The sequence below is a fragment of the Treponema vincentii genome, from assembly GCF_010365865.1.
Taxonomy (GTDB): Bacteria; Spirochaetota; Spirochaetia; order Treponematales; family Treponemataceae; genus Treponema.
On the sequence record NZ_CP048020.1, the window covers coordinates 1,323,940 to 1,381,610 of the forward strand.

The 57,671-nt window shown below is 45.4% G+C and carries 53 protein-coding genes and 3 pseudogenes (2 of these 56 only partly in view); 48 read left to right on the forward strand and 8 right to left on the reverse strand.

Annotated features, from left to right (window positions below):
* The 4 genes and pseudogenes from GWP43_RS06215 to GWP43_RS06230 all read left to right on the forward strand — a co-directional run.
* Positions 1 to 1,991, forward strand: the 3' portion of a protein-coding gene (locus tag GWP43_RS06215) for an LPS-assembly protein LptD (RefSeq protein ID WP_162663438.1). It extends 1,312 nt beyond the left edge of the window; 1,991 of the gene's 3,303 nt are visible here — the last part of the coding sequence; its start codon lies beyond the left edge, outside the window; its stop codon occupies positions 1,989 to 1,991.
* Positions 1,992 to 2,341: 350 nt separating this feature from the next.
* Positions 2,342 to 5,965 carry a right-handed parallel beta-helix repeat-containing protein gene (locus GWP43_RS06220; RefSeq protein WP_162663439.1) on the forward strand — a complete coding sequence of 1,208 codons (3,624 nt, stop codon included), beginning with the start codon at positions 2,342 to 2,344 and terminating at the stop codon, positions 5,963 to 5,965.
* A 370-nt stretch (positions 5,966 to 6,335) separates the two neighbouring features.
* The gene (locus tag GWP43_RS06225; protein WP_162663440.1) at positions 6,336 to 6,566 is read left to right on the forward strand and encodes a hypothetical protein; all 231 of its coding nucleotides are present in this window, start codon (positions 6,336 to 6,338) and stop codon (positions 6,564 to 6,566) included.
* A 5-nt stretch (positions 6,567 to 6,571) separates the two neighbouring features.
* Positions 6,572 to 6,829, forward strand: a pseudogene (locus GWP43_RS06230) (type II toxin-antitoxin system RelE family toxin).
* A gap of 94 nt (positions 6,830 to 6,923) precedes the next feature.
* On the opposite strand, the gene GWP43_RS06235 reads toward GWP43_RS06230, so the two are convergent.
* A complete protein-coding gene (locus GWP43_RS06235; protein ID WP_162663441.1) occupies positions 6,924 to 7,715 on the reverse strand; it encodes an IS3 family transposase in 792 nt (263 codons plus the stop codon).
* A gap of 66 nt (positions 7,716 to 7,781) precedes the next feature.
* Positions 7,782 to 8,072, reverse strand: a complete 291-nt coding sequence (locus tag GWP43_RS06240; RefSeq protein ID WP_162663442.1) for a transposase — start codon at positions 8,070 to 8,072, stop codon at positions 7,782 to 7,784.
* A gap of 98 nt (positions 8,073 to 8,170) precedes the next feature.
* Here GWP43_RS06240 and GWP43_RS06245 point away from each other — a divergent pair, with 98 nt between their 5' ends.
* From GWP43_RS06245 to GWP43_RS06265, 5 genes are all read left to right on the forward strand, one after another.
* A complete protein-coding gene (locus GWP43_RS06245) occupies positions 8,171 to 8,710 on the forward strand; it encodes a hypothetical protein (protein ID WP_162663443.1) in 540 nt (179 codons plus the stop codon).
* Between the two features lie 18 nt (positions 8,711 to 8,728).
* Positions 8,729 to 9,964 carry a leucine-rich repeat domain-containing protein gene (locus GWP43_RS06250; protein WP_230978108.1) on the forward strand — a complete coding sequence of 412 codons (1,236 nt, stop codon included), beginning with the start codon at positions 8,729 to 8,731 and terminating at the stop codon, positions 9,962 to 9,964.
* Positions 9,965 to 10,213: 249 nt separating this feature from the next.
* A complete protein-coding gene (locus GWP43_RS06255; protein ID WP_162663444.1) occupies positions 10,214 to 11,107 on the forward strand; it encodes an Rpn family recombination-promoting nuclease/putative transposase in 894 nt (297 codons plus the stop codon).
* Between the two features lie 37 nt (positions 11,108 to 11,144).
* Positions 11,145 to 11,693, forward strand: coding sequence for a hypothetical protein (locus GWP43_RS06260; protein ID WP_162663445.1), 549 nt, complete (start codon positions 11,145 to 11,147; stop codon positions 11,691 to 11,693).
* Positions 11,690 to 13,375: a leucine-rich repeat domain-containing protein gene (locus GWP43_RS06265; RefSeq protein ID WP_162663446.1), complete on the forward strand. Its 1,686-nt coding sequence runs from the start codon at positions 11,690 to 11,692 to the stop codon at positions 13,373 to 13,375. The genes GWP43_RS06260 and GWP43_RS06265 overlap by 4 nt, the downstream gene beginning before the upstream one ends.
* A gap of 298 nt (positions 13,376 to 13,673) precedes the next feature.
* Here the strand turns inward: GWP43_RS06265 and GWP43_RS06270 are convergent, their stop codons facing one another.
* The 3 genes and pseudogenes from GWP43_RS06270 to loaP all read right to left on the reverse strand — a co-directional run bounded on the left by GWP43_RS06270 (position 13,674) and on the right by loaP (position 17,206).
* A complete protein-coding gene (locus tag GWP43_RS06270; protein WP_162663447.1) occupies positions 13,674 to 15,113 on the reverse strand; it encodes a C69 family dipeptidase in 1,440 nt (479 codons plus the stop codon).
* A gap of 50 nt (positions 15,114 to 15,163) precedes the next feature.
* Positions 15,164 to 16,662, reverse strand: a pseudogene (locus GWP43_RS15420) (polysaccharide biosynthesis protein).
* The gene (gene loaP, locus GWP43_RS06280; RefSeq protein ID WP_162663448.1) at positions 16,646 to 17,206 is read right to left on the reverse strand and encodes an antiterminator LoaP; all 561 of its coding nucleotides are present in this window, start codon (positions 17,204 to 17,206) and stop codon (positions 16,646 to 16,648) included. Before loaP ends, GWP43_RS15420 begins: the two are co-directional and overlap by 17 nt.
* Before the next feature lie 103 nt (positions 17,207 to 17,309).
* On the opposite strand from loaP, the gene folP reads away from it, so the two are divergent.
* The 36 genes from folP (at position 17,310) to GWP43_RS06445 (ending at position 50,382) form a co-directional block, all read left to right on the forward strand.
* The gene (gene folP / locus GWP43_RS06285; protein WP_162663449.1) at positions 17,310 to 18,164 is read left to right on the forward strand and encodes a dihydropteroate synthase; all 855 of its coding nucleotides are present in this window, start codon (positions 17,310 to 17,312) and stop codon (positions 18,162 to 18,164) included.
* Positions 18,151 to 18,963 (forward strand): diadenylate cyclase CdaA, encoded by an 813-nt coding sequence (gene cdaA, locus GWP43_RS06290; RefSeq protein ID WP_162663450.1) that lies wholly within the window; start codon positions 18,151 to 18,153, stop codon positions 18,961 to 18,963. Before folP ends, cdaA begins: the two co-directional genes overlap by 14 nt.
* On the forward strand, positions 18,960 to 19,643 hold the full coding sequence (locus tag GWP43_RS06295) for a CdaR family protein (protein WP_230978109.1): 684 nt from the start codon (positions 18,960 to 18,962) through the stop codon (positions 19,641 to 19,643). The genes cdaA and GWP43_RS06295 overlap by 4 nt, the downstream gene beginning before the upstream one ends.
* 140 nt (positions 19,644 to 19,783) lie before the next feature.
* Positions 19,784 to 19,942 (forward strand): hypothetical protein, encoded by a 159-nt coding sequence (locus GWP43_RS14760; RefSeq protein WP_230978110.1) that lies wholly within the window; start codon positions 19,784 to 19,786, stop codon positions 19,940 to 19,942.
* On the forward strand, positions 19,939 to 20,310 hold the full coding sequence (gene acpS / locus GWP43_RS06300) for a holo-ACP synthase (protein WP_162663451.1): 372 nt from the start codon (positions 19,939 to 19,941) through the stop codon (positions 20,308 to 20,310). Before GWP43_RS14760 ends, acpS begins: the two co-directional genes overlap by 4 nt.
* A gap of 85 nt (positions 20,311 to 20,395) precedes the next feature.
* The gene (locus tag GWP43_RS06305) at positions 20,396 to 21,277 is read left to right on the forward strand and encodes a DUF2225 domain-containing protein (RefSeq protein WP_162663452.1); all 882 of its coding nucleotides are present in this window, start codon (positions 20,396 to 20,398) and stop codon (positions 21,275 to 21,277) included.
* A complete protein-coding gene (gene truA, locus GWP43_RS06310; protein ID WP_162663453.1) occupies positions 21,264 to 22,094 on the forward strand; it encodes a tRNA pseudouridine(38-40) synthase TruA in 831 nt (276 codons plus the stop codon). Before GWP43_RS06305 ends, truA begins: the two co-directional genes overlap by 14 nt.
* 165 nt (positions 22,095 to 22,259) lie before the next feature.
* Positions 22,260 to 23,495, forward strand: a complete 1,236-nt coding sequence (locus tag GWP43_RS06315) for a CobW family GTP-binding protein (RefSeq protein WP_162663454.1) — start codon at positions 22,260 to 22,262, stop codon at positions 23,493 to 23,495.
* A gap of 88 nt (positions 23,496 to 23,583) precedes the next feature.
* The gene (locus GWP43_RS06320) at positions 23,584 to 24,963 is read left to right on the forward strand and encodes an MATE family efflux transporter (RefSeq protein WP_162663455.1); all 1,380 of its coding nucleotides are present in this window, start codon (positions 23,584 to 23,586) and stop codon (positions 24,961 to 24,963) included.
* 56 nt (positions 24,964 to 25,019) lie between these two features.
* Entirely contained in the window at positions 25,020 to 25,502 is a 483-nt protein-coding gene (locus GWP43_RS06325; RefSeq protein ID WP_016523627.1) for an Lrp/AsnC family transcriptional regulator, read from the forward strand.
* Positions 25,499 to 26,665 carry an aminotransferase class I/II-fold pyridoxal phosphate-dependent enzyme gene (locus GWP43_RS06330; RefSeq protein WP_162664777.1) on the forward strand — a complete coding sequence of 389 codons (1,167 nt, stop codon included), beginning with the start codon at positions 25,499 to 25,501 and terminating at the stop codon, positions 26,663 to 26,665. The genes GWP43_RS06325 and GWP43_RS06330 overlap by 4 nt, the downstream gene beginning before the upstream one ends.
* Positions 26,665 to 27,486, forward strand: coding sequence for a Cof-type HAD-IIB family hydrolase (locus GWP43_RS06335; RefSeq protein WP_162663456.1), 822 nt, complete (start codon positions 26,665 to 26,667; stop codon positions 27,484 to 27,486). Before GWP43_RS06330 ends, GWP43_RS06335 begins: the two co-directional genes overlap by 1 nt.
* A 391-nt stretch (positions 27,487 to 27,877) precedes the next feature.
* Positions 27,878 to 28,873: an ABC transporter ATP-binding protein gene (locus GWP43_RS06340; RefSeq protein ID WP_162663457.1), complete on the forward strand. Its 996-nt coding sequence runs from the start codon at positions 27,878 to 27,880 to the stop codon at positions 28,871 to 28,873.
* 11 nt (positions 28,874 to 28,884) lie between these two features.
* The gene (locus GWP43_RS06345) at positions 28,885 to 29,814 is read left to right on the forward strand and encodes an ATP-binding cassette domain-containing protein (protein ID WP_162663458.1); all 930 of its coding nucleotides are present in this window, start codon (positions 28,885 to 28,887) and stop codon (positions 29,812 to 29,814) included.
* 10 nt (positions 29,815 to 29,824) lie between these two features.
* Positions 29,825 to 30,793, forward strand: a complete 969-nt coding sequence (locus GWP43_RS06350; RefSeq protein WP_162663459.1) for an ABC transporter permease — start codon at positions 29,825 to 29,827, stop codon at positions 30,791 to 30,793.
* Between the two features lie 52 nt (positions 30,794 to 30,845).
* On the forward strand, positions 30,846 to 31,766 hold the full coding sequence (locus tag GWP43_RS06355; protein WP_162663460.1) for an ABC transporter permease: 921 nt from the start codon (positions 30,846 to 30,848) through the stop codon (positions 31,764 to 31,766).
* A gap of 57 nt (positions 31,767 to 31,823) precedes the next feature.
* Complete coding sequence (locus tag GWP43_RS14765; protein WP_230978112.1) at positions 31,824 to 32,141, forward strand: hypothetical protein; 318 nt, start codon at positions 31,824 to 31,826, stop codon at positions 32,139 to 32,141.
* 194 nt (positions 32,142 to 32,335) lie between these two features.
* On the forward strand, positions 32,336 to 33,679 hold the full coding sequence (locus GWP43_RS06360) for an ABC transporter substrate-binding protein (RefSeq protein ID WP_230978113.1): 1,344 nt from the start codon (positions 32,336 to 32,338) through the stop codon (positions 33,677 to 33,679).
* Positions 33,680 to 33,788: 109 nt separating this feature from the next.
* Positions 33,789 to 35,261 (forward strand): PP2C family protein-serine/threonine phosphatase, encoded by a 1,473-nt coding sequence (locus GWP43_RS06365; RefSeq protein WP_162663461.1) that lies wholly within the window; start codon positions 33,789 to 33,791, stop codon positions 35,259 to 35,261.
* Positions 35,262 to 35,264: 3 nt separating this feature from the next.
* The gene (locus GWP43_RS06370) at positions 35,265 to 37,412 is read left to right on the forward strand and encodes a PP2C family protein-serine/threonine phosphatase (RefSeq protein ID WP_162663462.1); all 2,148 of its coding nucleotides are present in this window, start codon (positions 35,265 to 35,267) and stop codon (positions 37,410 to 37,412) included.
* Between the two features lie 97 nt (positions 37,413 to 37,509).
* Entirely contained in the window at positions 37,510 to 37,836 is a 327-nt protein-coding gene (locus GWP43_RS06375; RefSeq protein WP_162663463.1) for an STAS domain-containing protein, read from the forward strand.
* A 19-nt stretch (positions 37,837 to 37,855) separates the two neighbouring features.
* Positions 37,856 to 38,245: a hypothetical protein gene (locus tag GWP43_RS06380; protein ID WP_162663464.1), complete on the forward strand. Its 390-nt coding sequence runs from the start codon at positions 37,856 to 37,858 to the stop codon at positions 38,243 to 38,245.
* 23 nt (positions 38,246 to 38,268) lie between these two features.
* The gene (locus GWP43_RS06385; RefSeq protein ID WP_162663465.1) at positions 38,269 to 39,033 is read left to right on the forward strand and encodes a M15 family metallopeptidase; all 765 of its coding nucleotides are present in this window, start codon (positions 38,269 to 38,271) and stop codon (positions 39,031 to 39,033) included.
* A gap of 118 nt (positions 39,034 to 39,151) precedes the next feature.
* On the forward strand, positions 39,152 to 39,919 hold the full coding sequence (locus GWP43_RS06390; protein WP_162663466.1) for a hypothetical protein: 768 nt from the start codon (positions 39,152 to 39,154) through the stop codon (positions 39,917 to 39,919).
* A 77-nt stretch (positions 39,920 to 39,996) separates the two neighbouring features.
* Positions 39,997 to 40,350, forward strand: a complete 354-nt coding sequence (locus GWP43_RS15680; RefSeq protein ID WP_269138877.1) for a biotin transporter BioY — start codon at positions 39,997 to 39,999, stop codon at positions 40,348 to 40,350.
* A complete protein-coding gene (locus GWP43_RS15685) occupies positions 40,316 to 40,489 on the forward strand; it encodes a biotin transporter BioY (RefSeq protein WP_269138878.1) in 174 nt (57 codons plus the stop codon). Before GWP43_RS15680 ends, GWP43_RS15685 begins: the two co-directional genes overlap by 35 nt.
* A gap of 34 nt (positions 40,490 to 40,523) precedes the next feature.
* On the forward strand, positions 40,524 to 41,297 hold the full coding sequence (locus GWP43_RS06400; RefSeq protein WP_162663467.1) for an ABC transporter ATP-binding protein: 774 nt from the start codon (positions 40,524 to 40,526) through the stop codon (positions 41,295 to 41,297).
* Positions 41,284 to 41,949 (forward strand): energy-coupling factor transporter transmembrane component T family protein, encoded by a 666-nt coding sequence (locus GWP43_RS06405; protein WP_162663468.1) that lies wholly within the window; start codon positions 41,284 to 41,286, stop codon positions 41,947 to 41,949. Before GWP43_RS06400 ends, GWP43_RS06405 begins: the two co-directional genes overlap by 14 nt.
* Before the next feature lie 85 nt (positions 41,950 to 42,034).
* On the forward strand, positions 42,035 to 42,319 hold the full coding sequence (cas2, locus tag GWP43_RS06410; protein ID WP_162663469.1) for a CRISPR-associated endonuclease Cas2: 285 nt from the start codon (positions 42,035 to 42,037) through the stop codon (positions 42,317 to 42,319).
* 351 nt (positions 42,320 to 42,670) lie between these two features.
* Positions 42,671 to 43,808 (forward strand): peptide chain release factor 2 gene (prfB, locus tag GWP43_RS06415; RefSeq protein ID WP_162664778.1). Its coding sequence is split into 2 segments (ribosomal slippage): positions 42,671 to 42,742 and positions 42,744 to 43,808, totalling 1,137 coding nucleotides; the frame shifts between segments, so codons are not numbered across the junction.
* Positions 43,805 to 45,262, forward strand: coding sequence for a PEGA domain-containing protein (locus GWP43_RS06420; RefSeq protein ID WP_162663470.1), 1,458 nt, complete (start codon positions 43,805 to 43,807; stop codon positions 45,260 to 45,262). The genes prfB and GWP43_RS06420 overlap by 4 nt, the downstream gene beginning before the upstream one ends.
* Before the next feature lie 59 nt (positions 45,263 to 45,321).
* A complete protein-coding gene (gene ftsY, locus GWP43_RS06425; RefSeq protein ID WP_162663471.1) occupies positions 45,322 to 46,203 on the forward strand; it encodes a signal recognition particle-docking protein FtsY in 882 nt (293 codons plus the stop codon).
* Positions 46,200 to 47,129 carry a hypothetical protein gene (locus GWP43_RS06430; RefSeq protein ID WP_230978114.1) on the forward strand — a complete coding sequence of 310 codons (930 nt, stop codon included), beginning with the start codon at positions 46,200 to 46,202 and terminating at the stop codon, positions 47,127 to 47,129. Before ftsY ends, GWP43_RS06430 begins: the two co-directional genes overlap by 4 nt.
* Positions 47,080 to 48,360 carry an ABC transporter permease gene (locus tag GWP43_RS06435; RefSeq protein WP_162663472.1) on the forward strand — a complete coding sequence of 427 codons (1,281 nt, stop codon included), beginning with the start codon at positions 47,080 to 47,082 and terminating at the stop codon, positions 48,358 to 48,360. The genes GWP43_RS06430 and GWP43_RS06435 overlap by 50 nt, the downstream gene beginning before the upstream one ends.
* The gene (locus tag GWP43_RS06440; RefSeq protein WP_162663473.1) at positions 48,353 to 49,033 is read left to right on the forward strand and encodes an ABC transporter ATP-binding protein; all 681 of its coding nucleotides are present in this window, start codon (positions 48,353 to 48,355) and stop codon (positions 49,031 to 49,033) included. Before GWP43_RS06435 ends, GWP43_RS06440 begins: the two co-directional genes overlap by 8 nt.
* On the forward strand, positions 49,030 to 50,382 hold the full coding sequence (locus GWP43_RS06445; protein ID WP_162663474.1) for an ABC transporter permease: 1,353 nt from the start codon (positions 49,030 to 49,032) through the stop codon (positions 50,380 to 50,382). Before GWP43_RS06440 ends, GWP43_RS06445 begins: the two co-directional genes overlap by 4 nt.
* Before the next feature lie 50 nt (positions 50,383 to 50,432).
* Here the strand turns inward: GWP43_RS06445 and GWP43_RS06450 are convergent, their stop codons facing one another.
* Complete coding sequence (locus tag GWP43_RS06450; protein WP_162663475.1) at positions 50,433 to 51,443, reverse strand: polyprenyl synthetase family protein; 1,011 nt, start codon at positions 51,441 to 51,443, stop codon at positions 50,433 to 50,435.
* A 152-nt stretch (positions 51,444 to 51,595) separates the two neighbouring features.
* Between GWP43_RS06450 and GWP43_RS06455 the strand changes: the two are divergent.
* The 3 genes and pseudogenes from GWP43_RS06455 (at position 51,596) to GWP43_RS06465 (ending at position 57,011) form a co-directional block, all read left to right on the forward strand.
* Positions 51,596 to 52,109: pseudogene (locus GWP43_RS06455) on the forward strand (SAM-dependent methyltransferase).
* Positions 52,110 to 52,934: 825 nt separating this feature from the next.
* The gene (gene fusA / locus GWP43_RS06460) at positions 52,935 to 55,013 is read left to right on the forward strand and encodes an elongation factor G (RefSeq protein WP_162663476.1); all 2,079 of its coding nucleotides are present in this window, start codon (positions 52,935 to 52,937) and stop codon (positions 55,011 to 55,013) included.
* Between the two features lie 153 nt (positions 55,014 to 55,166).
* Positions 55,167 to 57,011, forward strand: a complete 1,845-nt coding sequence (locus GWP43_RS06465; RefSeq protein ID WP_162663477.1) for a methyl-accepting chemotaxis protein — start codon at positions 55,167 to 55,169, stop codon at positions 57,009 to 57,011.
* Between the two features lie 122 nt (positions 57,012 to 57,133).
* On the opposite strand, the gene GWP43_RS06470 is transcribed toward GWP43_RS06465, so the two are convergent.
* The gene (locus GWP43_RS06470; protein ID WP_162663478.1) at positions 57,134 to 57,463 is read right to left on the reverse strand and encodes a hypothetical protein; all 330 of its coding nucleotides are present in this window, start codon (positions 57,461 to 57,463) and stop codon (positions 57,134 to 57,136) included.
* 9 nt (positions 57,464 to 57,472) lie between these two features.
* Positions 57,473 to 57,671: the 3' portion of a hypothetical protein gene (locus tag GWP43_RS14225; protein ID WP_203232451.1), read on the reverse strand. 383 nt of this gene lie beyond the right edge of the window; only the last 199 of its 582 coding nucleotides appear in the window; its start codon lies off the right edge, out of view — the gene reads right to left on this strand; the stop codon is at positions 57,473 to 57,475.

A 57,671-nucleotide genomic window follows, 5' to 3' on the forward strand; every position in this document is an offset into this window, starting at 1 on the left:
TAAGTGTGCCCCTTATTTCCGACCCTTATTTCAAGAAAGATTTTTTTGACCGATCGGAGGATATGAATTGGTTTAATTATCTTTTGAATAAAGAAAAATTAGCAAAAGGCGCCGATAGTATCGGACGTGAAAGCTCTTATTCTTGGAAGATAGACGGATCAATACGGCCATCATTTAGGAAAATCAGTCCATGGATCTCTTCATTTAATCTGGATACCGCATCTTTGACCGTTGATTTTTCTTCAAAAACTAAGCAATCAGTCACTGCTGAAGAGTTGTATGCTCCGCAGAGGGATTTCTTTTATCCTTCGCTTTTTAAACCGGAAGGAAAAATTTCAATTGCGGGAACTCTCCTATCCAATACTATGTTTAATCGAACACCGGTAAAAAAAATTCCTGATGTGGAAGGCATTGTACATCCGTTTATCACGCAGGATAAAGCACCGTCGGATAGCGAATCGGAAACTAAAACCGCCAATTCAAAACGGGATTTTTTTGATACTTTTATTCCTCTATTTAAACCGGTGTATGACAAAGAGTTCGATCATAGTATTGCATATTCGCTTAGTTATTCAGGTGATTTTTCTGCATTACAGGAAACAACCTTTGCTTCTTCGCAGTGGAATAATCCTGAAGATATAAGATGGAAAGACTATGAATCGCGATATTACCAATTGAAGGGGAGTGCAGGTTTAAAAGGTTCACTATCCTATTCGCAAAATCTTATTTCTCTCTCGAGTAACCTTGTCATTTCGGGAAATTATCAGCGTCATCCATGGACACGGGATGTGAGTAAAAAGCCGATTTTAGAACTAAACAACTTTAAAGCAAACGTGTACACATTAAAGAACGAAAACTCAGTAACCGTCAATCCATTCGTGTACACTGATTTATTTAAACCTGTGTCATTCAGCTGGAATATCACAGAAATTTTAGCAAAAAATACATTTATCGGTACTTATAGTAATCCTAAATGGGAAACACAGAGAGTAAAGTGGAATAAAGATTTTATTACTGCGCATACGGGGACAGCAGTATTCGGCGTTATACTCGCAGAAAAATATACGCAAAAAATTACTTTTTCTATGAATTTGCCGCCCCTCTTGCAAGCCTATACTACGTCGCTTAATGTGTCGTTTCCTTATGGCACATTTGCGGCCTCTACAAAGTTGTCCGAAAAAGAGCATTCAGCAAAAAAATGGGCTTGGGAGCCTTTCAAGGCAGACTTAACATGGGTGCTTCCTTATGATATACGGATTGCCCAAACCTATATCTATAATATCCAAGATAAGAGCAACGAGCGGCTGCATATCACCTTTGGGTGGAAATATATTTCCGCCTTTTATACCCAAAGCAGAGAAGTACCACAAAAGCTCGTACCGGGAAGCGGATGGGTATTGGATGGTACGGAAAAACGGTTTATCCCCTTTGCCTTGGGTTTTTCGTTTTCCAACACTTCCAATCCGTTTACTATTTATGCATGGAAAAACCGTATCAAAATACAGCTTGGATTGTCGTCAACTTTACAGTTTAATTTAGTCCGTATTACTGACAGCTATTTTACGTTTGCTCCTAAGATTATTTTTAATATCCATGAATTTTGGGATTTTTCTTTCGGTTCATCAAGCAGGAATGATGTCATTGCACGATATTTTCAAAAAGCGCTCAATTTGCCGGTTGTTATTCCCGGTAATACTAATATACTTACCGATTTGGCTCAGTCTTTTAATTTTTGGAACAGATCGAAACGGGAAGCCTCGGGATTTAAACTGCAATCACTGGATATCGGTTTTACCCACTACCTCAAGGATTGGAAATTAAAACTCAATTGTGAAATCAAACCTCAGTTAAAGAATGAAGGTTCCCGTAAATATTATGAATTTAGTCCGACCATCACTTTTGCGGTGGAATGGAATCCTATCGGCGATATAAAAGTTGAGGCAAAAAAGAAAGAAGGAAAATTCTCTGTCGAGCGTGGCGAACTACAATAGAGCATCTTCTAAAAACTCAGTAGCGATGTTTCGGCCAAAGCCGAAACTGGCTCTTTCCAGCGTACAAGGATGTACGCTGGAAAGAATATACCATAAATTAGTAGATCTTCAAAGGAATTATGAACGATACCTCCTATATTCAATGTGTAATGGGTAATGTGTAATCCGCTAAAGCGGAGGGTATTAAGCTCTCCGCACGAACAAAGTCATACCCGATAGAGTAACCATGGTTCTTTTTAAGCAACTAAGGTTCTTTTTGAGTTAAAAACATTTTTTTATAGAAGATTTTTGCTATTATACCTTAATTTCTTTTGTATCCATTTCTATCTATAATAATAGGGAGCCATTCTATGCGTAAAGCTTTTATCGTTTTAACCGGAATACTGTTTACTCTTTTGTTTGCAACATGTAAGCAGTTTACCGCAGATATAGACGACTATTTGAGTCGTTGGTCTTCCGAGGCCTTTATACAAAGCTCGACTATAGACAAGAAAACCTATAATGATGGAAGCAGTATCCCAAGTGTCGCTTCTGCGGATAAGGTTACCATTACGCTGAAAGTACAGAACCCCAAGTCGTTCCGGTTTGTTATACCGTCCGCGTCCGAAACAAGAAAGATTGTCGAGTTCGCTCATTTTGCAGGGACAAAACCCGTAGCCGGTACCGATTATGAGCTGATACAGCGTTCGGCGGATACCTTGAAGCTTGTATATAAAAAATCTTTTTTAGAAAACGCCGAATGGGGCGAAAAAGATATCTCGTCTACCATCACCCTGTATGCCAATGACGGACGGCCGCCGTTTAAACAAACCTTTACCATTCCTCTTAAAGTGAATACCCCACCTCCGAAGCCGGGCTATGCCGTTGCAAAAACGACGGGGACGACCGCTTATTACGTGCTGTGCATCACGGTACCGGATATGGATAAGACAGCAGGGGGGGGGCTTTTGCATAAAGACCTTGCCTGTATTGAGGTTAACGGAACACCCTATACCTTCTCGGTAGACGAGGGGCAGCATAAGTTTACAAAACCGGAAGGTCCGGTCTTTATTACACATTCCGATGTAGAAAAGCTGAGCAACCAGCCTAACGATGCTATTCCCACCGATAGCAGCTGGGTACTGTACTATAAAACCGATGTTAAGGTTGAATCCGGCGCTGCAAAAAAAGACTATACGATTAAACTTATAGACGAAAAAGGCTTAGCTTCTGACATAGTGAACGCAAGTACAAAACCGAATAAACCGGAAGCAGAAATTGTCCGCATCACGAAGGGAGAAAAGATTCCTGGAAGCGGAAGCGGAAGCAGCGACACTGATCCGATCATTATCGGTACCGATGGTGATAAAGCAGAAATACGTATAGCTTCCGCAACGGCAAATACGACGGTACACTGTACGCGTACTGATACCGGCACATCTATTCCATACGACGGCAATCCCGTTACCGTACCGCTTCCGTTAAACGGCGGCAATGAAAAGCAGTACAAGCTGGAGTATTACACGGACGGCACAGGCTTTGCTGCAACGCCGGTAAAAACGATTTATTATAAGGTTGTGAAGGCTCACACGGTAACCTACCGCGTAGAAATCGTAGACGAAGTAGCGGGAGGAACAATTGAAACCGGATCAAGTGGGCAAAAGACGAGCGGTACCGTTTCGGTTGCGCACGGGAATTCGGTAACCTTTACCGCGAAGTCCGATACAAACTGGAACGTTGCCGGCTGGAAAAAGAACAATGACGAAGTAAACGGAACGAACGGCGCCTATACGCTTTCAAATGTAACCGCAGATAAAACCGTAACGGTGAAATTTTACCAGTCGACCTTAAAGAATCCGGCAACGTGGAAAGACCTTGCGCGTGCAGTTAAAAGTGCACCCGATAACGCTACCCTTACCATAGACGGCGAAATAAAGGCGACGAGCGATGCCGGCAACAACGGCGAAATCGTTATCAACAAAAACCTGACGATTAAAAGGGCGAACGGCGCATCATCCGCTGTGATCGACGCAAACAAAAGCACCGGCAGCAAACCGAAGCACCGCATTTTCAAGGTGGAAAGCGGCAAAACGCTCACGCTGGAAAACCTGACGCTTAAAAATGGTAAGGCTGAGGGATCCGATGGACCCGGCGACGGAGGTGCAATTTACGTACATGGTGCAAGTGTCAAAATAACAGGCTGCACCCTTACGGACAACACGGCGAACAAGAATGGTGGCGCAGTGTATGCAACAAAACGCGGCGATAATGCTGCGCACGTAACAATCAGCGGCGGTTCCATCAACGGCAACACGGTGACCATCAACTCTGGCTTCGGCGGTGGCATCTATATCAACGATGGCTGTGAATTGACGCTTAAAGACAACGTAACGGTTAAGGACAACAAGGCCGCGAGGGGCGGCGGTGTGCGTGCAAACAAGTCAACCGTTACCATGAACGGCTGTACCTTTGAGGGTAATAAATCGACACACGGCGACGCGTCAAACGGCTGCGGCGGGGTGTATGTCAACGGGGGAACCGTCACCATGCAAAGCTGTACCCTTAAGAGCAACGATGGAAAGGTGAGGGCTGGCGGCCTGCTGGTCGAGGGGGGCGCAAAGGTTACCATGGATGGCTGCACAATTACGGGCAACACGGCGACCACAGGAGGCGGCATCTATATCACCGGAGGCAGCAGCATCGTAACGCTTAACAACGGCGTACAGATTAAGGACAACACGGCGACCACAGGAGGCGGCGTTTATGTACAGGACGGAACCTTTAAGATGAGCGGATCCGCAATCGTTACCCCATCTACCGGATCTGATCAATATACGCCAGGTAAAAACGATGTGTACTTGAAGACCGGACAGGCGATAACCGTTGACGGAACCTTGTCAAACAACCCAGCTGCACGCATTACGCCGGAAGAGTACAAGGAGAATGTGCCAGTACTTAGGGGCGGTTCAGGCGTAACTCTTAAAAATGAAACGGGTAAGTTCATTGTACCGCCGCAGAAAGTTACGGTGGAATCGGAGGACTGGAATGTATTTTGGTATATTGCTGACAACGGTAACTTGAAAGCAGAAGTCGAGAATTCTTCACTGTTGCAGGAAGTAATTAGTAGTAGACCCAACAATACGCCCTTTATTATAAAGCTGGGGAATATCGACGACCTTCAAACGGTTGAAATACCGGGTCATAAAAAGATTATGCTCAAGGCAGATAGAGACGTAACCTTAACATGTCCTAACAATGGGCATGACCACTATAAACACTTGCAGGTACAAAGAGATGCGACGTTAATATTAGAAGGTAAGATAAAACTGCAAGGCGCCGACTACGGCGATAAGGACCACTACGCGCTCTGTGTAGAAAAGGACGGCAACGCGGAAATCAAAGACGGCGTAACAATTACCGGCTTTAAAAATACCGGAAGAGGTACTGTGTTTGTAGACGGAAATCTTACCATGTCAGGCGGAACAATTACCGGCAACAAAGCCCGCAATAAAGGCGACGGCACTGCATACGATGACGGCAAGGGCGGCGGCGTGTATATATGTCCCGACAGAAGTTTTACGATGACTGGCGGAACGATTTCCGACAACGAAGCCGGCAATGGCGGCGGCGTATACGTGAGCGCGGACGGCCCTCAGTATATATACGGCAATTTTATAATGAAAGGCGGAACGATTAAAAACAACAAAGCCACCGTGAGCAGCGTCTATTCCTACATCGAATATACCGGCCATGGCGGCGGCGTATGCACACAGGGCAATTTTGAGATGAGAGGCGGAACAATTACCGGGAATCAATCAGAGAGAAACTGCAAGGCGGTGCAACTTGAGCACGACTTTTACTGGTACGGCGGCGACATAAAGGATAACGGAGGCGCTAATCAGACAGTTAGCGGCATAAGGGCAGTTGCCGATAGAAACGGCGGTCTCTACTATTTTCACAACAGTACAAAAAATCCGCACAAGGAGCCAAGCTAAGGGGGGGGATTTGACAACGGCGCAAAGTCCGCATTGCGGACTTTGCGCATACTTCCTAAGTACAGTTTTCAACACGAGTTTTGGCAGGCTTACGCTTACCAAAACATTGATTACTTAACACTTTTCCGTCATCCGTGGCGGATTCCTACGGCAAGGGGAGATGGATAATTTTTAATTAAGATTTCAAGGGAACTATGGGGAACCTCTAAAAACCTCAGTTTTTAGAGGTTTTCCTTAGATTTAATTTGCGACGTTTAAACTTAAGTCATTATTGTATAAAGGCTTAAGTTTAAACTCGTCGGTCATCTCTAAAAGCTAACCGAGTTTTTAGAGATGACCTATGGTATAATAAAAGACGAGGAGGCTTACTATGCCTACAATGACTATGACACATAAAGCATATCGGGAATTGGAGCAGGCTGCGCAAATGAGCGGAGCAACCAAAGATACGGTTTTGGAAAATGCCCTAAGCCGCTACCTTGCCGAATTGCAAGAAGATGCTGAAGATGCTGCACTCGCCGAAAAGGCGTGGTTTGACTTTGAAAAAAGCGGGGAACCTGCAATCCCTGCTGAAGTTCTGTACAAAGAGCTTGGACTATAATTAAAATGAAAATTGAATACGCTCCGAAAGCAGGTAAACAGTTTTCAAGTCTTGATAAGCCGATACAAAACCGCATTAAAAGGTATATGAGCGAAATTGCCGCGCTCGGTAATCCACGCTCCCGCGGAAAAGCGCTTAGTTCAAACCTTGCTGGTCTATGACGCTACCGCGTGGGCGATTACCGCATTTTGTGCCGTATCCATGATGATAAATTGGTTATCACCGTCATCGAAATCGATCACCGGTCAACAGTGTATCGATGACCGGTCTCAGTAAAGAAGAAGTGGAAGCGATTAATTAATTGGTAATTGGTAATGGATAATTTAAGAAGAAACTTGTCAAGTATTAGTAGACACATTAAATTGATAATTGTTGGTAAGCTTCATTTGGTATTCGATAATTAATACTTGAATGAAGTCTTTCACTGTTATAATACAACTCTATATATTCGACTATCGTTGCTTTCGCCTGTTCAAATTTCATATGGCGAATACTCGGCATCTCTCGTTTCATGGTCTTCCAGAAACTTTCAATTGGCTGATTGTCTTGCGGAACTCCGGGTCTTGACATACTTTTGATAAAGCCTGCTTTCTCAATCAGCTCCGTTGTCTTTTTTGAGCAAAACTGGCTACCGCCATCAGTGTGCATATAGCGTTCAGCTGGTACATTCACATGGCGGCCGCAAGCCATTTTCAGAGCTTGATGTACAATAACTTCTCTCATATGTAATTGGATTGACCAACCAACAATCACCCTGCTTGCAACATCTATTATCCCACAAACATACACCTTGCCTCCTGTTATCTTAAATTCACTGATATCCGAACTCCAAAGCTTATTTACTTCCTTCACAGCAAATTTGTCCTTAATCACATTTTGTTTAATTATTTTTTCCTGTTGCACCATTTTGCTCCTTTTCCCTCGCCCTTTCTTTCTGCCTCCTTTCGCTATTAACCCGTTCTCTTTCATAATTCGAGCAATTTTCCATTCACTCACTTTGATATGCTCTCGCTCAAGCGCTTTTTTGATCCGTATCCGCCCATAATTTCCCTTATGTTTGGCAAATGTAGAAATGATACGCTGCTCAAGCTGTTTTTTCTTCTTTCTGCTCCTTTGCTTGCCTATAGTAGCTGCTACGCGATACGCCAAGTATCCGGCATACAGTGCTTATTTTTCTTTGAGAAAAATATTTTTTTGCTATTTTGACGCATTCGCTCACTTTTCCGCAAAGTATGCCGCTGCTTTTTTTAGTACTTCATTCTCCAGTTTTAAGTACTCGTTTTCCTTTTGCAGTTTCTTCAGTTGCGCATCTGCACTTCTTACTCGTCCTGAACCGACAAAAGCTTCCTGTCCATAGCTTTCATATTGGTTTAACCATTTGTATAAAAGCTGTACTCGTACACTCAATTTCTCTGCCACAATGCGCACGGGTATGTTTTTTTCAACAACCAGCTTACATGCCTGCTCTTTTAAATCTTTCGTATAATTCTTGTAAACACGTCCCATATATTCTCCATTTTACCTGTCTACTTTTATTATACAAGTTTCGAAAATTACACATTACAAATTACCAATTAACAATTAGTTATCGGGAGCATTGATGTATGAAGAAAAATTGTGTAAAGGCAGCGCTCTGTGCGCTGGTATTTTTGAGCGGTTCCGTTCTTTTTGCTCAAGAGGTTGAGGATGAACCTAAAAGAGAAAAAGACGGCCTTCATTGGTCTTTGGGTATTTCGGCGGAAGGGAATATGAATGTACCGAAGGGCTCTGCCTTGGGTGCAGGGCTGTACGGGATGTTTGTATTGCCTAATTGGGTTAAAACAGGCAGATTTTCAGCCGGTGTAAAGCTCTTGTATTCGACGGGATTTAAAAGCTACAGTCTTCTTGATACGGCTGTTTTGTTCCGCTGGAATTTTTATGATTTTGCAAAATTTAAAACCTGCGATTCAGGATTTTTTGTTCAGGCGGAAGGAGGCGTTTCCTTAGGCTGGAATGGAAAGACCGCAAAACCCTTTGTATTCGGTTTGGGAGAAGGAACATTCGGCTACCGCTTTGCAGTAAAAACCTTTTTTATCGAACCCTATATAAGAGGCGGCTATCCGGTAATCTGGGCTGCCGGAGTAAGCGGAGGATTTAGAATATGAAAAAAGATTGTTTTAGTTTTGGCGGTACTTTTAGTATTGGTTTCCGCTTGTAAAAACCCGTTTTTAAAGAAGATGCTGGTTGAAGAGGGGAAGGGAAACACTGTACCTGAAAAACCGCAGGCCCCCCCCTTTGTCGAAGGTGGCGCATCGCTCATCTTAAGCCCCAATAAGCTCGTCATCAGCGTTAAGGCAGTAACCTCGGACGGTTCCGCCGTAGCTGTAGAAGGCTGCACCGAAACGGAACTTACAAGCGGCACCGTTACCGTGCTGCACGCAAAAGGCACAAGGGTTATCCTTAAAGGCAAGATCACTGCGCTGGGCTGCGACAACAATCAGCTGACCGCACTTAATGTGCAGGGCTTAACTGCTTTGCAAGGGCTGGACTGCCACATCAATCAGCTCACCGCACTTAATGTGCAGGGCTTAACCGCCTTGCAAGGGCTGGACTGCTTGGGCAATCAGCTGACCGAACTTAATGTGCAAGGCTTAACTGCTTTGCAATATCTGTCCTGCGCCGGCAATCGGCTCACCGCACTTAACGTGCAGGGCTTAACCGCTTTGAAAAAGCTGTACTGCCACAACAATCAGTTTACCGCTCTTAATGTGCAGGGCTTAACCGCTTTGGAAGAGCTGTACTGCTATAACAATCAGCTTACAGCACTTAATGTGCAGGGCTTAACCGCTTTGAAAAAGCTGTACTGCCACAACAATCAGCTCACCGAACTTAATGTGCAGGGCTTAACCACTTTGCAAACGCTGAACTGCTGGGGCAATCAGTTTACATCCCTTAACGTGCAAGGCTGCACCGCTTTGAAAGATCTGCGCTGCTGGGGCAATCAGCTTACCGCTCTTAATGTGCAGGGCTTAACCACTTTGCAAACGCTGAACTGCTGGGGCAATCAGCTCACCGAACTTAATGTGCAGGGCTGTACCGCTTTGCAAAGTCTGGTGTGCGGCAGCAATCAGCTTACCGAACTTAATGTGCAGGGCTTAACCGCTTTGCGAACGCTACACTGCTACAACAATAAGCTCACCGCACAAGCCTTTACCAAACTCTTTGACGATTTACCGGCGCGGCAGGATAGTGATAAGGGGGAGTGTATTCTTTACACCGAAGAATCCGGCCTTAGCGAAGGCAATCACACAGACTTTAGCACACCTGAGGCACTGAAAACCGCCTTTAATAATGCTAAAAATAACAAGAAGTGGAAGATGTATAAGTGGAATGGAAGCTGGCTCGGGGTTGAGATTTAATGGAATGGGTAATTGGTAATGGGTAATTGGTAATGGGTAATTGGTAATGGGTAATTGTCGAATTGTCAATTACAAATTACACATTACCAATTACAAATTGATTACACATTACACATTATGAAGCGTCTCCCTTTCTTCCCTAAAAACCTCACCGCAAAAACGCAAAGAATTTTATATGGAAAGAATAGAACAATTTATTTTTAAATCCTATAATCTATGCTATAATGCAGTCAGTAAGAGGTATCCGCTATGACTACGGCAAATAGAAAATATAAAGATTCGGTATTTGTTGACCTATTCAGTGAAGATGAAAAGGCTAAAGAGAACTTTTTATCACTGTATAATGCCCTGCATGGTACAAACCTTCAACTTTCCTGTCCTGTAGAAAACATACGGCTTGATAACATTATGTATATGAACATCATCAACGATGTTTCTTGCCTTGTAGACAATAAGATTATCGTTCTTGCTGAACATCAATCTACCATAAACGAGAATATGCCATTACGCTTTTTGCAATATATAGCAAGATTGTATGAAAAGTTACAAGCACCGGCAGACAGGTATTTAAGAAAGCTATCAAAAATACCTACGCCGGAGTTCTACGTTTTTTACAATGGCATAGAAGACTACCCTGAAACTACAGTGTTAAAACTATCAGATGCCTTTATTACCAAACCTGAGCAGATGCCGTTAGACCTTGAGGTAAAGGTATATAACATAAACAAAAGCAAGGGAGCAGAAGTATTGAGCCATTGCAAAACCTTAGATGAATACAGTTTGTTTATTGAAGAGGTGCGCATCCAAACGCAACTCGACCCTGAAAACGGCTTTACCAATGCGGTAAAAATATGTATAGAAAAAGGAATCTTAAAAGAATACTTACAGCGAAAGTCACGGGAGGTGATCAATATGCTAATAGCCGAATATGATTATGACACAGATATTGCAGTACAGAGAGAAGAAGCAGGCAAAATAGCCTTTGCCAAAGGGATATCTCAAGGACTATCTCAAGGACTATCTCAAGGTTCTCGCCAAAAAGCGCTTGAAACAGCACGGTTGATGAAACAAGCGAATTGTGAAATCCCATTTATCGAAAAGATGACCGGTCTGAGCAAAGCGGAAGTAGAAGCGATTAAATAATTGGGAATTATGAATTAGTTATCGGGAGCATTGATGTATGAAGAAAAATTATGTAAAAACAGCACTCTGTGTGCCGGTGTTTTTATGGATTATGGGAGCTTCCGTTCTTTTTGCCCAAGAGGTGAATGAGGAACCTGCAGAACAAAAAGACGTTCTTCATTGGTCGGTGGGGCTTTCTGCGGAAGGGAATATGAACATGCCGAAAGGCTATGCCTTGGGCGCAGGGCTGTACGGGCTGTTTGTATTGCCTGATTGGGTTAAAACGGGCAGGTTTTCAGCCGGTGCAAAGCTCTTGTATTCGACGGGATTTAAAAGATACAGTCTTCTTGATACGGCTGTTTTGTTCCGCTGGAATTTTTATGATTTTGCAAAGTTTAAAACCTGCGATTCGGGCTTTTTTGTTCAGGCGGAAGGAGGCGTTTCCTTAGGCTGGAACGGAAAGAGCGCAAAACCCTTTGTATTCGGCTTGGGAGAAGGAACATTCGGTTACCGCTTTGCAGTAAAAACCTTTTTTATCGAACCGTATATAAGAGGCGGCTATCCGATAATCTGGGCTGCCGGAGTAAGCGGAGGATTTAGAATATGAAAAAGATTGTTTTAGTTTTGGCGGTACTTTTAGTATCGGTTTCCGCTTGTAAAAACCCGTTTTTAAAGGAGATGCTGGTTGAGGAGGAAAAGGGTGAAAGTTCTGCGGTTCCCAAACACACGGTAACTTTCAGCGTAGAAGGCACCGGCGGAACGCTTAAAGTAAAGGCGGACGGTGTAGAGGAAACGGCGAAGAGTCCCATAAGCATTGAACAGGGTAAAAAGGTAACTTTTACGGCAGAGCCTGCCGCAGGCTACATGATAAAAGAGTGGAAAGTAGACGGCATCGTTGTTACAGACAATACGGAAAATTCATATATCCATACCGTTACAAAAGCGGTTGACGTTAAAGTGAGCTTTGATGCCCCCTTTGTCGAAGGCGGCGCATCGCTCATCTTAAGCCCCGACAAGCTCGATATCAAAGTTAAGGTAACAACCGCCGACAGTGCCCCCATTACGGTGGAAGGCTGTGAAGAAACGGAGCTTACAAGCGGTGCCAAAACCGTGCTGCACGCAAAAGGCACAAGGGTTATCCTCAAAGGCAAGATCATCAAGCTGGGCTGCGACAATAATCAGCTCACCGCACTTAATGTACAGGGCTTAACCGCTTTGCAATATCTGAACTGCGGCTACAATCGGCTTACCGCTCTTAATGCGCAGGGCTTAACCGCTTTGCAAGAGCTGTCCTGCTACAGCAATCAGCTGACCGCACTTAATATGCAGGGCTTAACCGCTTTGAAAGAGCTGTACTGCTATAACAATCAGCTTACCGCACTTAATGTGCAGGGCTTAACCGCTTTGCAAAGGCTGCACTGCTATAACAATCAGCTTACCGCACTTAATATGCAGGGCTTAACCGCTTTGCAAACGCTGTACTGTCCGGACAATCAGCTGACCGCTCTTAATGTGCAGGGCTTAACCGCTTTGCAAACGCTGTACTGCTATAACAATCAGCTTACCGCACTTAATGTGCAGGGTTGCATCGCTCTGCACACGCTGACATGCTCTGGTAATCAGCTTACCGCACTTAATGTGCAGGGCTTAACCGCTTTGCAAAAGCTGCACTGCTATAACAATCAACTCACCGCACTTAATGCGCAGGGTTGTACCGCTTTGAGATGGCTGGTCTGCACTGACAATCAGCTTACCACACTTAATGTGCAGGGCTGTACCGCTTTGCAAGAGCTGAGGTGCTATAACAATCAGCTTACCGCACTTAATGTGCAGGGCTGTACCGCTTTGCAAGAGCTGAGCTGTGGCTACAATCAACTCACTACACTTAATATGCAGGGCTTAACCGCTTTGAAAGAGCTGTACTGCTATAACAATCAGCTTACCGCACTTAATGTGCAGGGCTGTACCGCTTTGAAAGGGCTGAGCTGCGGCTACAATCAACTCACTACACTTAATGTGCAAGGCTTAACTGCTTTGCGAACGCTACACTGCTACAACAATAAGCTCACCGCACAAGCCTTTACCAAACTCTTTGACGATTTACCGGCGCGGCAGGATAGTGATAAGGGGGAGTGTATTCTTTACACCGAAGAATCCGGCCTTAGCGAAGGCAATCACACAGACTTTAGCACACCTGAGGCACTGAAAACCGCCTTTAATAATGCTAAAAATAACAAGAAGTGGAAGATGTATAAGTGGAATGGAAGCTGGTCATGGGTTGAGATTTAATGGAATGGGTAATGGGTAATTGGTAATTATCAACCGCTTTTCCCGCCGACCGTCCATACGTTTTTGAAACATTCCGTATCGTAAGCATATTTTTACCTTCCATTTGTGCAAAATTTTATCTAAAATTTTGCACAATTTTTTTCAGAAAAAGGGCAAACGCATCAGAGAAATAGACAAAACTGCAGAATAAATAGGCTGTGAGACCATTTGAGCCGTGGAACGGCGAAACTCTGGTCGAATAGCCTGTTTATTCTGCAGGGCTGTTAAAAAAACAGTCTGATGCGGTTGCCCTGAGTTTTTACAGGTTTTTATCCATTTTGAAGCTGAGCTTTGAATAGTTAAATGATTCCAGCATCAGCTGCGCGATGAGGTCTTTGGTCTTTTTGATGACATAAGCGGCGGTCTTTTCGTTTTCCGCAGTGAGGAATTCGGTCAGTTTTTCTCCGGTCAGGGCTTTGCCTGCTTCGGTAACCTCATAAACTCGTTTGAATCCGTAGGTTTGCATCTCGTTCAGATAGGTGGTATTTGCGTCGCGGGACGTCGGATAGCGGCTTTCGGTCAGAAAACCGAGGATTTTAAACAGCCAATAGGCGTTTTCGAGCGAAACGGTCGCCGTCTTTTTTTTATAGATTTTCGGCGTGTCGTTGATGTTGGTAAAAAACGGCACATAGGGGGTAAAGGCGGTGGTACCGAATGCGAGCCACTGAATAGCGGCTATGCCTTCCGGTACGCCGGGACGCAGCTGAAGAATATGGGATTCCGCCGTGCGGGAAAGGGAGATTCCTCTGAACCGCGTTTTTTCATAGTCGGTTCCCGCCTTGCCGAGCGGATCGTAGACGGTTTCGTTGTAATGCGAACTCAAGATATACTGCACATCTTCTACCGAAATTAGCCTGTTCGCCTTTCGTATAAACGGGATATCGTTGGATACGGGGCTTTGCTCTATTTCGGGGTTCAGATATTTTTGTGCGAACCATGCGCGCGGCGTGTTGTACACACGGTCTTTCTCGGTTGAAGTGCCGAAAATATGCCGGAAATTAAAGCCTTCGCGGTCGGGATTGAGCTTATGCGCATCGGCAAATGCCTGAATGCCGTCCGCCCACATAAAATCACGTTCGTTTGAAAAATCGATGGTTTCGATACAGACCTGATTGGGCGCAACCGCATAGCAGTCATCGGGGATGCGCTGCGCGACCCAGTAATGTCCGCACGGGATTTCCATATACCACGCTTCATCCGCATCGGCAAAAAGGATCCCGTTGCCTTCCGCCGAACCGTATTGCGCAATCAATTTTCCTAAAAAGGCGACGCCTCCCCGCGCGGAATTGATAAACGGCGCTACGATGCTGTGGATGGCATCTTCTCCGATGCCGTCCGGCACGAGCGGATCGAATGCAAGCACACGCGGGTTGCCGTATACGCTTTCGGTTGAGCTGACGGCAATATTCTTTTCGTTGATACCCGCTTCACCGTATTCTCCTTCATCGCCCTTCAGCAGCTGAAATGCCTGAGGCGTAGAAGTGCAGCGCAGCGCCTTCTCCGGCAGCGCAACGGTAACACCGGTATTTTTCGACGTATAGGTACGGTTTTTGATCTCGCTTGCAGGCATCACGGTAAAAAGCTTAACTGAAATTGCTTCATGAAAGTCCTCGTTACGGGCAATCATTATCGAACCGTCAACTGAGGCATTTTTACCGACCAACACGGTGGTGCAAGATTGATGATGTGTGTTTTTCATATAATCGAATCTCCTATAAACCTTTTAGATTTAATGTGCGGGAAGTGCTTTTACTGCGCATCCCTAAGCGACTGACATGCATCGCAGAGTATACGCGTCAGGTATTCTTTATTCCGATAAAGCTCCGTCTCTCCCGAAGGACAGCATACGGGGTGTAGTGCGGTAAGTAGTTTACCAAGGGTATCGCGGTCGTATTCTTCACGGTTTTGCAGGCAAAGAATTTTCGGGTAATCGGTCGGCTCGGTATACTCCGTTTCCGAAGTGAGCGGCTCTTCCAACCGTTCTCCCGGCCGTACCCCGATAATTTCTATCGGTATGTCCTTCTCGGGTTCGTAGCCCATGTACCGTATCAGCTGACGGGCGGTTTCCAGAATATTGACCGGCTCGCCCATATCCAGTAAGTATGACTGCCCGTTGATGCCAACCCCGCCCGTTTGCAGTACCAGCGAACAGGCTTCCGGTATGGTCATAAAAAAAGCGCATCATATCGGGGGAGGTTACCGTTACGGGGCCTCCTTTTTTTACCTGCTCCACAAAGAGCGGAAAAATCGAGCCGCGCGAACCGAGTACGTTTCCGAACCGGACAAACATATAGGCATAGTCCGGACTACCGTATTTTTCTTTGACCCCGCGCGGCGGCATCAAGTACCATCTTCTCGTTGAGCATCTTCGATACCCCGTAAATCGATACGGGATTAACCGCCTTATCCGTCGAGATAAGTACAAAGCGTTTAACGCCGTTTTCGATACAGGCGTCGAGCAGGTTCTTAGTACCGAACACGTTGTTTTCGATGACGGCGACGGGGTTCGCTTCCATCAGTGGTACGTGCTTATAAGCCGCCGTATGAAAGACTGCATCGCAGCGGAGCTTCCCAATGATATACCGCATATACTCGCGGTCTTTCAGCTCGCCTACGATGGGCACGATCGTCGCCTTGTCGCCGACCCCTTCTTCCTGCAAGAGACGCAGTTCCTTATCGATCTGATAGATTGAGTTTTCCCCATGCCCGAATAGGTAGAGCCGCTCGGCGCCGCCTGAAAGGAGCTGCCGTGCAAGCTCGCTGCCGATAGAGCCGCCTGCACCGGTTATCAATACCCGCTTTCCGCGCAGATAGGCGAGGCTGTTCTTTAAACTGATTTTTATCGGCGTGCGTCCAAGCAGGTCTTGTGGATTTATCTCCCGTGCTTGTACAAGGTGCGCATTGCCGTCCACAATCTGCGAAATGCCGGGCAGTAATTTGATGGTGGTAAATCCTGCCTCTTTTACAATCGCATAAATTTCACGCAGCCGCTCTGCCTTTATGCTTGGAATGGCAATCAGCAGTTCATCGCGCGCCTCCACTCTGATAAGGCGGGCAACATCTTGAATCGGCCCAAGTACCGGTATCCCTTCAATCTTACTGCCGATTTTCTGCGGATCATCATCAAGGAACGCTGCGACGCGGCCGAATACGCCCTTTCGTTTTATCTCATGGGCAATCATGGTGCCTGCCAGCCCCGCCCCGATAATATAGACGGTCGGCTGTACTTTATTATTTGGAACTGTCATTTCTCCCTTCCAATTTATATGAACCGGAAGCTGCCGGTTCTATCACATCAAAAGCCAAATCGATGGGAAAGCTGTCGGTGTACATGTCGAGTAGTACCTTAGCCCGTTGCTTTCTTCTATCAACTTTGATAATTTTTCCTTCAAGCCCTTTGAGCGCTCCTTCGATAACGCATATCCGTGCATTCGCGTCAAAAAATACTTTAGACGGAGCGGTGATTTCTCCGAACGAAAGAAAATGGCGCAAAAGCGAGAGGTCGTTATCGGCAAGCGGCAGCGGATTTTGATTATTCGGCAAAAAATGATAAAAATTCGGTGTCTTACGGAGTCGCCAGCAAAGAGGAAGCGATAAGTCATCGATTTCTAAAAAGATATAGCCGGGAAATACCGGCGCATCAACTTTATGCCGTATACCTTTCTTTTTAATATACAGTACGCGGCGCGGAAAATAGGCTTCTATTTCATGATTTTCTTCATTTAATTTCCGTATTATTTTTAACAGCTCCGGTTCCTTGCCCGTTTTTACCTGCACTGCGTAATAATCCATACAATTTTCATTTTAACATAAAAAGAAAAAAAGCTCCACGGGATATAAGTCAGGTGGTGTGTGGACTCTAGGACAAGAGCCGAAAAATCTGCTATAATCCGCTATGCGGTTACAGCTTGATTGTGGGAAAGGGCATATAATAGAAACCGATTTACCGGCTTTTATCATGGGGATTGTCAATACAACCCCCGATTCGTTTTATGAACCGAGCCGTTCAACAAGTTTGGAAAAAAGCTTGATACGGGCATTAGCTTTAGAAGCGGAAGGCGCCGATATTATCGATATCGGAGGTGAATCGACTCGTCCCGGCGCTTCCTATATCAGTGAAGAAGAAGAACTTGAACGGGTCATACCGTTAATTGAAGCTGTACGGGGGCGCAGTACTGTTGCCATTTCGGTAGATACCCGGAAAGCAGCGGTTATGAAGGCCGCTTTTAAGGCTGGAGCAACACTGTGTAACGATATTTCGGCTTTAATCGATGATCCGGCACTCGGTACGCTGATTGCGGAAGAAGCCGGTGCGGTGGTTCTTATGCACAAACGGGGAACACCGCCGACCATGCAGCAAAATGTTCCGCAATACCGCAATGTAGTAACGGAAGTGCGGGACTATCTTGAAGCACGGGTGGCGCATGCTTTAAACTGCGGAATAGCGCATGAGCGTATCATTATCGACTATGGTATCGGCTTTGGGAAAACGGCTGAAGATAATTACCGGCTGATTGCGGCAAGCGCATACTTTACCGGCTTAGGATACCCGCTGCTAGTAGGCCTTTCGCGGAAGTCGTTTATCGGCTACGTTACCGGAGAACCTCCCGAAAAGCGCCTTGCAGGAACGCTTGCCGCAACGATGTATGCGGTGCAGCAAGGAGCTTCTATCGTACGGGCACACGATGTTGCCGAAACACGAGAACTATTACTGGTGTTAAAGGAATTGCAAAAATATGGAACTACTTAGGGATATGTTGTCATTCTATCTTTCCTATATCGGGCCGGCACTGGATATACTCCTTCTCGCGTTCCTGATGTATAAGTCATATCAGATACTGATTAAAACGCAGGCAGCACAGCTCGGGAAGGGTGCCTTATTGATGCTCCTTATTTACGCAGTTGCATTCCTACTGCACCTTACGACGCTGCTTTGGATATTGAACATGCTCGCAACCGGAGTTGTTATCGGTGCAGCGATTATCTTTCAACCCGAACTGCGGAGAATGTTCCTGACGATGGGACAAAACGATTGGTTCAGACGTTCCCGATCTCAACACAGCCATATCGACTACGTGTTAACCGCCGCCGAACGCCTTTCTGCAGAGCGCCGCGGAATGCTGGTCATATTTTTAAGGCAGAATAATTTAAAAGAGATTATCGAAAACCCCTCTGCAACCCGAATCAATGCGGAGATTAGCTCAAATCTTCTTGTTACCATTTTTGAATTTGACACTCCGTTGCATGACGGAGCAGTCGTTATCGATAACGGGCGGATTATTGCGGCGGGCTGCTATCTGCCGCTTACCAAGCAAGAGGATATCAACAAGAGCTTTGGGACACGGCACCGTGCGGCGCTTGGTATTGCCGAAGAAACCGATGCGGTTGTGCTCATCGTGTCCGAAGAATCGGGGGCAATCAGCCTCGCGTACGATTCAAAGCTGTATTACGACCTTACCACGGACAATATCGAATCGGAGCTGACCTATCTGCTCAAAGTCAAGGCAAAGACCCAAAACATCGAGACATCCGAAGGAAGCGCTTCATGAATATAAAACAAATATTACTCCGGCTTACCGAAAATTGGCCGGCTAAAATTATCTGTCTTGTCTTTGCCGTTTTCCTTTCGGAATTTTATCGCGGAACTCTATTGGATAAACGATATCTCATTGTACCGCTTACGATTGAAAATAACGGCCTCCTCACACCTGCGGAACAATATCCCGCAAAGATAAAGGTTAGCATTTGGGGCGATGCAATCGGAATCGGTTCCATCGATGAAAATGATATTATTGCTTTTATCAATATATCCGATTTTAAAACCGAAGGGACGTATCGAATACCGATCAAAACTCGGTTGGCGGGGACGGTAACGCCGCTCGGCAATATGGAAATTAGTACGGAACCGGCAATTTTAACGCTTCGATTGGCGACAAGTATACGCAAACAGGTGCCCGTTACGCTTTCTTTAAAAGGGATCCCAGCCGACGGATATGAGGTAACCGAAAGTTCGCTGGAACCGGCAGCTGTTGAAATTGAATGTCCTGCCGAACTCGTTGAAAAAATCAACGAACTTGTGACTGAGCCGCTTTCGATAGAAGCGCGTACGAGCGGTTTTTCGGGAACAGCCGCCATCATCAACAACAACCCGTTAATTTCTATCGTCGGTAAGGCACAGGTACAACATACGGTAAAAAATAAACGAAACAACTATCCAAAAAAAATTTGATAACATCCCTCTTTATTTTGAAAAACAAAACAAAGGACTATCGATAACTGCTGATACAAAAACCGGTAGCTTGGAAGTACAGGGACCAAAAAAACTGCTGGAAACATGGAGCCCTTCCGAAAATATATTAACAGTGTCGTGTGAAAGTATTACCGAGCGGGGGTGTGTATACGCTGCCTGTTTTTCCGGTATTATCGACAGAATATTCAAAACTGCATGTACTGCAAGTAAGTCCTAAATCGGTGCAGGTAACAGCGGAATTTCCGGAGGTATCGGAAGGGGATGAAATGCATAGATGATTGTCGGTTTCGGAATAGATGCCGTTGCTATCAGTCGTATACGGCGGTGGATGGAAGATGAAGGACTGCTTGCTCGCTTTTTTCATCCGCAAGAATTGAGGGAAACTAAAAGTAGAGGCTTGACCGCTGCCTACTCTTTGGCAGCCCGCTTTGCCGCGAAAGAAGCGTATGGAAAAGCGCTCGGTACAGGATTAAAAGGGATAACACTAAAAAATATTCTCGTTACCAATAATCCGAACGGAAAACCTGAATTGACACTCTTAGGAGATGCAGCAACGCCATTCAAGCGTATCTGCGGTACCCGTATCCATCTTTCACTGACCCATGAAAGTAATATGGCTATTGCAGCTGTAATATTGGAAAGTTAGTAGTCAGACACGGGGAACGCCAAAAAAGCAACCGACTATTGAGATATTCCCGAATACCCGGTATGTTTACAAGGAGATCTGTAGTATGAAACGTGAAGAAGATCAGCAAAGCAAAAAAGAAGTAGCTATTTCTTATTATTCCAAGGATCAGATTGAATGTCCCGTATGCGGGGCAAAGTTTAAACGAGAAGAAATGTATTCCGGTGGCGGCCGCGTTATCGCCGGTGATTTAACGGAGGAATTGCGCCGCTTATATGAACCGTCGGCGAAATACGGAGAGGTCTATCCACTTATCTACAGTATGACCGTTTGTCCGCAATGTTTATACACAGGATTTACCCAGGACTTTAGAGTTATTGAAAAGCCGATTGCCGAAAGATTACTCGAAGCTATGAATGAGCGCTACAGTGCGGTAAAAGGTCTTTTTGGGTATATTGATTTTAATACTGCCAGAACACTTCATGCAGGAGCGGCGTCCTATTATCTGGCCTTACTCTGCTACGACCATTTCGATTCAAAATATTCTCCTACTATTAAGCAGGCAATATGTGCGCTTCGCGCCGCGTGGCTCTTTTCAACGCTCGGAGAAAAAGAACCGGAGGAGAATTACACCTATATTTCAAAACTCTTTTATCAGAAAGCGCTGTTCTTATATCGACGAGCGCTTGAATTGGAAACAACCGGTAAAGAGATGATAGCAGGTTTAAAATCCTTCGGGCCTGATGTAGATAAAAATTATGGGTACGACGGCGTTATTTATCTGGGAGCATTATTGGAGTACCGGTACGGTCAGAGGCAAGATGCCGAAACGCGGCTAAAACGGCTTGAAATGCATAAAATCGCGTTGGCAAAACTATTCGGCCTCGGAAAATCCTCCAAAGCTAAGCCCGGCCCTATTTTGGAACATGCCCGCACTCTCTATGATGCATTAAAACTCGAATTAAAAGAAACCGATGACGACGACTGATCCCGATCCGGCTATCCCGCAACGGAATATTCTGCTCCGTATTTCATACGACGGAACACATTTCCACGGATGGCAGAAACAGCTGCGGCACGGACAAGAATCGTTCCGCACCGTGCAGGGCGAAATAGAGCAGGCATTGGCGCTGCTACATAAGCACCCCGTCGAGCTTTTCGGTTCGGGGAGAACCGATGCGGGCGTCCATGCGTGCGGGCAGGCTGCTCATTTTTTTACCGATATAGCGCGGATTAAACCGGAAAGTTTTATTCCGGCGCTCAATTCCGCACTGCCCAAGGATGTCCGGATTATGGAAGCAGTTCACGTTTCCGATAACCTGCATGCCCGTTTCAGTGCCCGATCCCGTACATACCGGTATTTCATCCATTGTGGGAAAACCGCTTTTGCGCATCAATTACCCTATTGCTGGCACATACGGCGAGAACCGAATATTAACCTGCTCAACAAGATGGCAAGCGTCCTATCAGGCGAGTTGGATTGTACGACGTTCTCTGCCGCAGGCGATCAAAGTAAAAGTAAATCGCGCTATATCTATAGTGCTCATTTTTTTACCGATCGGGAGTTTCTGGTGTTTGAAATTTCCGCCAATGCCTTTTTGTGGCGCATGGTACGCTCGATAACCGGTACTTTACTGCACTATGAGCAGCAGAACGGCACAAAAGAGGATTTTGAGGCTGTGCTTCGCTCAAAAGACCGCCGGAATGCGGGAGAAACCGCTCCTCCGCAAGGGCTTTTTTTGTGGTCGATTGAGTATCCGCAAAATTTACTGACACCACTGGCGGAAGCCGTGATAATCGGATAAAAGTACATTCTGAAATACCATTTGCCGTTAGCCTTTTGAAATAGACGGCACAGATGCCCCGTATATTTCAAAAGGTTAAAAGTCCTTCCATTTTATGCTGTTTTACAGTATATTCATGTTTTATCGTTTTTAGATAGGAGAAATTAATTAGATAGGAGAAACTATATGAAAAAACCATTAGTACCGATTACCCTGCTCTGCGGATACTTAGGCGCGGGCAAAACAACCTTGATGAATATGATCCTTGCGAACCAAAAGGGGTACAAGGTGGCAGTCATTGTCAACGATATCGGCGAAATCAACGTCGATGCCAGTTTGATAGAGAAGGACGCCAATATCACGGATAAAAGCAGCCTTGTGCCGCTTACCAACGGCTGTATCTGCTGTACGCTTAAAACCGATCTTGTGATGCAGATTGAAAACCTCATTGCGTCGGGAAAGTATGACTATCTGCTGATTGAATCGAGCGGCGTATGCGAGCCAATGCCGATTGCGCAAGCTATTGAAACAATCGAAAACGGCTACTTGGATAATGTCGTCAGCGTTGTCGATGCAAAGCGGCTGGTGGATGAATTTTCCGAGGGGGCGCAGCTGTTAAAAAAGGATATGGGAGAAGAAGATATCGAATCGCTCCTTGTCCAGCAAATTGAGTTTTGCTCCACGCTCATTATCAATAAAAAAGATTTGGTAACGGAAGATCAGATGAAAAAGGTGCGGGCGGTTGTCACTAAGCTTCAGCCCCATGTGAAGGTGATAGAGACAGCGCGGTGTCAGGTACCGCTCGAGGATCTGCTTGCGACAAAGCGGTTTGACTTTGAAAAAGTCTTTGAAAGTGCGGGCTGGGTCGCCGAACTGGAAAAACGTGCGGAAGAAGACGATGATGATGAAGAGTGCGACCACGACCATGAGCACTGCGATCACGATCACCATGACGAGCACGAACACCATGGACATGAACATCACGAACATGATGAGCATGGAGAACACGGGCATCACCATCATCATCACGAACATAAACATGAAGGTGCGGATGAGGATGAGTACGGTATCGGCTCTTTTGTGTACTACCGCCGCCGCCCGTTTAATAGAGGAAAGCTTGAAAAATACGCTGGGGTATGGCCGCGTAATATTATCCGCTGTAAGGGTGTCGTCTGGTTCAGCGATGAACAAGATATGGCCTACGTCTTTGAAACTTCGGGGCGGCAAATCCAAGCGGGGGCTTCCGGCAGATGGCTTGCAACTGCCTCTAAGCGAGAGCAGGAAAAAATTCTCGCCCGAGAACCTCGGATGAGGGAAGAATGGGATGAAAAAGTCGGCGACCGGATGATTAAGCTCTGCATTATCGGGCAAAAGCTTGATAAAAAGAAGATTTGCGCGGACTTGGATGCCCTGCTCGATTAGCAAAATGCTAAACAAAAACCGTTTTTAATAGATTAAACCTGTTCGACAACGCAGTTATCGAACAGGTCTGTTTTGTAAGGTGAGATAAATGGAAGAAATAAAGGCAAGACCTATCGGCTCGGCTGAAAACAAGATGGGCGTTATGCCGATTATGAAGCTCGTCCTCAATATGTCGCTGCCGATGATGTTTTCGATGTTCATTATGGCGTTGTATAATATCGTCGACAGTATCTTTGTGGCAAAAATCAACGAGGATGCGTTGACAGCCGTATCGCTTGCCTTTCCCATCCAAAACCTGATGATTTCCTTTGCCGTAGGGACGGGGGTCGGCGTTAATGCCCTACTGTCCAAACGGCTCGGTCAGCGGAATCAAGCGGATGTCAATAAAACCGCGATGAACGCCGTTTTTCTGGCGGCCTGTAATTTTATCGTCTTTTTTATCGCAGGGATTCTACTGGTGCGCCCGTACCTTGCCTCGCAGGGAGTAGACGCCGGAATTGTTTCCTACGGGGAAGCGTATTTGGATATTGTGCTCCGTATGTCGTTTGCGCTCTTTTTCGGTATTACGTTTGACCGGCTGCTCCAATCGACGGGACTTACGCTGTATACAATGTATTCACAGCTTTCCGGTGCGATTTTCAATGTGATATTCGACCCGCTGCTGATTTTCGGGATCGGGCCGTTTCCTAAAATGGGTATCCGAGGGGCGGCGCTTGCAACCGTATTGGGACAGATCCTCGGCCTTTGTGTTTCGGTTTTCTTTAACCTAACAAAAAACCATGAAATTCAGTTTAAGCTTAAAAACCTACTTCCCGAACCGCGCATCGTTGCGGAAATTTATAAAGTCGGCGTGCCGTCGATTCTTCTCAGCTCGATAACATCGATTACCACCTACTTTCTCAATATCATCCTCAGTGCTTTTTCGAGCACTGCGATCGCGGTGTATGGTGTGTACTTTAAACTGAATAGCTTTATCTTCATGCCGGTGTTCGGGTTGAATAACGGTATGGTGCCCATTATCGCGTACAATTACGGAGCACGGAACAGAAAACGGATTACGGCGACGATACGGAACGGCCTTTTTCTCGCTATGGGGATTATGCTTTTCGGAATGGCACTTTTTGAACTGTTCCCTGCGCAGCTTTTGGGGCTATTCGACGCCTCCCCCGCGATGCTCGCGATCGGTGTTCCTGCAATCCGCATCATCGCATGTAGCTTCCTCGGGGCGGCACTCGGCATCACCTTTTCTTCGGTGTTTCAAGCATTCGGCAACGCGGTCTACAGTATGATCGCGACGTTTGTGCGTCAAATTGTCGCGCTGCTTCCGGCGGCATATTTGCTTTCGATGTCCGGCGATGTCAATGCTATCTGGTGGTCGTACCTCATAGCCGAAGTTGTCTCCATCATCGCATGTATCTTTTTTATGCATCGCATTTACAAAGAAAAGATCGAGCCGCTGCCGGTGTAAGGGCGATGTATTTTATGAAGCCTTTAAGAACATTGTTATAAAAGAAAGGAGCTGGTATGCAGGAAATCATTGATTTACTGGAAAACGATGCGCGGCTGAGTCCGCAGGATATTGCCGCAATGACGGGTAAGTCCGAGGAAGAGGTTCGCGCTGCCATTAAAAAATTAGAGGATGAGGGCATCATCTTAAAATATGCTGCGGTTATCAACCGTGAACGGCTTGCAAGCAGCGATACGGTATCTGCGATGATAGAAATTCAGGTTGCACCGGCGAGGGAACACGGATTTGACCGCATTGCGGAGCGGATATATCGGTACCCGCAGGTAAAGACGGTACAGCTGATGTCCGGCGGATATGATCTGCATGTGCTGGTCGAAGGAAAAGATTTAAAAGAGGTTGCCTTTTTCGTGTCGGAAAAACTCGCCTCGCTGGAAGGAGTGATCAGTACACGTACTCATTTTGTGCTAAAGACCTATAAAGAAAACGGGACGTATTATATCGACCCCAAAAAAGATCCCCGTGAAGAGATTACTGCATAATGGACAGACCCGATAAATTTTCCAACCGGATTGTGAGCGTCGCTCCTTCCGGTATCCGCCGTTTTTTTGAGCTTGCCGCCGGACAAGATGATATTATCTCTCTGGGGGTAGGGGAGCCTGATTTTGCAACGCCGTGGGTTATGCGCGAGGAAGCGTGGTATCATCTCGAATGCGGGCATACATCCTATACTTCAAACTGGGGGCTTGAACCGCTCCGCAAGGCGATTGCCGGTTATTTGAACCGCTACGGCATGTCGTATTCTCCTAAAAACGAGGTACTGATTACTTTCGGCGTTTCGGAAGCAATCGATATTGTGTTCCGTTCCATTCTGAATCCGGGAGATGAGGTGATTGTTGCGGAACCGTGCTATGTTTCGTATCAGCCCTTGGTTGCGCTCTGCGGGGCGAAACCGGTTGGGCTGGATACCTCGGCGGATAACTTTATCCCGACTGCGGCGGCCATCGAAGCGCTTATTACGCCGAAAACCAAGGCGCTGATTATCTGTAGCCCGAACAATCCCACCGGTACGATGATTCCTGCTGATGAGATGGAAAAGATCGCCGCCGTCGTTAAAAAGCATAAGATTTGGGTGCTGTCCGACGAGGTGTATTGCGAACTTCGGTATGAAGCGCCGCATGTGTCTATCGGTTCCTTTCCCGGAATGAAGGATTACTGCATTATCCTCAACGGGTTTTCAAAGTCCTTTGCGATGACCGGCTGGCGTATCGGGTTTATCGCCTGTCCGCAGGAGCTGATGGCGCAAATTCATAAAATTCACCAGTATGCGGCAATCTGCGCCCCCATTATGAGCCAATATGCGGCGCTGGAAGGTTTGGAGCGCGGCTGGGACGAGGTTGAGCGGATGCGGATTTCCTACCGGCAGCGGCGCAATTTGATGATGAAGAGCTTTGACTCGATGAATATTCCGTATATAATGCCCGACGGCGCATTTTACCTCTTTGTCGATATTCGCAGTACCGGTTTAAGTTCGGAAGATTTTGCGGTTAAGCTGATTACCGACTACAAAGTTGCCGTTGTTCCCGGGCACGTGTTCGGGAGCGGCGGCGAAGGCTTTGTCCGCTGCTGCTACGCTACCGACATCAGCAAAATACGGATTGCGCTTGAACGTATCGGCAGATTCTTGAAAGGTGAACCACTATAATGGCAAAGTTGAAAAATATAGAAATTATCGCAATGGATTTGGACGACACCCTTTTGCGGGATGATCTGACGATCTCCGATTATACGGTATCGGTGTTGCAGGCATTAATGAAAAAGGGTGTGTTGACGCTGCTCGCTTCGGGGAGAAGTCCCCGTTCGGTGCATTCGTACGCGCAGCGGATCGGTTCGGATAAAACGGAAAGCTATATCCTGTGCAACAACGGAACACAGATATTGACCTCCGATATGAAGCTGGAAATCATCAGCCGCTGCCTCGGCGCCGATCTTGCGCTTGAGATTTACGATTATATCGAGTCGCAAAATCTCTCTTGTCATCTCTACTTTGACGATACCATTTATATCGTTAAACGGACGGTTTTTTCGGATAGGGATGCGCATCTGACAAAAATGAAGATTGTCGTACCGAAGGACTATCGGGAAATTTTGCGCACCAAGCCGGTGTATAAGCTCCTCATTCCTGCAGAGCCGGAAATTATCGCTGCCGTCGAACCTGAGTTTAGAAAACGGTTCGGTACGCGGGCAGTCCTGTTTACCAGTAAGCCGTATTTTTTGGAAATCATTCCGTTGGATACCGGTAAGGGGGAATTCCTACAGGAGCTGGCATGGCTGCTCGGTGTCAGAAGTGAGGCTGTGATGGCATTCGGCGACAGCATGAATGATGAAACAATGATTCGCTATGCGGGATACGGCATCGCTATGAAAAACGGTCTCGACGCTATCAAAGATATTGCGTACGCAGTAACAGACTATACCAATAACGAAGACGGCATCGCCCGCTTTTTAGAGAAGTACGTGCTGTAGTGTATAAGATGCGGTACCTTCTTTCTGTGCGAAATTTTGGATAAAATTTCGCACATTTTTTTCTAGCAGACGGATAACCGCATCAGGAAAAATTGATAAACATCGCAGAATAATTGAGGTCGCGAGACCATTTGAACCATCTTCAACTGTTGTACATCCGTGTACAACAGTTGAAGGCGAGTTTTGTGCACGCACAAAACATCGCTGCTGTATGGAACCTCTGCCATCCTTGGCAGTTCTGGTTGAACGGCCTCAATTATTCTGCGGGGATAACAAAAGAGCCTGATGCAGTTACCCGGATTTTTTTATAGGTGTACGGTTGCAAAATTTCCATATCCGTGATACCGTGTTACATAGCTATTAAAAAAGGTTATAAATACAGTAAACTACCATGGAACAAAACAATTTATTGACCGTTAAAAATTTGCACACGGCTTTCCGTATCGACGGCAACTATTATGATGCCGTTGATGGGGTATCGTTTGACGTTCATCCCAATGAGATGCTTGCGATTGTAGGGGAATCCGGCTGCGGGAAAAGCACTATCGCAATGTCTATTATGGGATTGCACGATATGCGTTTTACCCGCGTTTCGGGCGAAATCCTCCTGAACGGCAGGGATTTGCTGACACTCCCCGAAGACGAGATGAACAAGATCCGCGGAAAGGATATCGGATTTATCTTTCAGGATCCGCTTGCTTCACTTAATCCGCTGCAGCGGGTAGGGAAGCAGATTGAAGAAGCCCTGTTGTACCATACCAGCCTCAGCGAAAAAGAGCGGCAGGAGCGGGTTTTGCAGCTTTTAAACGATGTCGGTATCCAGAACCCCAAGCGTACGGCGCAGCGATTCCCGCATGAGCTTTCCGGTGGAATGAGGCAGCGGGTACTTATCGCAACAGCACTGTCCTGTAATCCTTCTCTTATCATTGCCGATGAGCCGACGACGGCACTCGACGTAACGATCCAAGCGCAGATTCTTGATCTTATCAAAGACCTGCAGGAAGAACACAAGGCGGGTATCATCCTTATCACCCATGACCTCGGTGTCGTCGCACAGGTAGCCGACCGTGTTGCGGTTATGTATGCGGGGCAGATTGTCGAACTGGCTACCGTGCAGGAATTGTTTACTCATCCCTTGCATCCGTACACCCGTTCTTTGCTTAAATCGATTCCGCAGGCCGATAAAGACGATGATATGCTGCACGTTATTAAAGGTATGGTTCCGTCGCTAAAAAAACTCAAGCATACGGGCTGTCGGTTTGCCGACCGTATTCCGTGGATTCCGGCCGAAGAACATGAAGAAACTCCCGTCTTACATGAAGTAAGTCCCGGGCATTTTGTTCGCTGCTCCTGCTGGAAAAATTTCCGGTTCGAGGGTGAGGTTTAGAGGAGGCGGATATGGCATTATTGGAAGTAAAAGATTTAAAAGTGCATTTCCCTATCCGCGGCGGCTTTTTCAATACGATACAAGACTATGTTCGGGCGGTGGACGGTGTTTCTTTTCAGATTGAAGAAGGAAAAACTTACGGCCTTATTGGGGAATCCGGTTCGGGGAAAACCACCATCGGCAAAGCGATTGTCGGGTTGGAACAGCCTACCGGCGGCGAAATCCGCTTCAAAGACAGCCTTGTAAATACCAAGGCGCAGCGAAAAAAGATTAAATATAACGAAAATGTTCAAATGGTATTTCAGGACGTTATGTCAAGCCTCGACCCCAAAAAACGTATCCGCGACATTATTGCGGAACCCATCAGAAACTTTGAACGGCTTTCAAAGCATGAAGAATTAAAGAAGGTGCTTTCACTGTTGCAGATTGTTGGAATTCCGCCCGATGGCTTATATAAATATCCGTATGAATTTTCGGGCGGGCAGCGGCAGCGCATCGGCGTTGCGCGTTCAATTGCCGTTAATCCGCGGCTCATTGTGGCGGACGAGCCGGTTTCCGCACTTGACCTTTCGGTGCAGGCGCAAATTCTCAACTTTCTCAAAGAGATTCAGCGTGAATTTATGCTGAGTTACCTGTTTATTTCGCACGACTTAGGCGTTGTCAAACACATGTGCGATTACATCTATATTATGTACCGCGGTCGGTTCGTAGAGGCGGGAACGCGGGAAGATATTTACCGTAACCCTATGCATATCTACACCAAGCGACTTATTGCGGCAATTCCCGAAATGAATGTCGAAATGCGCGATGAATATAAAAAGCGCCGTGCCGAAATTGAAGAAATATACAAGCGTGAATCGGAGCGCTACTTTAGCCCCGAAGGGCGAGTGTACGATTTAAAGAAAATCAGCGATACCCATTACGCTGCGTTGAAGGATTAGGGGGAAGAGTATGTGGAAGACAATAATACGCCGTATCCTTATTATGATACCGCAGCTATTTATATTGAGTGTTTTGGTTTTCTTAATCGGGAAGATGATGCCCGGTGATCCGTTTACGGGACTTGTCGGTAATCCGAACATCAAGGCAAGCCGTATCGAAGAACTGCGGGAGAAAGCCGGTTTAAACGATCCGTGGCCGGTTCAGTATAAGAATTGGATGGGGCGGATTTTGCTGCACGGTGATTTCGGTGTATCCTATACCTATAAAATCCCGGTAACCGATAAAATCAAATTGCCTGCACAGAACACCCTGTGGCTTTCACTTTTAACGGTTGTGTTAACGTATGCAATTGCCGTTCCGCTCGGTATCCGTGCCGGCCGCTATAACGGGTCGAAATTCGATAAGGCGGTGCTGGTCTATAACTTTATCACGTACGCAATTCCGACGTTTATCCTCGGTCTTTTGAGCCTTTTGCTGTTCGGCTATCGGCTGAGGATTTTCCCCACGTCGGGATTTGTCGGGTTGGAAGCTATGGGAAATACCGGCCGTTATATTGCGAGCAGAATATATCACATGCTGCTGCCGGCAATTACGGCGGCGGTACTACGTACGACGGGGATTGTGCAATACTTGCGTAACGAGGTTATCGATGCGAAGAGTCAAGATTATGTTAAAACGGCGCGGAGTAAGGGCGTACCGATCGATAAAGTCTATACGCACCATATTTTTCGAAATTCCTTGTTGCCGATAGCGGCCTTCTTCGGCTTTACGGTAACGGGGTTGCTCGCCGGTTCGATCTTTATCGAAACGATTTTTATGTATCAAGGAATGGGCTTGCTGTTTATCGAAGCGATTATGTCGCGCGATTATTCGATTATCAATGCGCTTACTTTGTTGTACGGTACGCTCGCCCTGTTCGGTAGTTTGATTTCGGACATTATTATGATAATCGTTGATCCGCGGATCAGAATTGAATAAGATCATCAACTGATGTACCTCCTTGTACATCAGTTGATTTTGAGAGGGTATTATGGAAAAAACGGCATTTGATATTGATACTATAGATGAAGCGACGTTAAAAGAAATGTCTTCCGTGCCATCGTTTTGGAAGATTGTAAAGACAGAATTTAAACATGATAAAGCGGCAATCGTTGCGCTTGGCATATTGGTTATTATCTTTGCGGTGATTATCATCGGTGGTTTTGTGCTTGATACGGAAACGGTCATGAAGGTAAGCTTACGGGATAAGTTCTCGGTACCCGGCAAAAAATTCTTGCTCGGTGCAGATCTCGGCGGTCGGCCGATTTTGCCTCAGCTGATTATCGGAGCGCGCAATTCCATTCTCATCGCATTCAGCGTAACCATTATTACCGAAATCGTCGGCGTCTTTTTCGGCTTGATTACCGGTTTTTACGGCGGAAGGGTTGATAACATCATTATGCGTATTTGCGACTTTATTCTTATCCTGCCGGTTGTTATGCTGATTATCGTCTTTGTAACTATCGTACCGACCTATAATATTTGGACGTTTATTTTTATTATGTCCGCTTTTTATTGGACGGGAGTTACTCGGCTCGTGCGCAGTAAAGCCTTGTCTGAAAACCATCGCGATTATGTGAATGCCTCGCGGATCATGGGTACCGGAGATTTTAAGATTATGTACGGGGGAATCTTACCGAATATTGCTTCCATCATTATCGTTGACTTTACACTCGGTATGGCAGGCAATATCGGTATAGAAACGGGAATGAGCTTTCTGGGCTTCGGACTTCCGCCGACATCACCGTCGCTCGGTACGCTGATCGGCTATGCGCGTGACCCGGGAACCATTTCCGGCAAGTTGTGGGTATGGCTGCCTGCGTCCATTCTTATTATGGTGTTAATGCTGTGTATCAACTACGTCGGACAAACGATAAAACGTGCCTCCGATGCAAAGCAGCGTTATAAATAAAGAGAGCATCTTTAAAAACCTAACCGGTTTTTTGAGAGTTTTAAGAGGAGGAAAACAATGTCAAAAGGTTTAAAACGCGCTGCGTTTTTATGTGCGGTAATGTTGGCGCTTGTCAGCTGTGGCGGTAAGACGGAACAAAAGCAGACTGCACAGAATGGCGGGGATGATGCAGGGGATAAGACATTAAAACTGATGTTTCCGCAAATGATTGAGCGGGAAGGATCGGCTATTAATGGTGGCACCTTTGTATACGGTTTTGTATATGATACGCCGTGGAAAGGAGTGTTTAATACCTTCCTGTATCAGGATAATCCTACGTATGAGGTGATGCGTCCACGGATCGGTAAGTTTATGACCGACGGCCCCGAATCATGAAATTAAAGACGGCTACTGTACCATGACATTCGATCGCGAGGCAAAAACGGCAACATACCACATAAACGAAAAACTTACCTGGTCGGATGGAGTGCCGGTAACGGCTGAGGATATTATTTTTTGTCTATGAATGTGTCGGACATCCTGACTATACGGGCATTCGCTATGACAGCGAGTATGAAAATGTTGTGGGTATGGTCGAGTACCACAAAGGTGAGGCGAAAACCATCTCCGGTGTAAAAAAGATAGATGATAAAACGGTAGAAGTTACCTTTAAAAATTTTTTCCCGGGCATTTTATGGGGTTCGGGACTTACTTATGATGCGGAACCCTATCATTACCTCAAAGATATTCCGTTAACGGAAATGGCTTCTCACGACCGTGTACGGAAAACGCCGCTCTCCTGCAGCCCGTTTGTGATCAATTCTATGGTAGAAGGTGATATAATTGAATATGTGCCCAATCCCTATTGGTACGGTAGAAAAATTGCGATCGATAAGCTCATTGTAAAACGGATTGCTCCGACCTCTGCTGCCGCGGCAATAAAAGCGGGTGAAGTTGACGCCATTCAATTCAAAGCCGATTTATACGATCAATTCGTTGAGCTTGATGATGAGGGTAAAACAATTCTTGACGAAAACGGAAAACCGAAAATGAAAATCGATAATATCGATATTGTCGGTAATATCGAAAACACTTATACATACGTCGGATTTAAATTCGGGACGTGGAATAAAGAAAAAGAAATGTGCGAAATGTTCCCCGACGGCGGTAAATTTAAAGATAAGGCTCTGCGTCAGGCTATCGGTTATGCAATGGATAACGATGGTATCAATGCCATCTACTACCACGGTTTGCGTGTTACGGCAAATTCGTTTATTACACCGTACCATCCCGGTTTCTACGATGTCTCACGGAAAGGTTATTCCTACGACCCTGATAAAGCAAAACAACTGCTTGACGAAGCAGGCTACAAGGATGTCGACGGGGATGGCTACCGCGAAACGCCTGACGGAAAACCGCTTAAAATCAATTTCATGTTTATGAGCGGCAGCGATGTAGCGGCTCCGATTGCGAATTACTATATCCAAAACTGGAAAGATGTCGGTTTAAATGTCGCGCTGAATGACGGCCGGTTGATCGAATTCAATGCGTTCTATGATAAGCTGCAAGATGACGACCCGACGGTAGAGATGTATTCCGCGGCATGGGGAGTCGGATCCAATCCCGAACCGACCGGCCTTTACGGAAAAGTTGCGCAGTTTAATTTGGAACGTTGGGTAAATGAGAAAAATGAGGAGCTTCTTGCCAAAATAACTTCCGAAGCTGCTTTTGACGAAGCATTCCGTGCTCAAGCTTATAAAGAATGGGACGAGAATATTCTTGAAGAAGCTCCTGCGATTCCGACTGCTTATCGTATGAAATTGTATGCGGTAAACAAGCGGACAAAGAACTGGGATCAACAGTTCGTTACCGGTTGGGATTGGTGCGACCTAGCTCTGATTAACGATAAGCCTGCCGTTAATATGATGAAATAACGGTAGCCAAGTAAAAATAATGATTGGGGATAACACTGGTCGGTCAAACAAAACCGATCAGTGTTATTTGCATTTAAAGTAAATTAAAATTGTTATGAGGTTATAGCGCATGATACGAAAACAGCAGGAATTTTGGGGAAAATTAGTTATTTTCACCGGTATTAGTTTGGTTTTTGCATTTTTTATGCTGGCGTTGAGTCCCCGCTTTTCATTTTTAGGGCGATTGATTTCGGCAAAAGACCTTACATTGATGGTAACTCAATACCGGATACTCCCGAATTTCAGCTTTCTTACTCGTTTCGGCTTCGCCTTTGGAATCTTTGCTATTGCTTCAATTATGGCCTCACTTGGGACTGTTTTTTTGTCTCGTAGGGTTCGGGAAAGAGTGTATAAAGAAACGGAGACTGCTCTTTTTGATACTTTTATCAATAGATTGCGCTTTTGCTATACACGTGAAAACCTTATTGAAGCTATCCAGCAAGAACTTGAATACAAGGCTGATTGTTCTGTCTTGCTCACCAATACCGATACCGATTTAGTTATATACGGCAGTACGTCTGCGTATGTTTCGGATCCTGATGTATATGCAAAGCTGGCGCACCGATTCTCGGTCGAATGGCTTGACCACTGGGGAGAAAATATTTATTTATTGGATTCCGATATGCAGATGACCTCTGACAGAAAGAAAGCACGAGGTTTGGTTATTGCATACGGCTCTTCACGCCTTTTTATTATCTGCCGATATATCCGTTCCGTTGAGCCGGAGATTTTTTCTCAGCTTTTTAAAGAATTTAAAAATTATTTCGGACGTGAAAAAACGCTTTCTCAACTGCTCTATTATTCGGAACTCGCACAGGAGTGGCAGATGGTTGCAAACACTCAGCGTGCATTCCTGCCTCAAAAAATACCGGCACTTGACAAGTTAGAAATTGGCGTTTATTTCCGACCGTTAGTAAACGTGTCCGGCGACTATTATGATATTATTCCCATCGATGAGGATAAGACACTTATTATTACGGGGGATGTTTCAGGAAAAGGACTTGCTGCAGCGCTCGTTATGGGGGTTGTCGTAAATACAATACGGATTATGGAAAATAAAGAGGATTTAGCCGGCCTGATCCTTGCAATAGATAGCGCTATTAAACGTATGAGTCTCCTTGATAAATATACCGTTGTGTTTTTAGGGTTGATCGATACCAAAGCGATGAAAATACGTTATGTCAACGCTTCGATGGAAGCGCCGATGATTTTTACCCATGCTGCGGAAGGATACAAAGTAAAGCAGCTTGATTCGAATTGTTCCGTTATCGGAATCATCGACATCGATTCGGTTGATGTCGATGAAAAACCTTTATACCGTAACGATTTACTGGTTATTACAACGGATGGAATTCCTGAAATAACGAATGAAGAGGGCGTAGAACTCGGCAGTAACGAAATTTATATTAAATCGATCAAATCTTTTGCCTCGTCGGATGCATCGACTATTGCTTCAAAGGTAGCAGATTTGGGGCTTACTTACAGTGCCTCAAAAGCGTTCCGCGATGACACTACTATTTTAGCAGTAAAATTAAAGGGATAATGTATGGGTTTAATTTTCTTTACTTATTTTTTTGCCGTATCACTTTTTGTGAACTCCTCCTATCTTGCATTTCATAAATCGAACCGTATTAATGTCCTTTTAAATAAGATTACGGTACCGGCTTCTCTTGTTGCGCTTTGTATTGCCGTTTCTATTCATCTGGTTTTTTATAAACAAATCGGACTGCAGCGTATCATATCAACTGCTACCTTATTCTTTATGCTGCTTACTTCTTATCATATTGTCGATATGGCTCTTGTTCTCTCTGAATTGAAAACGTACAAGATAATGCAAAAAGTGAATACGGTAGTCCATCTCGCCGGTATCGGACTTATCGTATTCTATGTGGGTAGATTTCAATGGAACCCGCTGAAAGGTTTCTATTTTGTACAGCGCGATGTGTTTCCGGGCATGAGCGGTATTAGACTGTTTCAGTATATTTATGTATTTTTTACCTCTGCGGTTTCGATAGCAATATGTTTTATAAAAATATTTTTTGTTAAAAGTAATATCCATCGTCAACAGCTGTTTTTACATACTCTTGCCATCGGGCTTGGCCTCGCGATATGGATTGCAGAAGGCTATTATTTCTTGATGTTTTCTTGGGTGTTCGCATTTATACCGGTCGGTTATGCTGCAATGTTGGCGTTTGACAATATAATATTCTCACTGACGCGCGTATTTGATATTAAACAAATCGCTTTCGGCCTTATCCGATTTGTCCTTTTTACAGCTATCTTTGCAGGGGCTGCAGGTTTTACGACGGCACTTATTATGCAGTTTATTCATTCAGTCGGCGGCTGGATAGTTTTAATTATAGTTTCGTGTATTATTCTTTTCTTTATCCGCAGTTTTGTTTCCGGTAAGCTTGAATATGTTTTCGGTAAAACGACGGATTACGAAGTAATGCTGGACACTGAGTTGCAAAAACTTGATTTTGGGAAAGGCCACGATACCGTGTTGGAATCTTTTCCGAAAATAATGAAACAATATATCACTTGTCAAGGGCTCGATATTCTTGTAAGTGATGAAAATATGAATTTACAGACAGTCTATTCGGATTTTGAGCATCATAATACATTGAGTGCTAACCTCGCTTGTTTTGAATATTTGCTCAGTCAAAATAATGTTGTTCTTACGAAAACGGAACTTATTGCCAATTATTTGTATGACTCTATAAGAGATGAACTGTTGGATGTCTTTGAAACAACACAGACCGAAATTCTTATCAGTATGCGGGAGGGGCAGAAACTCATCGGCTGTATCCTCCTCGCGCCAAAAACCCATAGCGCGGAATATACCCCTTATGATATACACGTATTGTCCAATATGTATTCGTATTTCTTTTTGGTAATCTATTACCTCAGAAATATATCCAAGCAGGATATTATCGTTACGATCGACCGTGAAGTTGAAATGTCCGACCAAATTATCGGATCCATTCAGAACTATAAGGATACACTTGAAGCACACGGATTTTCAATGGATTCTATTGCATATTCGGCGCATCAGCTTGGCGGTGATTTTATCGACTATATTACATTGAATGAAAAGCGGACAATGTTCCTTATCGGTGATGTTTCGGGTAAGGGGTTAAGTGCAAGTATGTCGATGGTTATTTTAAAGTCGATTATTCATACCTACTTGCAGACAATCTCCGATTTTAAAGAATTGATAACAAAGGTAAACCGGTTTATAAAGGATAACTTGCCGCGTGGGACTTTCTTTGCAGGGCTTTTCGGTATTATCGACTTCCCGACTAATACGATTTATTACTTGAATTGCGGTATTCCATTGATGTCAATGTATATCAGTTCATATAAGCATGCAATCGAAATTCAAGGGGAGGGTAGAGTTCTCGGTTTTGTAAAGAATATCGCACCGTTCCTAAAGGTACGGAAAATCACCATGCACAAGGGAGATACAATTGTCTTTACGACTGACGGCCTGCTTGAAGCAACGAATCTTAAAGGTGATCGGTTTGGCAGTGATCGCGTCGGACGAATTCTGCAGGAAAACAACGGGGCAAAGGCTTCTCAGATCGCCCGCACTATTTATAATAATCTTCTGGATTTTATTTTACGTAAAATCGATGATGATGTTACCATATTGGTATTGAAATACAATCAACAGGGTGTTTCTAAAAACTGATTCGCTATCCATGTCATGGATACGATAATAATTCCCTTACGGAATGAGCCGATAGGATTGCAGTCTTTAGAAGGCCTCAATATATAGGAGTAGATTTATGGATAATTTAACGATTACGGAAAAAACGAATGATGCGTTTGTATTACTGACGGTAGCCGGTTCAATAAATTCATACACGTATCATGAATTTGAAACAAAAGTTTACAATCTTATTAAAGAACACTCAATTGTACTTGATGTGTCAAGGGTTACCAATCTATCATCGTCAGGCTTAGGGATTCTCATGGCTGCTTCTGAAGACGGGGCGGAGCTTGGTCATAAAATCTATATTTTGAATCCTTCAGAGGTTGTAAAGCTTGCGATCGCCTCTACCGGCTTTACGGAAGTGTTTCCTATCATTCACTCGCTTGATGAAGTAAAATAGGCCGATACGGTAGTAGGACGTGAACCATTTACAGGTAGGAGCCGATTTAAAAAATATCGGCTTTATTGAAGAATTTATCTCTACCTCTAAAGATATTCCCGAGAATAAGCGAGTAGCAGCGCTTATTATATCAACAGAAGTGTTTGACAATATTGCTGAGCATGCCGCTTTTACAGGACGTAAAGAACTTCAATTAAGCATATCAAATATGTTCTTTCCGCGCCTTTGTTTTTCCTATCGCAGTACGAATTTCGACAATCTCCTGCATGCGCTCAAGGAAACAAAACCTCATTTTGATCCGAAAGCGAAGCGGTATCGAGGCTTCGGTCTATTGATGACGAAAAACATTGCTCGAAAAGTGTGCTATCGGCAAGAGCAATCTCGTTCTTATATTATCGTGTACTTATAAACACATTGTTAAAAGTCGGTGGTATGAAAAAAATACTTTGTATAATACTGTGTCTGTCATCGTTTTTTTGTATAACGGCAGCTGATCCTGCTATGGAAGCTCAGCTTCGCAACTTTGTATATCCCTCTGCTGTTCCGGCAGAGATACGGCGCCATATCGGCAATGATGCAGATGCTTTTTTAGCTGATCTGAAACAAGTTTTGGCTGCAGAAAAAGAGAACTTATTTATACTGGTTGATAAACGGCATTTGCTGCCGGATGGATATACGCCGCAAAATCTTGTAACGCTGCATACCGGCCGTGCATATATAATTAACCGGAAGGATTTATCTCTGACAAAAACGGCGGAACAGGCGTTACAAGAAATGGCGCTTGCAGCAAAACGGGATGGTGTTACACTGGTCGTCAGCTCCTCGTACCGTTCATACACATATCAGAAAAATTTATTTGACCGCTATGTGCGGGAATCCGGTGAAAAAGAAGCGGAACGGTTTTCCGCCCGTGCGGGAACAAGTCAACACCAACTTGGGACGGTCGTCGACTTCGGTTCTATCTCCGATGACTTTGTGCAAACGCGCGCCGGCAAATGGATATTGCGTAACGCTTCAAGATACGGGTGGTCGCTTTCCTTTCCCAAAGGATACGAAGCAGTAACCGGCTATGTATGGGAGTCGTGGCACTATCGCTATATTGGCGTAGAAGCCTGTGTCTTTCAGCAAAAATGGTTCGGCGATATTCAGCAGTACATGCTTGAGTTTATAGACGCTTGGAAGAAACAAACGAGATAAGAGGATGCCTCAAAATGATTGGGTATTCCTAAAAACTTGGAATGGATTAGCCTGTCTGCCCTGCGTACGATCACTTGAGGATTTGACCAAAACGATTTTTACCTATAGAATAGTAGATATGAAAATATTTCATCGATATTTATTTTTAGCTTTTATAATAAGTGTATTGGTCGGCTGTTCTGCCGCGCCGTCTTCCGTTAAAGAGGAACCTACACCGTCCGAAGAGATCGCGGTTCCTGCGCCTCAGCCTGAACCGGTCAAAGAAGCGGAAGTGCCGGTAAAACGGGAATCCGTTAAACCCACGGTTCCTGTTAAACCGAAGCCTCCTGTTAAAACGAAGGAGCCTCCTGCGAAGGTAGAAGAACCGCCTGTAAAGGTGGAAGAACCTCCTGCGAAGGTGGAGGAGCCTCCCATGAAGCCTGAGCCGGTTAAAGAGCCTGTTGTTGAAGTTAAGCCCGAACCTGTCGAAGAAAAAAATACCGTTATTGCCGAGTTTGAAGGGGTTACCATTACAAAAGAAACCTATGATCAAACAAAGACGGAGATGGAAAAGATTGTCGAGAAGCTTAACCGTATTACAGCGACAAAGGACTATGCTCAATGGACGACATTCTTATCGGAAGAGTATAAACAACAATATTCCCAACCTTTGACGCTTAGAAAGGTTTCTGAAGCCTTACCGGTTAAAGGGATTAAGCTCAAATCGCTGCGTGATTACTTTATGTATGTTTTTGTTCCTTCTCGTCAGAATGTACGGGTAGACGATATTAGGTTCGTTTCCCCGACACGGGTCGATGTTATTATGAAACAGGCAAATGTTTCGCTGCTTGTCTACGGTTTGGAAAATATTAACGGCAGCTGGAAACTGATTCCGTCGAAACTGTAAGTCATCTTTGAGTAGGAGTTATACGCTATGCGTAAAAGTATTACTTCTGCAGTTTTTGCTGCATTAATTTGTGCAGGATGGATGATGTCCATTCCCGTCGGACCTATTCCCATTGTGCTGCAAAATGCGCTTGCAGTGCTTGCCGGCTTGCTGTTGGGGGGCCGCTGTTCGGCGGTCTTTCGGTACTGCTTTTTTTGGTTGCCGGAGCCGTCGGTCTGCCTGTTTTTTCGGGTGGTTCGGGAGGTTTTGCCGTCTTTGCGGGACCGACGGGCGGCTTTTTAGTCGGATATCTTGCCGCGGCTGTTGTCGGCGGTTGCATCATGAAACTTTACAGAGAAGAACAGCGGTGGCCGCTTGCTTGCAGTATTATTGCGGTTGCAGGGCTTTTAAGCTTTTTTGTCTATCTACGTATTCGGTCTTCTGTGGTTTAAACATGTTCTGAACCTCAGCTGGCAGCATACGTTTATGAAAGGGTTTGTGCCGTTTATCCTGCCCGATCTGATTAAGCTGGTTGTTGTCGTTCCGATTACGCTCAAATTGCGCCCGATTATACGGCGCTATACGGAATAACGCAGCCTCTATCGATGCTCCGACTATTATACTGATGATGCCTTCCTCAGAACGCTATGAATTATTCAAGCTCACTGATGTAGCTAAATCTTTTACCGGTACCGAACGTCCGGTGCTGAACGGTATATCTTTCTCGGTATATGACGGTGATTGTGTTGTCGTATCGGGGCCGAACGGATCCGGTAAAACCGTACTGATGACGCTTATTGCCGGACTGGAAACTCCTTCCTCCGGTTCGATAGTCAGCAGCAGGAAAGACGGCGGTGAGTTGCGTATCGGACTGGTGTTTCAGGAAGCCGACGCTCAAATCCTCGGCGATACCGTCGAGGAAGATGCGCTTTTCGGTATGCGGGATAGTAAGCTGCCTAAAGACGTCATCGCACAGCGACTGGAAACGGTGCTTGCACAGATGGGCTTGTACGAAAAGCGCCGCTCGCCCGCACGTAGTTTGTCAGGGGGCGAGAAGCGGCGGCTTGCAGTTGCCGGCATCCTGATGATGGAAGCCGATGTTATCATCTTTGACGAACCTTTTGCCAATCTCGATTTTGCAGGAGTGGTGCAGGTAACGGCAATGATAGAGCAGCTGCAGCGTGACGGGAAAACGGTTATGGTACTTACCCATGAGCTGGAAAAAGTGCTTGCACTTGCGAACCGGCTTATCATCTTGCACAAAGGGCGTCTTGTTTATAACGCGGAACCGGAGCCTGCACTCCATAGCGGTATTCTTGAACAATACGGCATACGGAATCCTCTCTGCTCATACCGTGTATTTTCCGACCTTGTATGGAGAACCGGTGACTGTCGATAAAAATAACTTTTTATTTCAATATACGGCTCGAAATACGGTGATTCACCGCCTTCCGGCGGGAGTAAAATTCTGCGTATTATGTCTTTCATCCTTCGTTTTATACGGCGCACCTCAAACGCTGCTGGCAGTCTATGCACTCTTTCTTGTATTGGCCAGCGTTGCTGCAAAGCTTTCGTGGCTAACGGTAAAAAGGAATTGCCGATTTTTAGGTATCTATGCACTTTGTATTTTTTTTATCAAGATAGTCGGTGTGCCGCTGACGGCAGATATGCTTAAAACTATGACGGCGGAAACGCTGTTGTTTATGCAAAAGCTCGTGCTTATCTTATTTACTGCCTCGATATTTTACGAAACCACCTCAAAACTGGAGTTTTTTGTACTCTGCGAAAAAATCGAACGCTTCTTTTGCAGAAAAAAATACACCGGCGCTTTTTCAACGCTCTTTACCATCACATTGATGTGCGTTCCCCGTGTGTTTGAGGTGTGGGCTCAATTGAACTACGCTTACGATGCACGTACCTGTCGGCGGCGTGATATTGTCAGTGCCTACCGCCGGTTTGCTTCACTATTGCCTGCACTTATCGAAAATCTCTTACGTTTTGCCGTTACCGCCGAAAAAGCCCTCAAAAACCGCCGACTGCGGGGGTGTTAAACAACCGACCTGATGCGTTTACCCTGACTTCTTGGTGCAAGCCGTTTGACAATAGGGCAGTGTTTGTTATATTCTATACGACAATATGTTTGTATCGATAATGATAGATCCGGGCGGAGAGGAATCTGCCGCTCATCTTTCTGAATTGTTAACCTTTTATGGATTTGAACGGGTACAGCGGGCGTGTTGGGAGTCCACTACGATTAGTGAAAAACAATTGGGTGCTCTTAAACGCGAAATTGATCGGGTAACCGATTATTATGATGTTATTCGCATATATCAGTATCCTGTCGAAGGGGTATTGGCGATTTCTACGCTTGCTAAAAAGAAGTGGCGGAAACTCTTAATTCGTCCGCCTAAGGACAGCTAAAACCTTTTTCGGATGTTGAAACATCCTGCAAAAGTTTTTATAGGAGATGCGCTAAAAAGTGCCGTCTAAAATTATCGCCGACACCTTTTTAGCTCAAGTTTGCGGGGCAAACTTGTTGATTTACGTGTGCGCGTTACGCGCACGGCTAAAACCTTTTTTCGGATGTTGAAACATCCTGCAAAAGTTTTTATAGGAGATGCGCTAAAAAGTGCCGTCTAAAATTATCGCCGACACCTTTTTAGCTCAAGTTTGCGGGGCAAACTTGTCGATTTACGTGTGCGCGTTACGCGCACGGCTAAAACCTTTTTTCGGATGTTGAAACATCCTGCAAAAGTTTTTATAGGAGATATGATGTTATTGGAAGAATATAAACCGCAGATTGCAGCACTTAAGGCCGATGTCGATGAAATCTGGAGGCGTCTTTGACTCCGAAGCGGTAAAAAAACGGATTGCGGAAAAAGAAGCTATCGCGGGGCAAGAAGGTTTTTGGAACGATCCTAAAAATGCCGAAAAACTCTTGTCGGAAATCAAAAAGCTGAAAAACCGTATCGAGCCGTGGGAAACACTCATTGCCGATATCGACGATCTGCAAGCCCTCTATGAACTTACCCAAGAGGCGGGGGAGGAGGATAATGCAGATTCCATTCAAGAAATCGATACGTCGCTCACAAACCTTCAAGAACGGTTTGAAAAGCTCAATACGCTGGCACTCCTTTCCGATGAGGTCGACGGAAATGACGCCTTCTTGACCGTTCATGCAGGGGCAGGCGGCACCGAAGCGTGTGATTGGGCGCGGATGTTAACCCGTATGTATCTCCGCTGGGCGGAGCGCCGCGGGTTTACTATCGAAACGCTTGATGAGCTGGAAGCCGATGAAGGTTTAAAATCCATTACCCTACAGATACGCGGCGACTATGCTTACGGCTTTTTAAAGGCAGAAACCGGTGTACATCGGCTTATCCGTATCAGCCCGTTTGATGCGAATGCCCGCAGACATACTTCTTTTTCTTCCGTCTATGTATTCCCCGTGCTGGACGATACCATCGAGGTAAATATCAGACCGGAGGATTTACGGGTGGATACCTACCGCGCGGGCGGTGCCGGAGGACAGCATGTTAATAAAACCGACTCTGCAGTACGGCTGACGCATCTGCCTACCGGTATTGTCGTAGCGTGCCAAAACGAACGAAGCCAAATCTCTAATCGGGCAACGGCAATGAGTATGCTCAAGGCACGACTTTACGAATACTACCGCAACGAGAAAGAAAAAGAGAATGCGAAATTCGCTACCGAGAAAAAAGGAATTTCGTGGGGAAATCAGATCAGATCATACATCTTTCAGCCCTATACGATGGTAAAAGATCATCGTACAAAACATGAAACGGGCAATATTCAAGCTGTTATGGACGGCGATATAGACGGTTTTATCGAAGACTTTTTAAAAAAACAATGGGCAAATCAGCTTATGGATGAGGACAGCCCAGAATGAAGGTAAAACGGGTGTGCGTTGCGCTGATTGCGATAGTAATTGCATCCTATGGTACTGCGCAAACAAATGGGGAAATTCCTACATGGTCAATTACAGCATCAAAATTTACGCTTACCGATGTGCCTGAATTGTATGCGTCGTACTCGACTGCATTGCCTACAATGCTCAACCTTTTTTGTGCGGTACCTACAAGCAGAGTTGTGACTCCCGAAGAAAAAAAGGCACGACAGCTCATAGATTATGCTGCAAAAAAACTTATGCTTATTCGTGAGCGAGTATCATTAATCGCAGAACGGGATTCGTTGTACCTTGCTGTCATGCCCGAGAAGGAGAAGCTGAAGCAAGCGGTCGCATTCAACAAGAAAATAACTGCGAAGGAAATTGATATCCAAAAAGCCCAAGAGAAAATTGATGCATTACTGAACGATACTTCTTTTACTGCCGAAACGCTCCCGGTTACGATATGGAAGGACGGTCAACAGTTGTTTGAGCTCCCTGAATATGCGAATATTCCGCAAACGCTCAAAGTTGAGAATATCTCAGCAGTTATTAACGGATCGATACAGGATTTGGCGGGGTATATGTATGTGTCTGTTGTGTTGACAACCGGTTTGCCGGGTATGCCCGATTATCGGTTCAGCGAAGCGGGGCCATATCAGTCAATCGAAGCAATTGCTCGTTCATTAGCGGCACAAATTATGACGGCGGTAAAAAATACTCAGCCTGCAAAGGTTTTGCTTACTGTCGAACCGGAAAATGCAGAAGTGTATTTAGACAGCGAACCACTGGAAACTGGGAAAAAGTCTATTTATATGTATGAAGGAAGCCATCGGCTGGAAGCGCTTGCTGACGGTTACGATTCAGCCGGTCAAACTATTGAGGTTCAAGCAGGACAAAACTATTTGTTGAACATAAAATTAAAAAAGGAAAAAATTATTTCCGTCGGGTTTCAGTTTATAACACCCAATGCAGATGTGTTTTTACATACACAGTATTTTGCCGGTGCACCATTTCAAACTGATATTCCGGTAGGTAAAAATACCGCTATCAGTTTTTCTTATGGAGACGTAAAAACCTATATTGTACTTCGGCCTCATGATTTTATGCAGCAAGGACAGACAATCTATCAGTTGCAAGCTACACTCAATAAAGAAAAGACCAAAACCTTGGTTGATCGGCGGCGGAATGTCTTGTACTGGTCGCTCGGCGCCTTTTACGTGTCGCTTCCTATTTTTATGATTTTGCAGGGACTTACTGCGGATATGGCTTCCGCCGCTGCGGATTCCCGTTTGGGAAGTGATACAACAGTACGAAATAAATATCGTGCACTGTTTATCAGTACTGCGGTTATGCAGGGAATAACAATCGGTTTAGGTATTAACTATGTGGTACAACTTGGACTGTATCTGTATGCCGCCGACCAAAGTATCCCAAAAGAGGCACGTAAATTATAACCGGATAAGCAGTGATACTATCACGCTTTGTCGGAATATCGGATATACTGGAGAGAAATATGGCTAAAAGAAGTTTTTCCGAAGGCTTAAAGAAACTGTTCGGCATTCATTCCAAATTGGACGATTCTTTTTTTGAAAGTGTTACCGATACTTTGGTAGAAGGCGATATCGGTGCTCAATTTGCATTCGAGATTGAAGACATGCTTCGTGCAGAATGTAAAAAACGGAAGGTTGAACAGCAAGAACAAGTATTGCAAATTTTATACGATATTTTGCTTCCTTTTTTGCCGGTCGTCTCTTTTACGCCGGAGAAAGATAAAACCTCCGTGTATTTGCTACTGGGGGTGAATGGAGTAGGGAAGACCACGACAGCGGCAAAGCTTGCTCAGTATTATAAGCCTCGCTTTGAAGCGCCGATCATACTTGCCGCTGCGGATACTTTTAGGGCCGCTGCGATAGAACAGCTTGAATATCACGGCAAACAGCTTGGAGTGCGGGTTATTGCACATCAGTACGGCGGAGATCCGGGAGCGGTTATCTTTGATGCGGCACAGGCAGCGCGGGCGCAGGGAGGAGGACTTGTCATCGCCGATACCGCAGGGCGACTCCATAATAAGGAAAACCTTGTACGGGAATTGCAAAAGATCAATAGGATTGCCGAATCTAAAACCGATGAGGGATGTTATAAAAAAATACTTGTACTCGATGTAACGGCGGGACAAAGCGGTTTCAGGCAGGCTGAGGTGTTTCACGAGGCGGTCGGTGTCGATGCAGTCATCCTGACAAAATGCGATTCGACGGCAAAGGGTGGTATCGCGCTCAGTGTGGGACGGCAGCTGAATCTGCCGGTCATTTTTACCGGCACCGGAGAAAAATACGGGGACTTTGCCCCTTTCAATGCCGATACCTATCTACGGGAATTTATCGGTATGCCGGTATGAAACGTTTTGCCTTTTGTCTCTTCATTTTAGCGTCTGCATTCCGCCAATTGCCGTTTGGCATTGCTGATGGAATCGAATTAACGGATACTTCGATCGGTACAGTGCCGGGTGGGGCGGTAGACAGTACTCCGGATATTCAGGCAAACTCAGCGCCGATAGATACTACCCAAGCAGAGAAAGTTTCTGCCGAATCTACAAAAGAGCATGAAATGACTTCGACACCTGCTACAACAAGAAAAGAAGCTTCCATGGAACCTGCAAAAAGTGATGAATTTGCTCCGTCGACAGCGGATACAGATGGAAAAACGGTTGATAATGACGGAACCACTGCATCAGCCGTAAAAGACGAGAAAAAAGACGAAAGTGGTGAATCTGCTGATGTAGCTTTTGCCTCTATCCATAGCAAGGGATTGACCGTCGCAGACGGGAACAGATGGTACTACGAGACTTTTGATCGCCAGGGGCGTTCTACCTTTGCGGTACTTTACGAAGATGGTACGGCTATTGAAAAAACAGAGTGGGCATATAAAGGAAAAACCCGTCATCCCACAAAAAAGCAGATACTTCGCGCGGATGGATCGGAGACGTTCCGTTATAACGAGCAGGGAAAAGAGTTGACTATTGAACGATATAAAGGAAAGACATTAACCTCAAAGACGGAAAATGTATATAACAGCGACGGTAAACTAATTGAGCAGACAATTACCGCGGGGAAAAATACCGACAAATCGGTATGGGTGTTTGCCGGAGATAAGGCTGTTTCTCAGACTAAATATCGGAACGGAAAAAACGAACGGCCCTTATCGAACTGGGTAATATTCCTCATATTATACACTTATATGTCGATGACAAAGAAGTATATGCAGGAGAGGAACAATGAAACGTACCGACCTCGCATGGATTTTTTTTGTATTGCGGCGGTTTAATGCCGCAGATACCAAGGGGCGTTCGGCAGTTACCGGAATCCTTTCCGTACTCGGTATTGCTTTCGGAGTTATGGTCTTGATTGTGATCCTTGCCGTGATGAACGGTTTTCAGCGTAGCTTTATCGACACCATCTTACAGGTAAGTTCGGCGCATGTGCAGCTGTACGGCTCCGAAGCGGCACTTGAAAAGGCAAAGGCTGCAGGCGGGTTCCAATCTTTTTCTATATTTTCAGAAACACAAACGGTAATGCAGGGAAATTACGGCAGGCAGCAGCCCGCCATACTGCGCGCTGTGCCCGAAACAATCTTAGGCGATGACCGTGGCTTTGCCGGCGCTATAACAATGATGGAAGGTCGCTTTGACCTCAGTGTGCCGTATTCTGTCGTGCTTGGGTATGAGCTTGCCCGTATGCTTTCGGTTTCTATCGGGGATAAAATTTCACTTCTTGTACTTTCGGGGACTGCTGATACCGATATATTTCCGGAAGATGCGGAATGTACGGTTACCGGTTTAATGAAGACCGGCTATTATGCAATTGATGCAGGGTTTGCCTTTGTGTCAACCGATACCGGCGAACTGCTCTGTGGCAAACAGCAGGAGCTGTCTGCTGCCGTAAAACTTCGAAACTCTGAAGCCGACGGGATCTATATTGCCCACATTTCCACAGCTGTGCCCGAATTGAAAGCCGAATCCTGGCGCACCTATAATCAGGCGTTTTTCGGTGCACTACGCATCGAAAAAAATACGATGTTTATACTTGTGTTTTTAATCTTTGTAGTGGTTACGGTGAATATTTACAACGGGATGCGGCGTTCCATCTATGAGCGGCGGGAAGAGATTTCGGTGCTTGCCTCATTGGGAGCTAAAAAGGAGCATATCCAAGCTCTCTTTATCGCAAACGGTTTTACCATCGGACTTCTGGGTGCTTTAATCGGCTTACTATTGGGGCTGCTGCTTTCCGCCGACATCAATCGGGTATTTCTGCTGGCTGAATATCTGGTAAATACCGTCATTGAAGCGGCAAACATTTTGTTGGAGTATACGTTTTTTACCGGTTTCAGTATTTTCAGTCCTCAGTATTTTTATATTGATTCGGTACCGGTTCGCATTTTTTTTAACGAAGTATTCTTGATATTTTTGTTCGGAGTTTTTTCGGCAAGCTTTGCCGCTTCAATTGCAGCCCGGAAAATTCTTACTCTAAAACCTGCAGAGGTGCTACGCTATGAATAAACCGATTTTAGCACTGACGAACGTCTCAAAGACATTTCAGTCGGAGGCGGATTCAATCCGTATTTTACAAAATTTAGACCTGATAATCGAGTGTCCGGCAAAAATTGCCGTAGTAGGGGAGTCCGGTTCCGGGAAAAGTACCTTTTTGAATATTGTCGGCGGTTTGGAACAGGCTGATTCGGGAGAGATTGTTGCGGGCGGGTACGAATTGCACCGGCTCAATGAAAGCGGATTAACGGACTACCGACGGTTTTATCTCGGTTTTATCTTTCAGTTTCACTACTTGCTGAAGGATTTTACAGCGCTTGAAAATGTAATGCTGCCTGCCCTCATCGCCGGTATGCCGAAAAAAGAGGTAAAAGAGAAGGCTGCTGCGCTTTTGCAGGATGTCAAACTGGAAACACGGCTTCATCATTTCCCTTCTCAACTGTCGGGAGGGGAGCGGCAGCGGGCAGCGGTTGCTCGTGCGCTTATAAATGATCCCTCGCTTATTTTGGCCGATGAACCGACCGGCAACCTTGACCCTGCGAATGCGCACGGGGTTCAAGAGCTGCTCTTTTCGATAGCGGATAAGCATCATAAAACGCTCATCATCGTAACGCATGATCAGGGAATCGCTGCCGATACCGATCTATGCTATCGGCTTGAACAAGGGAAGCTGAATCTCTTATGAATTTTTTACTGGCATGGAAACTGGCGCTGCGGTATCTCGGACTCAACGCAGGTACGGCAGTCTCTAACGCGCGGAAGAGTTTAATCGGCGCCATCTGGGGCATCGGTATCAGTATTATCCCGTTGGTCATCGTGCTTGTGGTGTCAGATGGGATGATAAAGGGGATTACCTCTCGTATGATTGAGCTCGGAAGCGGGCATATACAGATACTCGACCTACGCCCTGCACCGCGCAGTGTACAAACAGCCGCTGATCGGAAGCGAAGCGCTCAAGAAGTTTTTGATTCAATCCGCATGAATACACGTTTGCTACTCACCGGTTCGCGGCAGCAGCAGGAAGGTACCGGCTTACTGATCGGCAAAGTCGGCCGCAGCGGGGGCACGATACGGGCGATAGAGGCGGGCTATTTTACCGGAAATCCTGCTGCACGGAATCTATTAACGGTAGTAGACGGTAATCTTGAGTTTGACGATGCCCGATCAATTCTGCTCGGTAAAAAGATTGCGGAGAAAACCGGTCTTAAAGTTGGAGATAGCTGCTCTCTGCTTACGCTAGTGCCACAGTATACAGGTAATCAGACAAAGCCGAAACTTACTCGTTTTAAGGTTGCCGGTATTCTTTCTTCCGGTTATCAGGAATTAGATGCGTTGTGGATCTTTATCCCGTTGGCATCTGCCGATGCAGTGTTATCGCCTCAGTCCTCGCTGAGCGCTCTTACGGTCAGTATTGCAGATCCTTTCAATGCCACTTTGCTTGCTGATGCGAAAGATGCCATCCAACAATTATTGCCGGCAGGTTTTTCGGTATATACGTGGCAGGATCTAAACCGCTCTCAATTTTATTCATTTCAGACTTCAAAGAATCTTTTGATGTTCATCATGTTTTTGATTCTTCTTGCTGCCTCGGTCAATGTTTCATCGGCAATGGTGATGCTCATCATGGAGCGGCGGAAGGAAATTGCAATTCTTAAAGCGACCGGCGCACATCCGTTTTTTATTACCCTGTCGTTTTTAATTGCAGGTCTCTTTACGGGAGCAGCAGGACTCTGTATCGGCTTAACCGGCGGTATCCTTGCAGCTTTACACATCAATGAACTGTTTACCTTTTTTGAATATGCAATCAATGCGGGACAGACTGCACTTTATTATATGGTGGGAAAAACGGGTGTTCCCCAAACCATCCGCCTCTTAGCACCTGAATACTATTTGGAGTATATCCCTATATCCTTAAATGCGACCGAACTGTATATAATCGCCGCCGGAACGCTTATTTTGTCGGTGATTGTCTGCTTGCTGCCTGCCGTGTATGCAGGTAAAGAAAAGCCCTTGGACAGTATGCGGAAACTGTAAGGGCTGATAATATGCTAATAAAATTCCGGAAATAGAAAAAATTCCAATGCCTATAAATTTTTACCTTGCATCAGATTAAAGAGTCTTTTAAACTTCTCTTTTGCCGCATTGCCGTATCGGGCAGCAAGCTGTTCCAGCGCTAAATCGATGGTTTTCTTTCCCTGCGCTTCCGCATCGGCAATCGAATCGCTTGAGCTCAGCAGTGCTATCGCTTTTTCTATCGCAGGAGAATCGATACCTTCTCGCCGCGCCTGTTCAAAATAAGCGGTAAGAGCTGCAGCATCTTCGGGATGTTTTTCGATATGCAGGATTACAGGCATACTCTTCTTCCCTTCCACAATATCGTCGCCCCGTTTTTTTCCGGCATTTCCCGTGCTGATATTTTTTACATCATCGAGTATTTGAAAGCCGACGCCGGCTTCTGCAAACAGCGCTGCAAAAACGTTGCTTTCTTCATGTTCTTTTCCTGCAGCGCGCATACCGGTATAGGCGGCAAGCGCAGCGAGCGCTCCGGTCTTTAAGCGGATCATCCGCTCATAATCCTGCCGTGAAGGGAAAAACCCCGCCGTCCGATGCCAGTGGATATCGAGTGCCTGTCCTTCGTGCAAAGCACGGATATGTGTGAGCGCCGCAGTATATAAATCGAGCTTTATGTCGGCAGGGGCATGATAGCCTTCAATCGATTGCAATGCCCGAAAGTAAAGCCAGCTGCCCGAATTGAGTGCCGAATCGAGCCCGTAGGCCACGTGAGCGGCAGGTTTTCCGCGGCGCAGTTCGGAATTGTCTTCTATATCATCATGAATAAGGCTTGCCGTATGGATTCCTTCGATAAGCGGCGCAAGCGTGTAAATGTCATCACCGCTGCCCCCTGCAAGCTGATAGGCAAGAACCGCAAGCAGCGGTCTCCAGCGTTTCCCGCCGCCGGACACCAACGAGGCGCACGGAGCGGATAAAAGTGCAATAGGATTTTGTCCCGCAGCGGACTCCGGTACATCGGGTAAAAATGCAGTTCGCAGTGCGCCTTCAATCTTTTCAAGCCGTTGCTTAAATTCATCATTCATACTACTATTATACCTCATATTTTATTGATAGAGAACTACTCTAGCAAAGTGCAAAGGAACAGATGGGAAATCAGTATCGAGAACCGGACTATTGGTCGCGGAAGGCTTTTTCGGAAGGCTATCCTGCGCGGTCGGTCTATAAATTAGAAGAAATGCAAAAGAAATTTAACCTGTTTGGGAAAAATGACAGCGTGCTTGACCTCGGTGCCGCGCCGGGGAGCTGGACAACATTTTTTACTGCGGTTTCTTTCTCCGGAAGGGCGCGTATGTGCAGTGGATTTGCAGCCGCTTTCGGAATCGATACAGGATCCGCGGCTTTCGTTTTTCCAAGGAGATCTGACAGCGGCGGCCATGGCTGCTGCTGTAAAAAACTGCGGCCCCTACCGTTCCGTTATCTGCGACGCGGCGCCCGCCACCACCGGTAATAAAATCGTCGATACCGCCCGCTCCGCCGCCCTTGTCGATATGGCGCTTTACTATGCCGAAACGCAGCTTGAAGCTCACGGCAGCTTTGTTGTTAAAATCTTTCAAGGCGGCAGCGAACAGCAGTACCTACAGCAGATGCGGAAGCTATTTAAAACCGCCCGAGCTTTTAAACCGGAAGCATGCCGTAGCAGCAGCTTCGAAACCTACCTGCTCGGCCTAGACTTTAAAAACCGTGGGTAAGTTCTCGTAGGACAACCGCAGTACAAGTATTTTAAGCGGTTGTCTTCCTCCTGTACGAAATTTCATAGGTATAAGGTGAGCGTCTACAATGATGCCTTCATCAACTGATGAACATCCCTGTCCATCAGTTGATGACGAATTTTGGCAAAGCCAAAATATCGCTTCTGCTCTAACCACCGCCGTCCGTGGCGGATGTATTAACCGTCAAGTTTTCTTTCGAAAACTTGCGCATTGATGTGTGCGCTTTTCGCGCACGAATGCAACAGTTTCCAAAATTCATATTTTGTTCAACTGTTGCATTTTAAGGAAATAAAATTTCGTACATCTTTTTTTGGCAGATGGGTAAACGCATCAGATAAATAGATAAGAATCGCAAAATCACGAGGTTTTTTAAAAACAAACTCTTCATTGGCCTTTTGAAATAGACGGTATAGATACGAGGCGCGAGCACAAATTAACCGCAGGCACGACAAAGAATAAACGTCCGTGTTCATTCTTTGTCTGCTAGTTCGCATTGCGAACTAGATTCCGCTCGAAACCACTGCCATCCTTGGCAGTTCTGACACGTTGAGGATTTTTCAGTAGCGGCACGGATGCCGCTGGTTATATCAGAAGCGATGTTTCAGCGATGCTGAAACTCGCTGCCAAAAGTGTACAAGGATGTACACTTTTGGCAAGGCAACGAAGTAGATGTACCGGCTATTTCAAAAGGTATCTGATGCGTTTAACTTTGAAGTTCTCGATTATTTCCTTGACAATACCTACAACTAGCCCTTACAATATATAATATAGAATACTTTTTAACATCTTATGAGGAGCTTCGTGATGGGAATTGGAACAGAGAACATAAGAACGATTGCGATTGCAGGGCACGGGCAGTCCGGCAAAACAACACTTATTGAAAATCTTGCGGCAGTAACGGGTACAATTGCACGGGCGGAGCCGGTTGCAGGCGGTAAAACGGTTAGCGACTACACCCCCGAAGAAATAGAGCGAAAAATTTCGATATATTCGGCGCTGGTATCAACAAATTGGAATGATACGGTGATCAATTTCTGGGATACTCCCGGCTCTTCGGACTTTATGGGCGAAGTTATCGCGGCTTTCCGGTCGGCAGAAACGGGTTTAATGGTACTCGATGCAAAATCGGGAGTGCAGATTGAAACCATCAAATACTGGCGAGACCTTGACCGCCGAAATAAACCCCGCTTGGTTTTTGTCAATAAGATGGACGAAGACCGCGCCGACTTTAATCATGCGATGCAGGATGTCAAAACCCAATTCAACGCTGATGTATTTGCCGTTACCTTTCCGATCGGAAAAGGTAACGATCTTGCAGGGATCGTCGATGTCCTGCACGGTGTTGCTTATCAAACAGATTCAAACGGTAAAGAAAAGGAAATACCTATTCCCGATTCGGAAAAAAAGCGATACGAAGAAATGCGCGAGGTACTTGCAGGAGCTGCAGCGGAAGGCGACGAAGATTTATTGGTAAAATTTATCGACGAAGGTGAACTCAGCAGTGACGAAATTGCGAAGGGGCTCACGCTCGCGATGAAGAACAATAGAATTGTGCCGATTTTTGCCGGAGCCGCACAAATGGGACTCGGTTTAACAGCGCTTTTACGCTTTATCACGGAGATTTTACCCTCTCCGGCCGGTTGTTTGGAACGTGCGGTAAAAGGCGAAGAGGAGTGTACCGTCAAAATCGATCCGGAGCCCGCATTCTCCGGCTTTATCGTTAAAACTGCAAACGACCAGTTTTCAGGGCGGCTTTCGTACATCAAAGTTATTACCGGCACGCTCGTGTCGGATGCAGAAGTATATAACATTAACGAACAAAAGAAAGAGCGAGTCGGTAAGTTATATCGCGCTGTTGGAAAGAAACTGACCGAAGTAAAAGAACTTGTAGCCGGAGATGTCGGCGTTGCGGTTAAACTCGCGGCAGCAAAAACCAACGATACCCTTGCCGCCTCTCAAGATTGCCCGCCGTTTGTAAAACTGCGCAATCCCGATCCTATCTATTCAATTGCAGTTGCAGCCGTCGATAAGAAAAATGACGACAAACTCGGCGAGCAGTTACTCCGCGCCTGCGAGGAAGACATGACGCTCTCTTTTGTCTACAACCCTGAAACAAAGCAGAATGTATTTTCCGGCATGGGAGACTTGCATACCTCCATTGTGCTTGACCGCATCAAAAAACAGACAAAGATTGAAGTACAAACCTCCATCCCCCGCATTGCCTATCGTGAAACCATCCGGCAAAAAGCACAGGCGGAATATACGCATAAAAAACAGTCGGGCGGACACGGACAGTTCGGACGGGTCGTCTTGGCAATTGAACCGTTGGAGCGCGGCGCAAAGTACAGCTTTACCAATGCGGTATTCGGCGGTGCGATTTCCAAGGGCTACATTCCCGGTGTTGAAAAGGGTGTAAAAGAAGCAATGGAAAACGGCGTCATGGCGGGCTATCCCGTTGTCGATGTCGGTACGACAGTGTTAGACGGTAAAGAGCATCCGGTAGATTCATCGGAAATGGCCTTTAAGATCGCCGCCCGAAACGCATTTAAAAATGCAATGCGCAATGCAGGTCCCATCCTTCTGGAACCGATTATGAATTTGACGGTCTATGTGGAAACGGCCTACCTCGGCGATATTATGAGTGATCTATCTTCACGCCGCGGACGCATTCTCGGACAGTCTCAACTTGCAAACGGTATTGAAGAAATCCGTGCACAGGTACCGCATAAAGAACTGCTCCGTTACGCTATCGATTTACGGTCGATGACCAGCGGTACCGGCTCTTTCGAAATGTCGTTTGATCATTACGACCCGATATCCGGTAAAATTGCCGATGAAGTAGTTGCCGCTGCCAAGGCATTTATCGAAGAACAAGAGGAGTAATATTTCTAGCTGTAATACTTAAAATTAAGTCATTGATATATAAAAACTTAATTTTAAGTTTGTTGAGGATGTTCTGAAAGATAGAAACTTTTGGGACATCCCCGTTTCCACCATATAAAAAAGTTGGCACATATACACAGAAAGGAGAATATTATGGCAGAAACAACAGCAAGTCCGGAGTATCAAGATCCCCCTAAACAAATTCTTATTCTCGATTTATGTACTAATCTCGGATGGATAGCAGCTAATTTTATTACTTCACCTTTTATCGGCAGTACCGGTAGTTTAAACGGTGTTATCAGGACAAAAGCTTTCATTATCGGTTTAATTCTTGCGTTCATCAATCCTGTTATAAAACAACACCTATTATTTCCGTCGATCATTAATTGGAAGGAAAATCCTCATAAGGCAAAAAAATGCATTACACTCTATGAACAATTATTACTGATATTTCCGGTTCTTATAGCGATTACTGTTCCGTTCTTTATTTCGCTTGAAATGGGTTTGCTGCAAAGCACTGGAATCTTTTTATCCGCGATGTTCAGCACAATCGGTAATATCTTATTAATCGGTGGTTTATTCTGCGCATATACGGTAAGGAGTTTTGAAAAATGGGTTCTATTCGTACCGGTCGATGAGGAAAGCCTTACGCTCTCTATGTTGAAACGAGTAGTATTCGTAAGCATCGCATGTATTGTAGCAATCGTTCTACTCGTCCTTTCACCACTTGTACGATATCAACAACATGATACCCATGTTAAGTTGATTACCGCAGCTTTACCTCTTTTTATATATGGCTTATTTTTTTCAGTATTTAATTTGCTAACAATTATACGCTCATTTGGAAGAAGAATATCGCTGATTCAACAAATTGTTAGGAAATTGGCAAACGGAGATTACCGACAAGAGATGCTTACGGCATGGACACGGGATGAAATATCTCTTTTACTATTGGACTTTAATAGATTGCTCTCATTTAATAAGACTTTCTTAAACGAGCTGAATGAAAGTGTTGCCGTTTCAACCCACACAGCGGAAGCGCTTTCTTCTAACATGAAGATAACCTCTAAAGCCGCCGAGAAAATCGGTGAAAGCGTATCTTTTGTGCGGGAGCGTATCAAAGAGCAGTCGAGCGGCGTTTTAGAGATGCAGGAAAACTTGCAGCAAGCGATAGAAAATATCGAAGATCTTGATAACAGTATTGAAACACAATCAACTTCCATCGGTCAAGTGGTTTTTGTTATTGAACGAATGGTTTTCGATATTCAATCGGTTACCCATACGATAGAAAATACCGTCGATTCGATTAAGCATTTAAATAGCGCAGCCGATGCCGGTAATGCAGCGGTCTCGAACGCCCATACAATTGTGAAAAATATTAGCGATCAATCCGAAGGATTACTGGAAGCAAGTAACGTCATTCAGCATATTGCAAGCCAAACCAATTTACTTGCAATGAATGCTGCTATCGAGGCTGCTCATGCGGGGGATGTTGGTAAGGGGTTTGCAGTTGTCGCCGACGAAATCAGGAAACTTGCCGAGGAATCAAGTACGCAAGGGAAGACTATTACTGCGGTGTTAAAAACACTGAAGGAAAAAATTGAAGCATTGAATTCGGTTGCGGAAGAAACTGCTATTCAGTTTGCAGAAATTATGCGGCAGCTCTCGACGGTTAATAGCGGCAGTAATACCATTATGGAATCGGTAACGAAACAAAATGACGGTAATACGCAAGTGCTTGAATCCGTTAAAGAAGTCAATGCTATAACGGCGCGGGTTAAGGAGAGCTCCTTACAAATACGCTCGGGTAATACGGAAGTCGGTAAAGAGATGGCAAGGTTGGTAGAAATTACTCAAAATATTGATAACACGATCAGCAGTGTAAGCGGTGACACGGAACAGATTAGAAAAGTTATCGATGAGGTAAGCGATAGCAGTGCGCGGAATCGAAAAGCTGCGCAGAATGTCATGAAGTATCTAAATCAGCTTTCGCTGTAATTTTAAAAGATACATAGGGAGTTTCTATTGCACACGCATAATGGAAAATGTGCTTGAGAAGCTCCCCGCTTCATTAGTATAAAAGCAGTCAAATTAACGGAAGAGACTGTTTGCCGATACGTTTATCGCAAAAAAAAGACAAACAGTACGATTATAAAAATACCGAATAGGATAAGGCAGATTCCGAGTAGTACGGCGAGCCCTCTGCCGGCCTCTTCATTGACACGACTCACTCGGGTTTCGGGATCTACAAGAACTCCGAGTCCCCATATCATACACCCGATACCGAAGCTGACCATTTGCAGATCCAATACACCGTCCGGTACTCCCAATATTTTTGTGATTGGTATTTCCAAAAAAGACATAACCACAATCGAAAAAATGTAGATAATCAGTCCCGTAATCTTGAGTCCTGTCCCTATCGTATGTCTTGTGCGTGTGGTTTTTTTCATACTAAAAACTTATTTCCAAAATCCTAATATTTCAAAATCTTCACAGTTAAATGCGGTAATTTTATCCCAATCTCTTTTTAAGATGATATCATCGACTTGTGCCGCTGTATATAATTCATCTAATGACTTGTAATTATATTCTCCGCTTGATTTTTTATCATTACTGCCGCATCTCTGAAAGGAGCAATGGTCTTTGTAGATAATAATC

Excerpts from the sequence above, each read along its gene's own strand:
- GWP43_RS06375 (WP_162663463.1), top strand. The coding sequence starts at position 37,510 with ATGGATAATTTAACGATTACGGAAAAAACGAATGATGCGTTTGTATTA.
- GWP43_RS06385 (WP_162663465.1), top strand. The coding sequence starts at position 38,269 with ATGAAAAAAATACTTTGTATAATACTGTGTCTGTCATCGTTTTTTTGT.
- GWP43_RS06435 (WP_162663472.1), top strand. The coding sequence starts at position 47,080 with ATGAAACGTACCGACCTCGCATGGATTTTTTTTGTATTGCGGCGGTTT.
- cdaA (WP_162663450.1), top strand. The coding sequence starts at position 18,151 with ATGGAACTACTTAGGGATATGTTGTCATTCTATCTTTCCTATATCGGG.
- loaP (WP_162663448.1), bottom strand. The coding sequence starts at position 17,206 with ATGGATTATTACGCAGTGCAGGTAAAAACGGGCAAGGAACCGGAGCTG.
- cas2 (WP_162663469.1), top strand. The coding sequence starts at position 42,035 with ATGTTTGTATCGATAATGATAGATCCGGGCGGAGAGGAATCTGCCGCT.
- GWP43_RS06370 (WP_162663462.1), top strand. The coding sequence starts at position 35,265 with ATGGGTTTAATTTTCTTTACTTATTTTTTTGCCGTATCACTTTTTGTG.
- GWP43_RS06450 (WP_162663475.1), bottom strand. The coding sequence starts at position 51,443 with ATGAATGATGAATTTAAGCAACGGCTTGAAAAGATTGAAGGCGCACTG.
- fusA (WP_162663476.1), top strand. The coding sequence starts at position 52,935 with ATGGGAATTGGAACAGAGAACATAAGAACGATTGCGATTGCAGGGCAC.
- GWP43_RS15680 (WP_269138877.1), top strand. The coding sequence starts at position 39,997 with ATGGATGATGTCCATTCCCGTCGGACCTATTCCCATTGTGCTGCAAAA.
- GWP43_RS06430 (WP_230978114.1), top strand. The coding sequence starts at position 46,200 with ATGAAACGTTTTGCCTTTTGTCTCTTCATTTTAGCGTCTGCATTCCGC.
- GWP43_RS06270 (WP_162663447.1), bottom strand. The coding sequence starts at position 15,113 with ATGAAAAACACACATCATCAATCTTGCACCACCGTGTTGGTCGGTAAA.
- GWP43_RS06445 (WP_162663474.1), top strand. The coding sequence starts at position 49,030 with ATGAATTTTTTACTGGCATGGAAACTGGCGCTGCGGTATCTCGGACTC.
- GWP43_RS06345 (WP_162663458.1), top strand. The coding sequence starts at position 28,885 with ATGGCATTATTGGAAGTAAAAGATTTAAAAGTGCATTTCCCTATCCGC.
- GWP43_RS06315 (WP_162663454.1), top strand. The coding sequence starts at position 22,260 with ATGAAAAAACCATTAGTACCGATTACCCTGCTCTGCGGATACTTAGGC.
- truA (WP_162663453.1), top strand. The coding sequence starts at position 21,264 with ATGACGACGACTGATCCCGATCCGGCTATCCCGCAACGGAATATTCTG.
- GWP43_RS06350 (WP_162663459.1), top strand. The coding sequence starts at position 29,825 with ATGTGGAAGACAATAATACGCCGTATCCTTATTATGATACCGCAGCTA.
- GWP43_RS06390 (WP_162663466.1), top strand. The coding sequence starts at position 39,152 with ATGAAAATATTTCATCGATATTTATTTTTAGCTTTTATAATAAGTGTA.
- GWP43_RS06355 (WP_162663460.1), top strand. The coding sequence starts at position 30,846 with ATGGAAAAAACGGCATTTGATATTGATACTATAGATGAAGCGACGTTA.
- GWP43_RS06255 (WP_162663444.1), top strand. The coding sequence starts at position 10,214 with ATGACTACGGCAAATAGAAAATATAAAGATTCGGTATTTGTTGACCTA.
- GWP43_RS06240 (WP_162663442.1), bottom strand. The coding sequence starts at position 8,072 with ATGGGACGTGTTTACAAGAATTATACGAAAGATTTAAAAGAGCAGGCA.
- folP (WP_162663449.1), top strand. The coding sequence starts at position 17,310 with ATGCGGTTACAGCTTGATTGTGGGAAAGGGCATATAATAGAAACCGAT.
- GWP43_RS06365 (WP_162663461.1), top strand. The coding sequence starts at position 33,789 with ATGATACGAAAACAGCAGGAATTTTGGGGAAAATTAGTTATTTTCACC.
- GWP43_RS06470 (WP_162663478.1), bottom strand. The coding sequence starts at position 57,463 with ATGAAAAAAACCACACGCACAAGACATACGATAGGGACAGGACTCAAG.
- acpS (WP_162663451.1), top strand. The coding sequence starts at position 19,939 with ATGATTGTCGGTTTCGGAATAGATGCCGTTGCTATCAGTCGTATACGG.
- ftsY (WP_162663471.1), top strand. The coding sequence starts at position 45,322 with ATGGCTAAAAGAAGTTTTTCCGAAGGCTTAAAGAAACTGTTCGGCATT.
- GWP43_RS06465 (WP_162663477.1), top strand. The coding sequence starts at position 55,167 with ATGGCAGAAACAACAGCAAGTCCGGAGTATCAAGATCCCCCTAAACAA.
- GWP43_RS06360 (WP_230978113.1), top strand. The coding sequence starts at position 32,336 with ATGGTCGAGTACCACAAAGGTGAGGCGAAAACCATCTCCGGTGTAAAA.
- GWP43_RS06295 (WP_230978109.1), top strand. The coding sequence starts at position 18,960 with ATGAATATAAAACAAATATTACTCCGGCTTACCGAAAATTGGCCGGCT.
- GWP43_RS06245 (WP_162663443.1), top strand. The coding sequence starts at position 8,171 with ATGAAGAAAAATTGTGTAAAGGCAGCGCTCTGTGCGCTGGTATTTTTG.
- GWP43_RS06400 (WP_162663467.1), top strand. The coding sequence starts at position 40,524 with ATGATGCCTTCCTCAGAACGCTATGAATTATTCAAGCTCACTGATGTA.
- GWP43_RS06325 (WP_016523627.1), top strand. The coding sequence starts at position 25,020 with ATGCAGGAAATCATTGATTTACTGGAAAACGATGCGCGGCTGAGTCCG.
- GWP43_RS06265 (WP_162663446.1), top strand. The coding sequence starts at position 11,690 with ATGAAAAAGATTGTTTTAGTTTTGGCGGTACTTTTAGTATCGGTTTCC.
- GWP43_RS06320 (WP_162663455.1), top strand. The coding sequence starts at position 23,584 with ATGGAAGAAATAAAGGCAAGACCTATCGGCTCGGCTGAAAACAAGATG.
- GWP43_RS06440 (WP_162663473.1), top strand. The coding sequence starts at position 48,353 with ATGAATAAACCGATTTTAGCACTGACGAACGTCTCAAAGACATTTCAG.
- GWP43_RS06335 (WP_162663456.1), top strand. The coding sequence starts at position 26,665 with ATGGCAAAGTTGAAAAATATAGAAATTATCGCAATGGATTTGGACGAC.
- GWP43_RS06220 (WP_162663439.1), top strand. The coding sequence starts at position 2,342 with ATGCGTAAAGCTTTTATCGTTTTAACCGGAATACTGTTTACTCTTTTG.
- GWP43_RS06305 (WP_162663452.1), top strand. The coding sequence starts at position 20,396 with ATGAAACGTGAAGAAGATCAGCAAAGCAAAAAAGAAGTAGCTATTTCT.
- GWP43_RS14765 (WP_230978112.1), top strand. The coding sequence starts at position 31,824 with ATGTCAAAAGGTTTAAAACGCGCTGCGTTTTTATGTGCGGTAATGTTG.
- GWP43_RS06340 (WP_162663457.1), top strand. The coding sequence starts at position 27,878 with ATGGAACAAAACAATTTATTGACCGTTAAAAATTTGCACACGGCTTTC.
- GWP43_RS06225 (WP_162663440.1), top strand. The coding sequence starts at position 6,336 with ATGCCTACAATGACTATGACACATAAAGCATATCGGGAATTGGAGCAG.
- GWP43_RS06260 (WP_162663445.1), top strand. The coding sequence starts at position 11,145 with ATGAAGAAAAATTATGTAAAAACAGCACTCTGTGTGCCGGTGTTTTTA.
- GWP43_RS06420 (WP_162663470.1), top strand. The coding sequence starts at position 43,805 with ATGAAGGTAAAACGGGTGTGCGTTGCGCTGATTGCGATAGTAATTGCA.